This window comes from Klebsiella sp. 18074 (genome assembly GCF_902705905.1).
GTDB lineage: Bacteria > Pseudomonadota > Gammaproteobacteria > Enterobacterales > Enterobacteriaceae > Klebsiella > Klebsiella terrigena.
This window is the reverse complement of sequence record NZ_CACSIS010000012.1, coordinates 1-56,898: the sequence shown is the minus strand read 5'-3', so window position 1 is coordinate 56,898 and position 56,898 is coordinate 1. Positions and strand designations below refer to the sequence as shown.

The window sequence follows — 56,898 nt, the reverse complement described above, 5'->3', positions numbered from 1 at the left end:
CAGCGCGCTGGTGGCGGAACAGGCGCTGAAGACCCCGGACGCCCCCGCGCTGGCGGACGCCCGCTGGCAGTTCAGCTACCGGGAAATGCGCCAGCAGGTGGTGGCGCTAGCCGAGGTGCTGCGCGCGCGCGGGGTTAAGCCCGGCGATAGCGTGGCGGTGGCGCTGCCGCGTTCGGTATTCCTCACCCTGGCGCTGCACGCCATCGTTGAAGCGGGCGCCGCCTGGCTGCCGCTCGATACCGGCTATCCTGACGATCGCCTGCGCATGATGCTTGAAGACGCGCGCCCGACGCTGCTGCTGACCTCCGACGATCAGCTGGCGCGCTTTAGCGATATCCCCGGGCTTACCAGCCTGTGCTATCAGCAGCCGCTGGCGGCGGGGGATGACGCGCTGCTGGCGCTCTCAGCGCCGGAGCATACCGCCTATATCATCTTTACCTCCGGCTCCACCGGCCGCCCGAAAGGGGTGATGGTGGGACAGACCGCGATCGTCAACCGCCTGCTGTGGATGCAAAATCACTATCCGCTCGGCGCCGATGACGTGGTGGCGCAGAAAACGCCGTGCAGCTTTGACGTCTCGGTGTGGGAGTTCTGGTGGCCGTTTATCGCCGGCGCCCGGCTGGTGATGGCGGAGCCCGAAGCGCATCGCGATCCGCTGGCGATGCAGCGCTTCTTCGCCCGCTACGGCGTGACCACCACCCACTTTGTGCCGTCGATGCTGGCGGCGTTCGTCGCTGCGCTCGACGCGGAAAACGTCACCGCCTGCCAAACGCTGCGGCGGGTATTCTGCAGCGGCGAAGCGCTGCCGACCGGGCTGTGCCGCGAATGGGAAGCGCTAACCGGCGTGGCGCTGCACAACCTCTACGGCCCGACCGAAGCGGCGGTTGACGTCAGCTGGTATCCGGCCTGCGGCGCGGAGCTGGCGGCGGTGACCGGCAGCAGCGTGCCGATCGGCTGGCCGGTATGGAACACCGGATTACGTATTCTTGATGCCGCGATGCGCCCGGTACCGCCCGGCGTCGCAGGCGATCTGTACCTTACCGGCATCCAGCTGGCGCAGGGCTATCTCGGCCGACCGGATCTGACCGCCAGCCGCTTTATTGCCGACCCGTTTAGCCCGGGCGAGCGCATGTACCGCACCGGCGACGTGGCGCGCTGGCTCGACAGCGGAGCGGTGGAGTATCTGGGGCGCAGCGACGATCAGCTGAAAATTCGCGGCCAGCGCATTGAGCTCGGCGAAATAGACCGCGTCATGGCGGCGCTGCCGGACGTGGCCCAGGCGGTCACCCACGCCTGCGTCTTTAATCAGGCGGCGGCCACCGGCGGCGATGCGCGCCAGCTGGTCGGCTACCTGGTCTCTGAATCCGGGCTGCCGCTCGATACCGCGGCGCTGAAGGCGCGCCTCGGCGAGCAGCTGCCGCCGCACATGGTGCCGGTGGTGCTGATCCAACTGCCGGCGCTGCCGCTGAGCGCTAACGGCAAGCTGGATCGTAAAGCGCTCCCGCTACCAACGCTGAACCAGGAACGCCGCGGCCGGCCGCCGGAGTCCGAGAGCGAGCGTGCGGTCGCCGAGGCGTTCAGCCAGCTGCTGGGCTGCGAGGTGAACGATATCGAAGCCGATTTCTTTGCGCTTGGCGGCCACTCGCTGCTGGCGATGCGCCTGGCGGCGCAGCTGAGTCGCCGGTTTACGCGTCAGGTGACGCCGGGACAGGTGATGGTCGCCTCGACGGTCGGCCAGCTGAGCGCGCTGCTGGCGTCCGATCTCAGCGACGAGCAGGCGCAGCGCCTGGGCTTTGATGCGCTTTTACCCCTGCGTAAAAGCGACGGCCCGACGCTGTTCTGCTTCCATCCGGCCTCCGGCTTTGCCTGGCAGTTCAGCGTGCTGGTGCGCTATCTCAACCCGCGCTGGTCAATTACCGGCATTCAGTCGCCGCGCCCGCAGGGGCCGATGGCGAGCGCCGCCAGCCTGGATGAAGTCTGCGAGTCCCATCTGCAAACGTTACTGGCGCAGCAGCCGCACGGGCCTTATTACCTGTTCGGTTATTCCCTCGGCGGCACCCTGGCGCAGGGAATTGCCGCGCGCCTGCGTCAGCGCGGTGAAGCGGTGGCGTTCCTCGGGCTGCTGGATACCTGGCCGCCGGAGTCGCAAAACTGGGCGGAAAAAGAGGCCAACGGCCTCGACCCGCAGGTACTGGCGGAAATTGACCGCGAGCGGGAAGCGTTCCTTGCCGCGCAGCAGGGGCAGCCGTCCGGCGAGCTGTTTAGCACCATCGAGGGCAACTACGCCGACGCGGTGCGCCTGCTGACCACCGCGCACAGCGCGAAGTTCGACGGCAAGGCGACCCTGTTCGTGGCGGAAAAAACGCGCCAGCCGGGGATGGACCCGCAGGCGCTGTGGGGGCCGTGGGTTGGCGAACTGGAGGTCTTCAGCCAGGCGTGCGCGCACGTGGAGATTATCTCTCCCCAGGCCTTTGAGTCGATAGGTCCGGTGGTGCGGGAGATTCTGGGATAGGTCGCGCGTCGTCCGGACTGTTCCGGACAACCTCTGCACATCGCTCTGTAGCCCCGGTCAGCGTCGCGCGAACCGGGGTTTTTTATGCTTTAGCCGGGGGAATACCAGAGGCTAGCGGCGGCCCAGCGGCACCACCAGCGGCGTGTGGGCGACCGGGTCGTCGATGATGGTGCAGCGCAGGCCGTAAATCCGCTCGATAAGCTCGGCGGTCACGATCTCTTTCGGCGCCCCTTCGGCGATAATTTTGCCGTCGCGCAGGGCAATCAGATGGGTGGCATAGCGGCAGGCCTGGTTGAGGTCGTGCAGCACCGCCGCCAGGGTATAACCCTTCTCGCGATTCAGTTCGCTCAGCAGCTCGAGGAGATCGATCTGATGGCTGATATCCAGCCAGGTCGTCGGTTCGTCGAGCAGCATGATGGCGGTTTCCTGCGCCAGCACCATCGCAATCCACGCGCGCTGGCGCTGGCCGCCGGAGAGCGTGTCAACGCTCTGCTGCGCGAGGTCGGTGATGCCGGTGGCGCGCATCGCCTGATTGACCGCGTCATCGTCCTCTTTCCGCCAGCGGGTGAACATCGGCTGATGCGGATAGCGGCCGCGGGCGACCAGTTCCTGGACGGTAATATCACCCGGGGTGGTGGCGTTTTGCGCCAGCAGTCCGATGCGTCTGGCCACGTCCTTGCTGGCGTAGCGCTGGATCTGCTCGCCGTCGAGATAAACATGGCCGCTGGCCGGGGTCATCAGGCGGCTGAGGGTGCGCAGCAGCGTCGATTTTCCGCAGCCGTTGGGGCCAATGATAGCGGTGAAGTGGCCGTCGGGAATGGTCACGTTCAGCGATTCGGCGATAATCTTTTTACCGTATGCCAGGGTCAACTGGTCGCCGCGCAAACGGGGGGTTACAGCGGTCATTTTTTGCGGGACTCCTGAATTAACAGTGCGATGAGATAGATACCGCCGAGGCTGACGGTGACGACCCCCACCGGCAGCTGATAGGGCATAAACAGGCGCTGGGCGCTGTAGTCGGCCAGCGCCAGCAGCAGCGCGCCGCACAGCGCCGACTGGGTCAGACCCCAGCGCGCGGTGCCGCTGAGGCGGCGGGCGATATGCGGGGCCACCAGCGCTATAAAGGAGATCGGACCCGCCAGCGCGGTGGCGGCGGCGGTCAGCACCACCCCCACCAGCATCAGCAGCAGGCGAGAGCGCTCGACCCGCACGCCGAGCGCGCAGGCGGTATCGTCCCCCATTTCCAGCAGGCGCATGCGCCGCACCAGCAGCAAGCTGCAGGCCAGCATCAGCACAATAAGCGGCGCCGACGGCCAGGTTTTACCCCACGTCAGCCCGTTGAGCGAACCGGCGTTCCACAGCCCGGCGGAGAGCGCGGTCTCCAGCGACGCGCGCAGCAGCAGCCAGGTATTGAACGCCACCAGCATCGCGCGGATGCCGATACCGATAATAATCAGCCGGAAGGTTTCAATCCCGTTACGCCAGGCCAGCAGCCAGACCAGCAGGGCGGTCAGCACGCCGCCAACCATCGCCGCCAGCGCGATGGCCGTCAGGTTCTGCCCAAAGAGCACCATCGCCACCAGCACGCCGCTCCACGCGCCGGTGTTGAAGCCCATCACGTCCGGGCTGCCCAGCGGGTTGCGCATCAGCGACTGAAAAATCGCCCCGCTAACGCCCAGCGCCGCGCCGATCAGCAGCGCCATCAGCACCCGCGGCAGCCGCCATTCGGTAACGACCATGGTGATATTACGCGGCGCATCGCCCAGCAGCGCGGAGATAACTTGCTCCACCCGTAGCGGTACCAAACCGCTGCCGAGCCCCCAGAGGGAGACGACCACGCTGGCGACAATCAGGATAAAACAGCTGAGCAGCAAACGACGGGAAGGGGCAGTCACATTGCACCTCCGCGCGGCTGACGACGCACCAGCCAGATCAGCACCGGGGCGCCGATAAAGGCGCTGACCACCGAGACCCGCAGCTCTCCGGGGACCAGCAGGCGGCCAAGAACATCGGCAAACAGCAGCAGCGCCGGGGTTGCCAGCAGGGTGACCGGCAGCGACCAGCGGTGGTCGGCGCCCACCAGCCAGCGCGCCATGTGCGGCATCATCAGGCCGATAAAGGCGATGGGGCCGACCACCGCCGTAGCGCTGCCGCAAAGGACGGTTATCGCCAGCAGGCCGATAAACTGCGTGCGCACCACCCGGCTGCCGAGCGCGGTGGCGGTGTCGCTGCCGAGGCTCAGGCTGTTCAGCGCCCGGCTGAGCAGCAGCGTGACGACGCCGGCGATCAGTACCGGGATCAGGACGATTTTAAGCGTTTGCAGGGTGCGAATATCCAGCGAGCCAGCCTGCCAGAAGCGCAGCTGGTCGTAGACGTCTGGGTTAAGCAGCGCAATGCCGTTAGAGAGCCCTTCGAGCACCGCCGCCAGGGCGACGCCGGCCAGCGTCAGGCGCACCGGGCTAAGCTGGCCTCCGCCCTGGCTGCCGGTGAAGGCCACCAGCAGCGAGGCGGCAAAGGCACCGCAAAAGGCCATCAGCAGCTGCTCCTGCGGTGAATGAATACCGAACAGCGCGGCGCCCAGTACGATCGCGAAGCTGGCGCCGGAGTTGACGCCCAGGATACCGGGGTCGGCCAGCGGGTTGCGGGTGAGGGTTTGCATCAGCGCCCCCGCCAGCCCTAGCGCGGCGCCGGCAAGCAGTCCGGCAAGGGTGCGCGGCAGACGGGCATCGAGCACGATGGTGCAGTCAGCGCTCTGACAGGTGCCGGTAAAGGCATCCACAACGACGTTGAGTGGCAGAGGTTTGGCGCCAACGAGCAGGCTGAGCGCAATCGCAACGGCTAAGACCAGCAGCAGACCCGGCACGGCGACGGCGCGCGCCCTGGGCGTAGAAAACGACATAGTTCACATCCCTGACATGATAATGATAGTAATTATCGTTATCGATTCTATTCAGTTATGTTAGCATGGCGGCCCCTAAGAATGGTATACGCAAATCATGCGGGATGCATCGCGACGGCAGGGCGCGAGTGCCCGGGCTCCGACCGCTCGGGCGAGGAGATAGCGCCCACCTGGCGGCCGACGCGCCGCTATCGCGAGGCCGGGATCGGCCGGCTGCCGCCAGCGCATCTGTAGCCCGACGTATAACGAGTATCGATGGAAAATAATAACAAGGTGTTGTAATGAACCGACAATCCCGGCTGCTGAACCTGAGCCTGCTGAAAACGCATCCGGCGTTTCGCGCCGTCTTTATCGCCCGCTTTATCTCAATCCTCTCGCTTGGCCTGCTGGGCGTTGCGATCCCGGTACAAATCCAGATGATGACCCACTCCACCCTGCAGGTGGGGCTCTCGGTCACCCTGACCGGCGGCTCAATGTTTATCGGCCTGATGGTGGGGGGCGTGCTGGCGGATCGCTACGAGCGTAAGCGCCTGATCCTGCTGGCGCGCGGCACCTGCGGGATCGGTTTTGTCGGCCTGTGCCTCAACGCCATGCTGCCCGAGCCTTCGCTGATGGCTATCTATCTGCTGGGCGTCTGGGACGGCTTCTTCGCCTCGCTGGGCGTCACGGCGCTGCTGGCGGCAACCCCCGCGCTGGTTGGCCGGGAAAATCTGATGCAGGCCGGGGCGATTACCATGCTGACGGTGCGCCTGGGCTCGGTGATTTCGCCGATGATCGGTGGCCTGCTGCTGGCCACCGGCGGCGTGGCCTGGAACTACGGCCTGGCGGCGGCCGGAACCTTTATCACCACCTTGACCCTGCTGCGTTTACCGCAGCTCCCGCCGCCGCCTCAGCCGCGCGAGCATCCGCTGAAGTCGCTGCTGGCGGGGCTTAAATTCCTCTTTAATAGCCCGCTGATTGGCGGTATTGCGCTGCTCGGTGGCCTGCTGACGATGGCGAGCGCGGTGCGCGTACTCTATCCGGCGCTGGCCGAAGGCTGGCAGATGTCGGCCTCGCAAATCGGCCTGCTGTACGCCGCGATCCCGCTGGGCGCAGCACTCGGGGCGCTAACCAGCGGTCAGCTGGCGCAAACCGCCAGGCCGGGCGCGGTGATGCTGACCACCACCGTCGGCTCCTTTGTCGCCATCGCCCTGTTTAGCCTGATGCCGCTGTGGCAGCTGGGCGCGCTGTGCCTGGCGCTGTTTGGCTGGCTGAGCGCCATCAGTTCGCTGCTGCAGTACACCCTGATTCAAACCCAGACGCCGGAGGCGATGCTTGGGCGCATCAACGGCCTGTGGACCGCGCAGAATGTCACCGGCGATGCCGTTGGCGCCGCGCTGCTGGGCGGCCTCGGCGTGATGATGACCCCGGTCGCGTCGGCGAGCGCCAGCGGCTGGGTGCTGGTTATCGTTGGCGCAATGTTGATTGGGCTGCTGAGCGAACTACGCCGCTTTCAGCGCCCGGAGACGGTGAGCGAAAGCTGAGGCTGCTTCCCGACCGGGCGTCGCGCCGGCCGGGAACAGGATTTAGCTGAAGAAGGCTGCGAGGCGCTGCAGCACCAGCATGGCGCTGTAGTAGTCAAGACGGAAGGTTTCGATGCCCAACGGATAGACGCGTTTGGCTGCGACCGCAGGCAGGTGGGCGAGCAGCGGATTGGCGTAAATTGCCTGAGCGTCCTTTTCGTCGCCGGCGAACAGGAACAGGCTTTGGCCGTTGAGGCCGGCAGCCAGGTTCTCCCCTCCCAGTTGGATGATATCGTGGCGTTTACCCTGACTCTGGCTGGCGTGCAGCCCGCCGGGAAGGGTAGCCAGCGTAAAGCCCAGCTGTTCGAGCATCTGGCCCTGGGCCGACTCCGGCGTCCACAGATTGGCGCTATGGGCCGCGGCGGTATAAACCAGTGCGCTGACCGGCTGCGGCGGTAGTTTCATCTGCTGCTTCAGCGCCGCCAGCTGCTTATCAAATTCGGCAATGCGCACCGCGGCCTGCTTCTCGTGGCCGGTAATCTCTCCGAGCTGGGTGAGCAGCGCCTGCCAGCTCTTGTCGTCGTAGTTAATGATAAGCGTCGGCGCAATAGTAGAAAGCTGATCGTAGAGCGCCAGCGCGGAATCGCCTCCGGTGGCGCTAATCAGGATCAGGTCCGGCATCTGCGCGGCCACGGCCTCGGCGCTCGGCTCGCCGATATAGAGCCGCGCCAGCTTACGCTCGCGGGCAACGATGCTCCACTGGCGCAGGAATCCCTGGCCATCGGCCACGCGGTTATTCGGCGTGGTGGCCCCGCTGGCTACCACCGGGGCATCAATCGCCAGCAGCGAGCCGGTGAGGGTGACGCTGGTGGAAACAATGCGCAGCGGCCGCTGTTCGAGGGTGTGCGCGCCGCGGCTGTCGGTGATCTGACGCGGCCAGTCGGCGGCCAACGCTGAGGTAATTCCTAAATACGCCAGCCCGCAGGCCAGCAGGGTACGACGGCACAAAGTGGGGAAATTCACGAATTTGCGTCCTGATTGAGTTGAGATAAATGCGTCTCATTTTCAACTTTGTGCCGCAGGGATGCAAGCCTAAGTAGCACAACATGCTGTTTATACGGTTGACATGTAGAGCAATACCTTTTAGGTTAGCCAACCAAAATATAAATGATAATTATTCGTAATATCTTTATCGTTTTTGGAGGATGATATGGAAACGTCACTGGCCGAGGATGTACGGGAACAAAAAATGACCCTGGCACCAGAAAGCTTCTTCTTTATGTCGCCGTACCGCAGTTTTAGTACTTCAGGCTGTTTCAGGCGCTTCTCTCATTCCGCCGCCGACGGCGATGCGCTGTCCGGTGAATTCCAGCAAAAAATGGCCGCCGCGTTCCAGGAGGCGAAAGCCGCCGGGATCGGCAAGCCGGTGATGGTCGGCGCGATCCCCTTCGATACCCGCCAACCGTCCGAACTGTTTATTCCCGAGCGCTGGGAAACCTTCTCCCGCACCGGCAAGCAGCGCTCCGCGCGCTACGCGTCGGGCCAGGCGGCGATGGACGTGGTGGCCCGCCAGGAGATCCCCGAACAGGACGCATTTATGGCGATGGTCGAGCGCGCCGCCGCGCTGACCGCCACGCCGGAAGTCGATAAGGTCGTGCTGTCGCGCCTGATCGATATCACCACCCACGATCGCGTGGACAGCGGTGCGCTGCTGGAGCGCCTGATCGCGCAAAACCCCGCCAGCTTTAACTTCCACGTGCCGCTCTCGGACGGCGGCGTGCTGCTCGGCGCCAGCCCGGAGCTGCTGCTGCGTAAAGAGGGCGATAGCTTTAGCTCTCTGCCGCTGGCGGGCTCGGCCCGCCGTCAGCCGGACGATGTGCTGGATCGCGAAGCGGGCAACAAGCTGCTGGCGTCCGGGAAAGATCGCCACGAGCACGAGCTGGTGACCCAGGCGATGAAGGCGGTGCTTGCGCCGCGCAGCCGCGCGCTGTCGCTGCCGGACTCTCCGCAGCTGATCACCACCCCAACCTTATGGCATCTGGCGACGCCCATCGCCGGGACCGCCGCGGCCGGGGAGAACGCCATGTCTCTGGCCTGCCTGCTGCATCCGACGCCGGCCCTCAGCGGCTTCCCGCACCAGGCCGCCACGCGCCTGATCCGCGAGCTGGAGCCGTTCGATCGCCAACTGTTCGGCGGCATCGTGGGCTGGTGTGATGACGAAGGCAACGGCGAGTGGGTTGTGACCATCCGCTGCGCCCGCCTGCAGCAGAACACGCTGCGCCTGTTTGCCGGTGCGGGGATCGTTCCGGCCTCCTCCCCGCTGGGAGAGTGGCGCGAAACCGGCGTTAAACTGACCACTATGCTGAACGTGTTCGGCTTGTATTAAGAGGCAATGATGATTGCATTTAACCGCTGGCCGGAAAGCTTTGCCGCCCGCTACCGTGAAAAAGGCTACTGGCAGGATCTGCCGTTAACCGAGCTGATTACCCGTCACGCGGCAAGCGATGCCGTGGCGATTATCGACGGCGAGGTTCAGTACAGCTATCGCCAGTTCAACCAGCGGGTGGATAACCTCGCCAGCTCTCTGCAGGGGATGGGGCTCAAGCGCGGCGAAACCGCGCTGGTGCAGCTGGGCAACGTCGCCGAGTTCTACATTACCTTCTTTGCGCTGCTGCGCATCGGCGTGGCGCCGGTCAACGCGCTGTTCAGCCATCAGCGCAGCGAGCTTAACGCCTACGCCACGCAGATTGAACCCGCGCTGCTGGTGGCCGATCGCCAGCACGCGCTGTTTGCCGACGATAGCTTCCTCAACGGCTTTATTGAGCAGCATCCGTCGGTGCGGGTGGCGCTGCTGCGCGGCGATAGCGGCGAGTATGACCTGGCTGCGGCGATCGCCCAGCCCGCCGAGGGCTTTATCGCCAACCCGACGCCTGCCGATGAGGTGGCGTTTTTCCAGCTCTCCGGCGGCAGCACCGGCACACCTAAGCTTATCCCGCGTACCCACAACGATTACGAATACAGCATTCGCCGCAGCAATGAAATTTGCGCGATTAGCGCCGAGACGCGCTATCTCAACGCGCTGCCCGCGGCGCATAACTATGCGATGAGCTCGCCGGGATCGCTGGGAGTATTTCTGGCCGGAGGCCGGGTGATCCTTGCCGCCGACCCGAGCGCCACGCTCTGCTTCCCGCTGATTGAAAAGCATCAGATAAACGTGGCCTCGCTGGTGCCGCCGGCGGTCAGCCTGTGGCTGCAGGCGATCCACGAATGGGGCGGCAATGCGCAGCTGCGGTCGCTGCGGCTGTTGCAGGTTGGCGGAGCGCGCCTGTCCGCGACGCTCGCCGCGCGCATTCCGGCCGAGATTGGCTGCCAGCTGCAGCAGGTCTTCGGCATGGCGGAAGGGCTGGTGAACTACACCCGCCTCAACGATAGCCCGCAGCGCATTATCAATACCCAGGGCTGCCCGATGAGCCCCGACGACGAAGTGTGGGTCGCCGATGCCGAAGGCAACCCGCTGCCGCGCGGCGAAGTCGGCCGCCTGATGACCCGCGGACCCTATACCTTCCGCGGCTACTATAAAAGCCCGCAGCATAATCTGGAGGCGTTTGACGCCGACGGGTTCTACTGCTCGGGGGATCTTATCTCGATCGACGAAGACGGCTATATCACCGTGCAGGGGCGTGAGAAAGATCAGATCAACCGCGGCGGGGAGAAGATCGCCGCGGAAGAGATTGAAAACCTGCTGCTGCGCCACCCGGCGACGATCCATGCCGCGCTGGTGAGCATGGAGGATAGCCTGCTGGGGGAGAAAAGCTGCGCGTACCTGGTGGTCAAAGAGCCGCTGCGCGCGGTCGCGGTACGCCGCTTCCTGCGCGAGCAGGGCGTGGCTGAATTTAAGCTGCCGGATCGGGTGGAGTGCGTGGACGCGCTGCCGCTGACGCCGGTGGGCAAAGTCGATAAAAAACAATTACGTCAGTGGCTGGCTGAACGCAAGCTGGGCTGAAGGAGAAGACACAATGGCCATTCCTCAATTACAGGCTTACGCGCTGCCGGAAGCCAGCGATATCCCGGCGAACAAAGTGAGCTGGGCCTTTGAGCCGTCCCGCGCCGCGCTGCTTATCCACGATATGCAGGAGTATTTCCTCAACTTCTGGGGTGAAGATAGCGCGATGATGGCGAAAGTGGTCGCCAACGTTGCCGCGCTGCGCGATTTCTGCAAGCAGCACGATATTCCGGTGTTCTACACCGCGCAGCCGAAGGAGCAGAGCGATGAAGACCGCGCCCTGCTGAACGATATGTGGGGACCGGGCCTGACCCGCTCGCCGGAGCAGCAGCGGGTGATTGCCGCCCTGGCGCCGGACGAAAACGACACCGTGCTGGTGAAGTGGCGCTACAGCGCGTTCCACCGTTCGCCGCTGGAAGAGATGCTGAAAGAGGCCGGGCGCGACCAGCTGATCGTCACCGGCGTCTATGCCCATATCGGCTGCATGACGACCGCGACCGACGCCTTTATGCGCGACATCAAGCCGTTCTTCGTTGCCGACGCGCTGGCGGACTTTAGCCGCGAAGAGCATCTGATGGCGCTGAAATATGTCGCCGGACGCTGCGGTCGGGTGGTGATGACCGAAGAGCTGCTGCCGATGCCGGCGTCAAAGGCGGCGCTGCGCGCGCTGGTGCTGCCGCTGCTCGACGAGTCCGACGAGCCGATGGATGATGAAAACCTCATCGACTACGGCCTGGATTCGGTGCGCATGATGGCGCTGGCCGCGCGCTGGCGCAAAGTGCACGGCGATATCGACTTCGTCATGCTGGCGAAAAATCCGTCGATTGATGCCTGGTGGGCGCTACTCTCCCGCGAGGTGAAATAGTGGCCGCGCTCGATTTTCAGGGTCAGACCGTATGGGTGACCGGGGCGGGTAAGGGCATCGGCTACGCCACCGCCCTGGCCTTCGTTGAAGCCGGAGCGCAGGTCACCGGTTTTGACCTCGCGTTCGCGGGCGAAAGCTATCCGTTCGCCACCGAGACGCTGGACGTGGCCGACGCGCAGCAGGCGGCCGAGGTGTGCCAGCGTCTGCTGGGCGGCATTGAGCGCCTTGACGTGCTGGTCAACGCGGCCGGTATTTTACGCATGGGCGCCACCGATGCGCTGAGCGTTGAAGAGTGGCAGCAGACCTTCGCCGTTAACGTCGGCGGCGCGTTTAACCTCTTCCAGCAGACGATGGCCCAGTTCCGCCGCCAGCGGGGCGGGGCGATCGTCACCGTGGCCTCCGACGCCGCGCATACGCCGCGCATTGGCATGAGCGCCTACGGCGCGTCGAAAGCGGCGCTGAAGAGCCTGGCGCTGACCGTCGGGCTTGAGCTGGCGGGCAGCGGAGTGCGCTGCAACCTCGTCTCGCCGGGCTCGACCGACACCGATATGCAGCGCACGCTGTGGGTCAGCGATGACGCCGAGCAGCAGCGCATTCGCGGTTTTGGCGAGCAGTTCAAGCTCGGCATTCCGCTGGGTAAGATCGCCCGGCCGCAGGAGATTGCCAGCACCATTTTGTTCCTCGCTTCTCATCACGCCAGCCATATCACGCTGCAGGATATCGTGGTTGACGGCGGCTCGACGCTGGGGGCATAGATGGCCTGGAAACGTCAGCTGACGCTGGAGGCGCTTAACGCCACCAGCGCGAATACGATGGTGGCCCATCTCGGTATTGTTTATACCCGGCTGGAAGAGGGGGTGCTGGAGGCCGAAATGCCGGTCGATGCCCGCACCCATCAGCCCTTTGGCCTGCTGCACGGCGGCGCGTCGGCGGCGCTGGCGGAAACGCTGGGTTCGATGGCCGGCTGGCTGATGACCGAAGAGGGCCAGTGCGTGGTCGGAACCGAGCTGAACGCCACCCATCATCGGGCGGTGTCCAGCGGTAAGGTTCGCGGCGAGTGCCGTCCTCTGCACCTCGGCCGCCAGGGGCAAAGCTGGGAAATTGCCGTCTTCGACGAACGCGGACGGCGCTGCTGCACCTGCCGCCTGGGCACCGCGGTGCTCGGCTAGCGCTCTATCTTCCCCCGGCTCGCGCCGCGTCCCGTCCGGGCTACGGTTTTATTTCTGTAGCCCGTTCGGGCGCGGCGCGAGCGTCTTTCTGACACCGCGGTTTTCATCCATTTTCCTGCCAGAAGTGATCTCGCTAGCAATGTGAGACAAATCCCTGCCTTCTGGCGACATCTCCAGGGTTTCGACGTTGTTAAAATCTGCGTTGTGTTCTAGAAACAAAATGTAACAGATTGATTACCCTACCCGTGGAACCCGATAATGAATAATTCAGGGAAATACCTCATCTGGACACTGCTCTCCGTCATTGGAGCCTTTGCCCTCGGTTACATAGCCTTAAACCGCGGCGAACAGATTAATGCGCTATGGATTGTCGTGGCGGCGGTCTGTATCTATCTGATTGCCTATCGCTTCTATGGCCTCTACATCGCCAAAAACGTGCTGGCGGTTGACCCGACGCGGATGACGCCCGCGGTGCGGCACAACGACGGCCTTGACTACGTTCCGACCGATAAGAAAGTGCTGTTCGGTCACCATTTTGCGGCCATTGCCGGCGCGGGGCCGCTGGTTGGGCCGGTGCTGGCGGCGCAGATGGGCTACCTGCCGGGGATGATCTGGATCCTCGCCGGCGTGGTGCTGGCCGGCGCGGTGCAGGACTTTATGGTGCTGTTCGTTTCGACCCGCCGCGACGGCCGCTCGCTCGGCGAGCTGGTGAAAGAGGAGATGGGGCCCACCGCCGGGGTGCTGGCGCTGGTGGCCTGCTTTATGATCATGGTGATCATCCTCGCGGTGCTGGCGATGATCGTGGTGAAAGCGCTGACCCACAGTCCGTGGGGAACCTACACCGTTGCCTTCACTATTCCGCTGGCGGTCTTTATGGGGATCTATATTCGCTATCTGCGCCCAGGGCGCATTGGCGAAGTGTCGGTGATTGGCCTGGTGATGCTGGTGTTTGCCATCGTCTCCGGCGGATGGGTTGCCGAAAGCGCGACCTGGGCGCCGTGGTTTGACTACACCGGCGTGCAGCTGACCTGGATTCTGGTGGGCTACGGCTTTATTGCCTCGGTGCTGCCGGTTTGGCTGCTGCTGGCCCCGCGCGACTACCTCTCGACCTTCCTGAAAATCGGCACCATCGTCGGGTTGGCGATTGGTATTCTGATCATGCGCCCGACGCTGACCATGCCGGCGCTGACCAAGTTTATTGACGGCACCGGCCCGGTGTGGAGCGGCAGCATGTTCCCGTTCCTGTTTATCACCATCGCCTGCGGCGCCGTGTCGGGCTTCCACGCGCTGATTGCCTCCGGCACTACGCCGAAAATGCTGGCTAACGAAGGTCAGGCCTGCTTTATCGGCTATGGCGGCATGCTGATGGAATCCTTCGTCGCCATTATGGCGCTGGTGGCGGCCTGTATTATCGACCCGGGCGTCTACTTTGCGATGAACAGCCCGCTGGCGGTACTGGCGCCTGCCGGCACCACCGACGTGGTGGCGTCCGCCGCGCAGGTGGTCAGCAGTTGGGGCTTCACCATCACGGCGGATACGCTGCACCAGATAGCCAGCGAGGTCGGCGAACAGTCGATTATCTCCCGCGCCGGCGGCGCACCGACGCTGGCGGTCGGGATGGCCTACATCCTGCACGGCTCGCTGGGCGGCCTGATGGACGTTGCCTTCTGGTACCACTTCGCCATTCTGTTTGAAGCGCTGTTTATTCTGACGGCGGTGGATGCCGGCACCCGCGCGGCGCGCTTTATGCTGCAGGATCTGCTCGGCGTGATAAGCCCGGGGCTGAAGAAAACCAGCTCGCTGCCGGCGAACCTGCTGGCGACGGCGCTGTGCGTACTGGCGTGGGGCTACTTCCTGCACCAGGGCGTGGTGGACCCGCTCGGCGGGATTAACACCCTGTGGCCGCTGTTCGGTATCGCTAACCAGATGCTGGCGGGGATGGCGCTGATGCTCTGTGCGGTGGTACTGTTTAAAATGAAGCGTCAGCGCTATGCATGGGTTGCGCTGCTGCCCACGTCGTGGCTGCTGATTTGCACGCTGACCGCCGGCTGGCAGAAGTCGTTCAGCCCGGATACCAAAGTGGGCTTCCTGGCGATCGCCAATAAGTTCCAGGCGATGATCGACAGCGGTGCTATCCCGCCGCAGTACACCGAATCCCAGCTGGCGCAGCTGGTCTTTAACAACCGCCTGGATGCCGGCCTGACCATCTTCTTTATGGTGGTGGTGGTGGTACTGGCGCTGTTCTCAATCAAAACCGCGCTGGCGGCACTGAAAGAGGACCATCCTACTGCCAGAGAGACGCCGTACGAAGCGATGCCCGCCGATGCTGAGAGCCTGATAACCCAGACGAAACGCGCGCATTAGCCAGCCGGTTTTTGTTAGCCAAATCCTCTCCCGCAAGGGAGAGGATGATGTGAGAGATGAAAATGTTCGATACCCTTTCGAAAGCGGGAAAATACTTAGGCCAGGCGGCAAAGATGATGATTGGCGTACCTGATTACGATAACTACGTCGCGCATATTCGCCAGACCCACCCTGAGCAGACGCCGATGACCTACGAAGAGTTCTTCCGCGAGCGCCAGGACGCGCGCTACGGCGGCAAGGGCGGCGCGAAGTGCTGCTAGGACACACCCTCAGGCGTTAAGCCCCCCGTCTACGTCCAGACCGGTACCGGAAATCTCTCCGGCCGCCGGCCCTTCCTACGCTTTCCCGCGCTCAGTGTATCTGGCGGCGGAAATTTTCCACTTTCTCAAAGGCGGCGTACAGGGTCTGCGGCGTCAGCTCCACCGGCAGGAAGTGGATGGATTCCACCGGGCGCAGGGTATGGGCAATGACCCGATCCAGCTCGTCCCGGTTGTGGATATCGATATCCAGCGCCGCCAGGGTGGTCGGCAGATTAAAACGCCGATAGGCCGCCACCAGTTGCGCCAGCACATCGTCCTGGCCGAGCAGGGCGCTCTGCACCAGAATGCCGTAGGCGACCTTGGTGCCGTGAAGAAACTTCTCCGTCTGCGGCAGCACCGTCAGGCCGTTGTGCACCGCATGGGCCGCCGCCACTCGGGTGTAGCGCTCACCGAGGCCGCCAACCATTCCGCCGCCGGCGATAATCGCATCGATAACGTCCAGCAGCGGCTGGCTCAGCTCGCCGCGCTGCTGGTCGGCGAGCGCCGTTTCGCTGCTCTCCAGCAGAACGTCGCGGATCGCCAGCGCACCGTTAATCCCCAGGCGTACGGTCAGCGGCAGGGTTTCCGGCCGCGGCGCCAGCACCACCGCCTCATACCATTTCGCCAGCGTATCGCCGATCCCTGCCAGCAGATACTCCTGCGGCGCGTTGAGGACGATCCTCGGCTCCACCAGCACCAGGAAGTTGGCGTCGTCGAAAATTTCAAAATGCAGCGCCTGGCCGGCGTCGTTGTACCACACCGACAGCGGAGTCCACGCCGCGCAGGTGGCGGCGATGGTCGGGATCGCCACCGCCGGTAGCGCAAGCCGTCTGGCCACCGCTTTGGCGGTATCCAGCAGCGCGCCGCCGCCGACGCCGATCACCACCGCGCGGTCTTCGCCCGCCTCGTGGACCAGCCTGGATACGTCGCTTTCGCTGCAGTGGCCCTTAAAGAGGATTTTTTTGGCGCCGGGCGCATTGAAGGCCTCGGGTAAAAAGGGTTCTGCGCCGGCTATTGCCCGCTCGCCGTAGATCCACAGCGCCCGGGAAAGCTGCTCTGCGCTGTAAAAATCATGCAGCCGCGCGAGGCTGCCGGGATGGGAGAAGTAGTTGGCGGGGCCGGGGACCACGCGGATATCGCTGTTGCTCATAGAGGCTGACCTTATTGTCGTTTCGCTAACCTGATGTTATGTCTGGACATCCGGATGGCTAATATTATTTCGTTTTATCTTATGCCTTTTACGCAGTTGTCAGTCAAGGACGGCTGTGAAAAATTCGTTAAATCAGAATATTAATCGTAAAGGGTAGCAGGGGATGACAGCCAATCGCCTCGAGATGCACAACATTAACCTGGCCTTTTCCGGCTTTCGGGCGCTGAGCAACGTGGCGTTTTCCCTCAAAGGGGGAACCGTGCACGCGCTGACCGGCGCCAACGGCGCGGGAAAATCGACGCTGATGGCGGTGCTCTGCGGCACGCACGCGCATTACGAGGGCGAGATTGTCATCAATAATCAGCCGGTCAATATTCGTTCTCCGCGCGATGCAAAGCAGCTTGGCATTCACCTCGTGCAGCAGGAGGTCGACGTGGCGCTGGTGCCGGGCCTGAGCATTGCCGAGAACATTATGCTGGACCGGCTGGCGCTGCCGGGCCAGGGCTTTAGCTGGCGGCGGGTCCGCGAGCAGGCCCGGGTCGCGCTGGCCCAGCTGGATATCGTTCTTGACGTGCGGCGCTCTATCGACAGCTGCTCTCTGGCCGAGAAGCAGCAAATCCTGCTGGCGCGGGCCCTGTCGCACCACTGCCGCTTTCTGATCCTTGATGAACCGACCGCGCCGCTGGATCGCCACGAAAGCGAACGCCTGTTTACCGTGGTGCGCCGCCTGCAGCAGCAGGGTATCGGCGTAGTGTTTATCTCGCACCGCATTCACGAGCTGAAGGCCATTTGCGACACCCTAACGGTGCTGCGCGACGGACGGCTGATCGAAAGCGGCCCGATGGCGGAGCTCAGCGGCGAGCAGATCGTGGAAAAGATGCTCGGCCATGAGCTCAGCGATATCTTTCCGCCGAAGCGCCCGCCGCACGGGGAAGAGGTGCTGCTCCAGGTGGAAGGGCTGCACGACGAGGGGCTGTTGCAGGATATCTCTCTGCGCCTGCGCAAAGGCGAAATTCTCGGCATCGCCGGGCTGGCGGGAGCCGGTAAAACCGAACTGTGTAAGGCGCTATTCGGCGCCAGTAAAAGCCGTCTGACGCGCGGCGAGCTGAATAGCCAGCCGTGGCGCCCGCGCGACCCGGCGGACTCCGTCGCCCGCGGGCTGGCGCTGGTGCCAGAGGAGCGGCGCAAGGAGGGGATTTTTATCGAAGAGCCTATCGCCATGAACCTCGCGGTGAGCGCCGATAGCAGCTTTTCGCGCTGGAGCCTGTTTGGCCATCGTCAGGCGTGGCGCTGGGCGGAGGAGGTGGTGGCCCGGATCGGTATTCGCACCACCGGCCCAGGCCAGACGCTGCGTCGTCTCTCCGGCGGTAATCAGCAGAAGGTGGCCATCGGTAAATGGCTGCGCGGTAGCGCCAACGTGCTGATTTTTGATGAGCCGACTAAAGGCGTTGACGTGAAGGCAAAGACCGACCTGTTCAATTTAATCGACGGACTGGCGCGAGAAGGCAAAGGGGTGATCTACGCCTCGGGCGAATTCTCGGAGCTGGTTGGTTTGTGCGACCGTATTTGCGTGCTGTGGGATGGCCGCATTGTGGCAGAAATAGCGGGCGCAGAGGCCCGCGAAGAGACCCTACTTTATTACTCCACCGGAGGAGCAGCAGCGTGAGCAAGGCCCTGACCGCTACCGCGACGGCATCGAGCCGTCAGCGATTTTTCGATTTTCTCTACAAATGGGGCATGTTGCTGACCGTTGTGCTGCTGATCGCCGTTTTTGGCCTCGCATCGGATAACTTCCTCGACCCGTTCAACATCATCAACATCTTGCGCTCGATTGCCATTGTGACGGTGATCGCCATCGGGGTGTCGATTTCGCTCACCATCGGCGGATTCGACCTGTCGGTCGGCTCGACCGCTTCGCTGGCGAACGCGCTGGTGATTTCGCTGTTCGTCTGGCACGGGTTTAGCACCACCGAGGCGATTCTGGTCACCCTGGCGCTGTGCACCCTGGTGGGGCTGTTTAACGCCTTTCTGATCGTGGTGCTGCGCATTCCCGATATGCTCGCGACCCTCGCCAGCCTGTTCGTGATCCAGGGCGTGGCGATGACCTACAGCTACGGCGGCTCGATTACCGAGAACATGGTGCTGCCGAGCGGCGAGATGGCGGAAGGGAGCATTCCGGCGGCGTTCGGCCTGCTGGGGCAGGTTCCGACGATTGTCATCATTATGCTGGCGGTGACCGTGGTTGCCCAGCTGGCGCTCTCTTTCACCACCCACGGCCGGAGGATGTACGCCATCGGCGGCAACCCGGAGGCCGCGCGTCTTTCCGGCCTGCGCATCACTCGCTACAAGGTGGCGGCGTACGTTATCGCCTCGCTGCTGGCGGGCCTCGGCGGCATTCTGCTGGCGTCGCGCATCGGCTCCTCCCAGGTTAACGCCGGCGGCGGTTACCTGATGGACGCGGTGGCAGCGGCGTGGATCGGCTTCTCGCTGGCGGGCTCGGGCAAACCGAACGCGCTGGGCACGCTGGTGGGGGCGGTGATCCTTGGGGTGCTCTCTAACGGCCTGGTGATGCTCTCGGTTCCGTACTACGCAATGGACATTATTAAAGGGCTGGTGCTGGCTGGCGCGTTAGCACTGACCTATTTTCAGCGCCGCACCTAATTATAAACAGGGTAAACATGATGAAAAAAATAACGCTTTCTCTTATCGCGCTGGGGCTGCTCAACTCCGTAGCCGCCTATGCTGAGACGCCAACGCCGGTGCCGGCGGCTATCGCTGAACATAACGGGCCGATCCGTATTGCGGTGATCCGCAACCTGGGTTCCGATGATAACACCACCCAGTTTGTGTCCGGGGCTATCCAGGAAGGCAAGAAGCTCGGCTTTAAAATGAGCACCTTCCTGAGCAACGGCGACGACGCGAAATTCCAGGACTTCGTCAATCAGGCCATCAGCCAGAAATATGACGGCATTATTCTCTCCCAGGGGCGCGATCCCTACTCGACCGCGCTGGTGAAAAAGGCGGTGGACGCCGGGATTAAGGTCGCGGTATTTGATACCGCCGTCAGCGGCGAGATCCCGGGCGTGACCGTGACCCAGCAGGATGACGCCTCCCTGACCGATCTCTCCTTTGGTCAACTGGTGAAAGATTTCAACGGCAAAGCCAACATTATCAAGCTGTGGGTCGCCGGCTTCCCGCCTATGGAGCGCCGTCAGGTAGCTTACCAGGCGCTGCTCAAGCAGAACCCTGGCATCAAAGAGCTGGAGTCGATCGGCGCCGTCTCCTCCGACGTACAGGGCGATACCGCCAACAAGGTCGGGGCGATCCTCGCGAAATACCCGAAAGGCAAAATTGACGCGATCTGGGGCACATGGGACGCCTTCAGCCAGGGCGCCTATAAGGCGCTCAAAGAGAACGGGCGCACCGAAATTAAGCTCTACAGCATTGATATCTCTAACCAGGATCTTCAGCTGATGCGCGAATCCGGCAGCCCGTGGAAGGTGAGCGTGGCCGTCGATCCGAAGCTTATCGGGGCGACCAACGTGCGCCTGGTGGCCAACAAGATTGCCGGGGAGCCGACGCCTGCGACCTACGATTTTAAAGCTGCGGCAATTCCTCAGGCGCTGCTGGCCGCGCAGCCGGGGGCGGTGAACGTGGCGTCGCTTGGCAAAATCATTCCGGGCTGGGGCCAGACCGAAGACTTTATCGCCCCGTGGTTCGCCACCCTGGAAGCCAAAAACAAGTAAGGAGCAGGTATGGCGACGGAACTCCCGCGCCCCGACTACAGCCGCAATATGCGGCTGATTGGGCATAGCGATCAGGGCGGACGCCCGGACGGCGTTCAGCTGATGGTGCATCGTGGTTTTGCCTATATCGGCCACATGGTGTCCCAGGGTTTTTCGGTGGTGGACGTTCGCGATCCGAAAAACCCCAAAGCCGTGAACTACGTTGCCGCGCCGCCCGGTACCTGGAACGTGCACCTGCAGGCGCACGACGACCTGCTGCTGGTGATCAACGCCCGGGATCTCTTTGCCGATGCCCGCTTCGCCGACGAGAAGGTCTACTACACCCGCTCGGTGGGGGAGACGGTCAGCGACGTGCAGGAGAAAGGCTGGAGCGCCGGGCTGCGTATTTTTGATATCTCCGTTGCCGATAAGCCGCGGGAAATCAGCTTTCTGTCGCTCGACGGGATCGGCATTCATCGAATCTGGTACGTTGGTGGCCGTTGGGCCTACGTTTCCGCGCTGATCGACGGTTTTAGCGACTATATCTTCCTGACTATCGATCTCGCCGATCCGCGCAACCCGCAGGTCGCCGGGCGCTGGTGGCTGCCGGGTATGAACCAGACGGCAGGGGAGACGGCGAGCTGGCCGCAGGGGAAACGTTACGCCCTGCATCACGCGATTATCGCTGGAAATACCGCCTACGGCAGCTGGCGCGACGGCGGACTGACCCTACTTGACGTCAAGGATCGCACCCAGCCGAAGCTGATTAGCCACCGCAACTGGAGCCCGCCGTTTGGCGGCGGCACCCATACCGCGCTGCCGCTGCCGGATCGCGATTTGCTGGTGGTGCTTGACGAAGCGGTGCTCGACAACCAGCAGGATGGCGAGAAGCTGATCTGGCTGTTCGATATCCGCGAACCGGCGAATCCGGTCAGCATTTCGACCTTCCCGCAGCCGCGGGAGGAGGACTATGTGGCGAAAGGGGCGCATTTTGGCCCGCATAATCTACATGAGAACCGCCCCGGAAGCTTTGTCAGCTCGACGCTGATTTTCGCCACTTACCAAAATGCGGGGGTGCGGGCCTACGACATCTCCGACCCCTACCGGCCGGTAGAAACCGGGGCGCTGGTGCCCGCGGCGCCGGCGAAGATGATGGATACCCGCCCGGGCCGCCCGCAGGTGATCCAGTCCTGCGACGTGTTCGTTGACGCGCAGGGGATTATCTACAGCACCGACTATAACGGCGGGCTGTCGGTGATCGAGTATTTGGGGTAGGGAAGGGCGGTGAATGGAGAGCCCGGGCAGCGCACTGCCCGGGAACTAACGGGGAACGGCTTAGCCGTACTGGCGAATGCGGGCGATCAGCTCGTCGACGCCGTCGACGCGTTCGGCAATCACGATCAGCGCTTTGCCGAGCGAAATCGCGTGGCGCAGGCACTCGTGGCGCATGGCCTCATCCTCAATGCTGTCGATATCGGCAACGTGCGACAGGCCGACGCTGCGGCGAATCAGCTCGGTTCCGCAGAAGCCAATCGCGTCCGCCCACACTTTTTTCAGGAATGCCGAGGCATAGCCGGGATAAGCCAGCGCCGCATCGCGGCTCTTCTCCGCCGCCAGCGCCTGGAAGCGCTCGGCAAAGGTTGTCCACAGCGCCTGAATATCGTTCAGCCGCTGTTCGCGCGCGGCGGCGGCGTCGCGAATGCCCAGATGGCCCGGCAGGCCGCAGTAGTTGAGCAGCAGGTTGCCGATGGCGGTGCCGATATCAAAGCCGATCGGGCCGAAATAGCCGAACTCGGCGTCGATGGCTTTAAAGCTGCCTTCGGCAACGAAAATGGAGCCGCTGTGGATATCGCCGTGCAGCAGCGCTTCCGCCTGCGAGAAGAAGCGGTGCTTGAGCGAGGCCACCGCCAGCCTGAGCTGGCTATCGTGGCGCAGGGCGGCAATATCGTCCTCCAGCGCTGGCGGATAGCTGTTGCGCTCATGCACCTGGTAGGGGTCGTTGAAGAACAGGTCTTCGGTTATTTCACACATCTCCGGGTTAATAAACCGCGCGACCTGGGCTTTTTTATCATGGGGATGGAGGTAAAAATCGCTGGTATGGAACAGCGCCTGGGCGAGATATTCCCCCAGCTGGCTCGCCGCCTGCGGATAGTAAACGTTGGCGATAAGCTCGCCGCGCCAGATGCGATGATCGGAAAGATCTTCCATCACCATCACCGCCAGCTCGGGATCGAAATGGTGAATTTTCACCGTATGCTGCGGGCAATGCTGATAGTGGCTGACCAGCGTCTGCGCCTCGAGCCGGGCGCGGTCGAGCGTCAGCGGCCAGGACTCCCCGACGCAGCGGACGTAGGGCAGCGCCTGCTTAACCACAATGCGGCTCACGCCTTGGATATCAAAAATTTTAAATACCAGGTTGAGGTTACCGTCACCCACTTCCTGCGCGGACACCAGTTCCGACGGGTTATCGATACCGCCAAATTGTTGTGCATAAGCCACCGCATCGCTGGCCGTGAAGGTATGGTATTGCGACATTGCCTCGATCCTCAAAAGTTCTGATTAAGCCGTTCAGACGTCTATACTTCTGGATTCCATCCTGACACAATGTGATACAACAACGCAACAGGGATTTAACGACATGCAGACACTACAGACCACCAGCCTGCGGGTAAGCGAAAATCAGCTTTTTATTCTTGACCAGCAGGCATTGCCGCAGGAAAAACGCTGGCTGGCGGCAGATAACGTCCCGTTACTGGTTGACCATATTCACGCTCTGCGGGTGCGCGGGGCGCCGTTAATCGGTCTTTCTGCCAGTCTGCTGTTAGCGCTTTTGGCGCAGCGCGGCCTGACCCGCGATGAGCTATCGCAGGCGCTGGATACGCTGCGCGCCGCGCGTCCGACGGCGGTTAACCTGATGAATAACCTCGATCGCATGAAGCTGGTGCTGGCTGAGGAAAACTATATTCCGGCCCTCGAAGAGGAGGCGCTGCGCCTGATTGAGGAAGATAAGCAGCTGTGCGCCAGCATCGCGGAAACCGGCGTGAGCCTGGTCAAAGCGGGCAGCCGCCTGTTGACCCACTGCAACACCGGCGGCCTGGCGACGGCCGGAGTGGGCACGGCGTTAGGGGTGATTGCGCTGGCCCATCAGCGCGGCCTGGTGGACAACGTGTGGGTCGACGAGACGCGCCCGCTGCTGCAGGGCGGCCGCCTGACCGCCTGGGAACTGGGCGAGCTGGGGGTGCCCTATCAGCTGATTACCGATTCGATGGCCGCCAGCCTGATGGCTAAAGGGCAGGTCGACGCGGTGTGGGTTGGCGCCGATCGCATTGCCGCCAACGGCGACGTGGCGAACAAAATCGGTACCTATTCGCTGGCGGTGCTGGCGAAATATCACGGTATTCCGTTCTACGTCGCCGCGCCGCAAACCACCCTCGACCGCCGCTGTCCAAACGGCGAGGCTATTCCTATTGAGCAGCGCGCGGCGGCGGAGGTGACCGGGGTGGCCGGCAGCTTCGGCGCGGTGCAGTGGGCGCCGGCGGATGCGTCGGTTTATAACCCGGCGTTTGACGTCACGCCGGCGGCATTAATCAGCGGCTGGGTGCTGGACAGCGGCGTCGTTACCCAAGAACAGGTAGCGGCCGGCGCATTTGCGCCCAGCGCTGGCTAGGGAAAAAGGCGAAGCGATGCCCCATCGCTTCGCGGTTGGCTTAGGGTAACTCGAGGCTTACCGCGCTGGCCGACTGCCGGTCAACGTTTTTGCCTAAGGCAGCAAGCGCCTGCCGGTAGGGACATAGCGTACCCACTTGCGTGAGCCGGCATCCCGGCTGGCTCCACTCCTGGCGCAGCAGCGGATGCTGCCGATCCGGCGCCTGCAGGTGGCGCAGGTCGTCGAGACTTTGCGCCTGGAAATAGACCCGGAGATAGCGTTCGCCGTTACTCGCATCGCGCCAGCGTTCAAGCACCAGGCTGCTGCCCGGCGGGATATTCCCCCGGCTGTAGCCCGGCAGCTGCCAGCTAAACGCCATCAGCGTGCGCACCATCGCAATATTGGTATCGTGAGCTACCAGCAGCAGCCAGCGAACGTCCGGCTTAGCGCCCTCCTCGACGCCTTGCAGCATCGCATTCAGCAGGATTGAACCGCGCTTTTGCGCCGTATAGAAAACGTCGTTGCTCAGATCGTAGTTTGCCGTCAGCAGCGGCAGCAGGGCGCTAATCTGCGCGGATCGGGTAATGTTTCCCCACGCCAGCTGGCTGAGCGGCAGGTTTTCGCTCCAGCCGAGGCGCAGCGTTTCGACCATATTAGCCATCACGCTAAGTCCTACAATTGAGACTTTACCGCTTTTCCCCTGCTTAACCTGCCAGGGCTGGTCAAAGACCGGGCAGGGCCTGTCGGCGATGCAGACGGCGTTTTTCAACAGCTGGATGGTGGGCTCCAGGGCCCGGCGGCGCAGCGCCAGGTCGCCGGCTTTTTTTTGCACCTCCGCCAGCTGCCGGGAGGGATCGGTCCGGGTTGCCGCGAACCGGTCGGTCTGGAACAGCGGGTCAGCGTCGCCGGCGACGTGGTGAACGCGCGTCCCGCATCCCGGAAACGCGCCGTCAACCAGGGCCTCAGCGGTGGCTCGCGTGCGCTGCAGCGGGCTGGCGCGGACGTAGATGTCGCCCGGAGTCGGGCAGCCGGCGCTCAGCAGCCCGAGCGCGCGGTAGTGCGCGCCCTCGGCCCGGCCTTTTTTCACGACCGCCGCGTAGCCGTGGCCGGTTAATTCCCCGTCGCGGGTTGTCCACTGCGTCCACGGGCGTTGGGTGGCGGCCTCGATGGCTTCGCGGTTGCCCGCCGTTGGCGGGCGGATCCCGTGGCGACTGAGCTCAACCACTTTTTCCAGCTGGTAGCGATCGGCGGCACAGGTTTGCCCCGCGCCGAACGCGACGGCGCAGGTGATAAACAGGCGCAACAATACCTGATGGCGTGTCGTCATCATAGAATATTCCTTATAAATTATTGGGTTATGATGGCAGCGATATCTGCTGTTCCGCGGCGTGGCGACGGGCCACGATGGCGGCGGTCACAAAGCAGAACAGGGCGGAAACCAGGCCGGTCGCCACCCAGAATTGCGATAGCGTGCTGAAATTATACAGCGTAGTGCCGTTTTCGATGACCGCCGTTTTATCAATAATGATCCCGGTCAGAAACTCGCCCAGACCGGCGCCGGCGTAGCTGGCGATGCCAATGGTTCCGAGGGCGGCGCCGGCCGCTTTGCGCGACGAGATATCGACGGCAATCAGCCCGCCGAGGAAGCAGGTTAAGGCTCCGATGGTCGCCCCAAAAATAATCATCGCCAGAATATCCGTGACGTAGCTGTGGGCTGACCACAGCATCAGGGCGAATCCGGCGGTGTTCAGCAGGCTGATAAAGCCGGCCATCACGCTGCGGTTTCGGGGGAAGAAACGGTCGGAGAGCATCCCGGCGATAATGGTCCCGGCAATGCCGGCGATAGCGTTGACGCCAATGATCCCGGAGGCCTCAATGGTCGAATAGGCCTTATCCTGCTGCAGGAAGAAGATCCCCCACGAGTTCACCGCGTAGCGATCGATATACATAAACGCCGAGGCCAGCGCCAGCGTCCATAGCGCCGGGTTGCGCATGGCGAACAGCTGGTTTTTAAACACCGAACCGCCCACTTCCTCCTGCTGCGGCTCATCGCGAATGATGTTGATTGGCGGAAAACCGCAGCTTTGCGGCGAGTCGCGCATAAACAGCAGCATCAGCACGACGCCTGCGGCGCCGAGGGCCGCCGTTGACAGGTAGCCCATCTGCCAGCCAAAGCCGGCAATGACCGCTGCGATCACCATATAGGTCATGGCTTCGCCAATATTATGCGCCGTTGACCAGATGGCGTAGAACGTCCCGCGCTCTTTACAACCGTACCAGCGCGCCAGAGAGACGGCGCAGGGGCCGACGCCCATGGATTGCGCCCAGCCGTTGATCCCCCAGAAGATCGCCAGCAGCAGGGCGTTGGTGGTCATCCCCATCAGCAGATTCATCCCGGCGCTGAGCAGCAGGCCGAGGCTCATATAGCGCACTACGTTGGCATGATCGGCAATAAACCCGTTAACCAGCTTGCCGATGGCGTAGCTGAAAAAGAGCGCCGAGCCGATCATCCCGAGCTCGGTGGGTGTAATACCGAGCTCAACGAGCGCGCTTTTAGCAACGGTAAACGACAGGCGGCAGACGTAAAACGTCACGTAGGCGACCGTCATCGCCAGAAACGTTTGCCAGCGCACAAAGCGAAAGCGCTGCTCGCTGAACGGAGCGACGGCTTTGGGCGGCGTCGCGCGAAAAAAAGCAAAAAATCCAGACATGGTGTGATCTCCGAAGGTGGGAGGCCCGACTGATTAATGTGCTTCGTCCTTGAACTGAATTATCGTTGCTATGTAGGGTACATAATCAGATAAAGCCTGACCCTTAGCGGGTTAGTGTAACGGTTGCCGAAGCATGTTTTTTAACTGCGGGTAGAGCGTTTTGCCGGCCAGCAGCAGCGGGCTGCCGTTGATGATGCCGTCATTGGCGAGGTAATCATTCGTCTGCCCCCCCGCCTCGCGCATCAGCACCAGCCCGGGCAGGGCATCCCACGGGTTCATGTGCGGTTCGTAATAGCCGATTAAGCGTCCGGCCGCCGCCCAGGCGCTCATCAGGGCGCCGGACCCGTTGCGCACAAACATGCCGCCATCGCTGAGCAGCGCGTCGAGGAACGGCAGGAAGTCCGCCGGCGTGACGCGGTGGGATGTTCCCACGCCCATCACGCCCTCTTTGACCGTTTCGGCCGAATGGGGGGCAATCGGCGTCTCGTTGAGCCACGCGCCGTGCCCCTTCAGGGCATGAAATATTTCCTGATGGTTGGGGTCATAAACCACCCCGATTACCGGTTCGCCGTCGGCCACGATAGCCAGCGACAGGCACCAGGTGTGCAGGCCGTTAAGAAAGCAACTGGTGCCGTCAATCGGGTCTACTACCCACAGAATGGGCGCTTCCGGCAGCTGCGCGCCGCTCTCTTCGCCGAGAAAGCCGTCCTGCGGGAAAGCGTTCACAATTTGCTGCTTAACAAACTCTTCGACCTGCTTATCGGCGATGCTCACCACGTCCTGCAGGTCGTGGCCCTTGTGATCGACCGCGAGGCTGCCGCGCTGCTGATAGAAGCGAAAGGCCAGCTCGGCGCCAGCTTTTGCCAGTTCACAGGCGAAGAGATAGCGGGCGTGCAGCGGGTCTGATTCCAGTGATGTCATGTTTCCTCCGTTTTGCACACGTGTGCAATCAGTGATAAAAAAAGAGCCCCGAAAGGCAAAGTGAGTGTGGCGGGGAACGGCAGATTATTCTGTGATCGCTTTGGCATAAAATGAATTTTTCATTTTGTGCTTTCGCGAATAATTAATTTCACCGGCACTTCCCGGTGGCGGGACGGGAGATCGAACCTGGCTATGCGGGTTACCAGCATCTCGACGGCGTGATGCGCCAGCAGCTCCGTATTCTGCTGAATTGTCGAGAGTTGATAGGGTTGCCAGGCGGCCTGGGGAATATCATCGAAGCCGATAACGGCCGGGAGCGGGGCGCCCGATTTGGCGGCGCGCAGGCCGTCCAGCGCCCCAAGGGCCAGCATATCGGTGGCGCAGAACAGCGCCTGCAGGCCGGGATTATCCAGCAGCAGCCGCCCGGCGGCATCAAAGCCGGCCTGATAGCCGGCGCTGGCGCAGAAGTGCGCGCTGACCTGCATTCCCCCTGCGTGGGCGATAAACGCCTCGTAGCGCTGGCGGGTGCTGAAGTTTTCGCCGTCTTCGCCAAGAAAGCCGACCTGCTGCCAGCGGCGGTGGCTAAACAGATCCGCGACCAGCTTCGCCCCCTGCGCGTTATCGCTGGAAACCCGGTCACAGCCGGCGAGTTCGGCATGACGGTTAATCAAGGTGACGGGGATTTTGCGTTCCAGGTACTCCTCCGCCAGCGACAGCGGCGGCGCGCCGGAGGTGATGATCACTCCGGCCACGTGATAGCTCAGGAGCTGTTTTAGCGAAGGGGCCAGCTGCTGCGGATCGTCGGCGTTCATCAGCAGGGGCATAAAGCCGTTGAGCGCCAGCTGATGCACCAGCGGAGCGAGCAGCTTGCTGCGAAAAGGGTTATCAAAACCGGCGGTGACGATGCCGATAAAGTTGCTGCTGCCGGTGATCATCGTGCGGGCGATAATATTGACCTGGTAGCCCAGCTCCTCCGCCGCGGCGAGAACTTTCTGCCGCGTTTTGTCCGCCACCGACGCTCCGGGAGTAAAGGTCCGGGAGACGGCGGAGCGGGAGACGCCGGCAAGCCTGGCCACGTCCTCAGCCTTAATCCATTTTTTTTCGCTCATAGTGTCCGGGTACGGGTTGTTCTCAGGGAGCCAGCGCCGACTCCGGAACCCATCGTCGGCGCGCAAAAGTAGTAAGAAGGTACCACAGAAATCCCTGAGCGAGCAGGGGGGGTGACGCGCTATGCACGCCGCGTCACCTGCGGCTTATGCCGGATAGTTGATCTGCTCCGGCTGGCGCTGCAGGATAATTTTGCCGTGGCGGATGGAGGTCAGCACTTTGGCCTGACGCCGCACGGCGTCATAGTCATTTTCCGCATCGAGGATCAGCAGGTTCGCCGGGCGGCCTTCGGCGATGCCGTAGTTATCGCCGAGGCACAGCGCCCGGGCGCTGTTATCGGTAATCAAATCGAGGCAGCGCTGCAAATCTTCATACCCCAGCATGTGGCAGATGTGCAGCCCGGCGTCGAGGATGCGCATGATGTTGCCGTTGCCCAGCGGGTACCACGGGTCCTGAATGGAGTCCTGGGCAAAGCAGACGTTAATCCCGGCGCGGTCCAGCTCCGCCACCCGCGTCACGCCGCGGCGTTTTGGCCAGCCGTCGAAGCGCCCCTGCAGGTGGATGCTTTCGGTGGGGCAGGAGATAAAGTTGATGCCCGAGGCCTTGAGCAGGCGGAACAGCTTCGAGCAGTAGGCATTATCGTAGGAGCCCATCGCGCAGGTGTGGCTGGCGGTGACCTGCGCGCCCATGTCGCGTACCCGAGCCTCTTCCGCCAGCACTTCCAGAAAGCGCGACTGCGGGTCATCGATCTCATCGCAGTGCACGTCCACCAGGCAGCCGTGGCGCTGGGCCAGATCCATCAGGAAGACCAGCGAGCTGACGCCCTTGTCGCGGGTGTTCTCGTAGTGCGGAATGCCGCCCACCACGTCGGCGCCCATTTCGATGGCGCGGGTCATCAGCTCTCGTCCGCCGGGGAACGACTCGATCCCCTCCTGCGGAAAGGCGACGATTTGCAGGTCGATAAGATGGGCGGCCTCTTTTTTCACCGCCAGCATCGCCTCCAGCGCCGTCAGGGAAGGATCGGTGACGTCGATGTGGGTACGCACGTGCTGCACGCCGTTGTCGCGCAGCATGCCGATGGTTTTCAGCGCACGCTGGCGTGTATCTTCCACGGTGACGCTCGCTTTACGCTGGCTCCAGCGGGTGATGCCCTCAAACAGGGTACCGCTCATATTCCACTCCGGCTCGCCCGCCGTTAGGGTGGCGTCAAGATGGATATGCGGCTCGACGAAGGGCGGAATAACCAGCTTTTGCTGCGCGTTGATATCGCCGGCGTCAGCCACCAGAGTGGCGGTTTGGGGGGCGATGCTCTTAATCACGCCGTCCCGGAGCTCAAGGGAATAGAGCGCTTCTTTGTGGCGCAGGCGCGCGTTGATAATTTTCATGGTTGTTCCCGTAAATGGTTTTGCGACATACGCCAGATAGCCAGGGCGACCGAGGCGTTGAGATGAAACTGCGGATGGCTGACCGGATAGCGGGTCAGCTTTTCAATACGCTGAATGCGCTGATGCAGGGTGTTGCGGTGAATGCCCAGCCGCTCGGCGGCCCTCATCACGTTGCCGTTCTCCTGGAGCAGCGTTTCCAGGGTCTCCATGAGCAGCCACGGGCTTTTGCGATCGGGTTCAATCAGGCAGCCGAGGGTGTCGTGCATAAAATCGCTCAGCAGCGTGGGGTCACCGACGGCGGAGAGCAGCTTGATAAAGCCCAGTTGCTGATAGTCGCTGATGCGCTGAGCCGGGCGCAGGGTATCGCTGAGATCCAGCGCCTGGCGCGCCTGCGACAGCGCCCGCGGGTAGCCCTGCAGCTCCTGCACCGGCGCGGAGAGGCCGCACAGCAGCGACAGCCCGTCGTCGCCTTCCGCAAGCTGAAGCAGCCACTGCTGCAGCCACTTTTTCTGCTGATAAAATTCGCCTTCCTCATCCGGGAGCAGGAAGAGAAACATATTGCTGCGCTCCACCAGCGGAAAGGGGTTGCCCTGCTGGTTAAGCTGCTGTTGCAGCCGCTGGTGCACGGTGCGGCGGGCCTGCTGTAGCCAGGCTTCGGCCTGCTCCGGCGGAAACTGGCGAAACAGGCGCTGAATGCCCTCAAGGCGCAGCGCCGCCACCCGCAGCGGGCGGGTAAAATCCAGCTGCTGGTGGAGCGCGCGCTGATGCAGGATCTGCAGGTCGGGATAATCGCCGGTTAACAGCTGCAGCAGAATATCGCGCTGCGACTGCAGCGCGTTTTCGCTGCGCACCAGCGCGGTGCCGATGCGCTCGGTGACGATCACCATTTTCAGCAGATAGGGCTGTTCGATCAGCGGAATGCCCAGCTCGTCGGCGAGGGCAATCAGTCGCGGCGGGATCGCCTGGATATAGGCGTCGCCGGTGAGGATCACCATGCCGGCGATCCCGCGCTGCTTGCCCTCCATCAGCAGGTGGATCAGGTTCTCCTCGCTGCGGGGATGATTGATCCCGGTGATAAACACCAGCTCTCCGCCCATGATCCACTCGGCGATATTTTCATTTTCCGCGACGTAGTACCAGCGCACCGCCAGCTGGATCCCTTGGTGCCCGGCGCGCAGCCGCATCGCCGAGAGTCCATCAAGCGCGAGAATTTCGCTGACCGTCAGGCTCATGGCTACTGCTCCGCCGCCGTGTCAGCCGCCGGCTGGCGTTTGCTCAGGCGGGTCAGGACGATATAGACCAGCGCGGAGACGGAGATGCCTACCAGCGGCGCAATCCACGGCGACAGGTAAGCCACCAGCGCGCCGACGGCATAAGCGCCGAGCCCCAGCCAGTTAAAGCGCGGCAGGCGGGCGGTGTGCAGCAGAGGATAGCGTCCGCCGCGATAAAACCAATAGTCGGCGAGGATCACGCCACCGATGGGCGGGATGATGCTGCCCAGCAGAACCAGGAACGGGATCAGCATTTCGTACATCCCGCCAATGGCCAGCAGAATGCCGACGCCGGCGGCGACCACGGTCAGAGTCCGGCGGCGTTCGCTGCGCAGCAGATGGCAGGCGGCGGCAGAAACGTTATAGATGGTCGGCCCCTGAATCGTCAGCAGATTGAGGCACAGCATCACCACCGCGGCGACGGAGAGCCCCTGCAAAATCAGCACTTCGACGATATCGGCCTGCTGATAAACGATGGCGCACCAGGCCCCGGCGACAATCATCAGCCCGTTGCCGACGAGGAAGCTGCCCATGCTGGCGAGGATGGCGGTGCGGCTGGAGTTAGCCAGCCGCGTCCAGTTCGTCGCCTGGGTCGCGCCGCTGGCGAAGGTGCCAAACACCATGGTGATGGCCGCCGACCAGGTCATGGTTTCGCCCGGTTCGATTTTGGTCATCGCCTGCCAGCCGCCGGCGTGATGGGCGGCAAGGTACATCGACACCACCAGCAGAATAAACATCAGCGGCACCGAAATACGCGACAGCGCGTCCAGCCCCTTATAGCCCACCAGCGCGGTCACGCAGAACAGGATCCCGAACAGGATCATCAGCGGAATGGTCGCGACCTCGGGCAGGGCGAGGATTTTGACCAGCGAGATAGCGACCGTTGCCGTCCCCCAGGCGTACCAGCCCAGCTCGGCGAAGCCGAGAATAAAATCAGCGAGCTTGCTGCCGATTTCTCCGAAGCAAAAACGCCCCATCAGCACGGTATTCAGCCCGCTCCGAGCGGCAATCCAGCCGAGTGATGCGGCGTACAGGGCCAGCAGAAAGTTACCGATAACCGCAATCCACAGCAGGTTTACGATGGAAAAAGAGACGCCAAGCTTGCCGCCTGCGAACATCGTGCCGGTAAAAAAGGTGAAGCTGAACAGAACCATGGAGATCGAAAACAGGCCCTTGCGCCCGGTCGCTGGCGCTTCGACGAGCGGAAAATCATTGCTGTTTGACATAGTGGAACCTCTGAGTGGCTATCCGAATGGCGATGCAGAGGGGTAGCAAGAGGTATGCCAATAAAATCGGGGCAGGGTTAACACAATGCGCTGTGCACTATGCACATAAAAAACCATTAACCCGCAGGTGTTTGCCAGAATAGTGTGCACAGTGCAAAGTTTTGCACCGCCATGGAGCAGTGCCGAAGGGTATTTTCAGGACGACGCGTTTTTTTCCGCTGCCGCCCGGTAATGCGCTTCCATCTCATCCAGCGCGGCCTGATTTTCCAGTCCCCACTGATACATCTGTTCAATCGGCTGGGCGAAGGTTTTGCCCAACTCGGTCAGCGCATATTCCACCTTTGGCGGCACCACCGGATACACATGGCGACTAATCAAGCCGCGCATCTCCAGCTCGCGCAGGGTCTGGATCAGCATCTTTTTTGAGATTCCCTGCAGGCTGCGCTGCAGTTCAGCAGTGCGGCAGCGATGGTTCGGCCAGTGCCACAGCGCGTGCAGCACCATGGAGGACCACTTTAGCGAAAAAAGATCCATCAACCTGCGCGGGGCGGAATCGGCATAGAAATAGAGTTTCCCCTCGACGATAACCGGCATTTTTGCTCCTCTCGTTTTATGGTAACCAAATGGTAACTACTACCAATATGGAAACCTCATGTCTATAGTGTGCGGCCTTTTTACAGCCAGACCTGAGGTAAAGATGAAGATTCGTGGAATGATGGCCACCGCTGCCGACCAGCCGCTGCGGGTGGGGGAAATGTCCCTGCGCGACGTTCAGGATAACGATGTGCTGATCGATATTCTCTACTGCGGCGTGTGCCACTCCGATCTGCATATGGCGCGCAACGAATGGGGCGTCAGCCAGTACCCGCTGGTCCCGGGCCACGAGATTGTGGGTCGGGTTCGCCAGAGCGGTAAGGCGGCAACGCGCTTTACGCCGGGCCAGCTGGTGGGGGTGGGCGTCATGGTCGACTCCTGTGGTCAGTGCGCCTTTTGCCAGCAGCATGAAGAGCAATATTGCGACAGCGGCTTTACGCCGACCTATAACGGCACAGACCGCTATACCGGCGAGCTGACTCGTGGCGGATATGCGCAGAATATCGTCGTTGACCAGCGCTTTGTGGTGAGCGTGCCGGAGAATCTTGACCCGGCCGGTGTTGCGCCGCTGCTGTGTGCCGGCGTTACCCTGTGGTCGCCGCTGCGCTACTTTGACGTCAAGCCGGGAGACCAGGTCGGGGTGATCGGTCTTGGCGGTCTGGGGCATATGGCGGTCAAGCTGGCCGGCGCGCTGGGGGCGGAGGTCACGCTGTTTACCACTTCGCCGGAAAAAGGCGAAGATGCGCGGCGTCTGGGGGCAAGTCGGGTGGTGATTTCCCGCGATAGCGCACAGATGGCGGCCTGTGTCGCCAGCCTCGATATCATTCTTGATTGCGTCGCCGCCCCGCACGACCTGGATCCCTATCTGGCGGCCCTGAAAACCAACGGTCGACTGGTGCTGGTGGGGATCCCCGACAGTCCTCACCCAGCGCCGGATGTCACGCCGCTGGTGTTCCGTCGCCTGAGCATCAGCGGCACCTCCATCGGCAGCATCCAGGAGACCCAGCAGATGCTGGATTTCTGCGGCCAGCACAACATTACCGCTGACATCGAGATGATTCGCGGCGAGGAGGTTGAAGCGGCGTTCAGCCGGATGCTGAAAGGAGAGGTGAAATACCGCTTTGTGATTGATATGGCCGCCACGGCGCTCTAATTGCCACTGCGCCCGATTTCTGCGGGCGCATCCTGTTTCTTTCTTGCAGAATGATCCTCCGCGCTACCGGCAGCCCATAGCGTGTAATGTTGGTATCATGAAAACAACTGGTTGTATCGTTGTTGAAATTGCTAATTTCATATGCATTTCTGATATAACCATTATCAATGTCGGTCTTTCCTGAAATATTGTTCGCGCCAGCGAGCGGTGTTAGTATCGGGTAAATAGCCATTTAGACGGCTAAAGAACCTTATCTCGGGTTACCCTGCTGGCCGTTTTGCCTCAGCGCAGCGACGCCGCTGCCTGCAGCAGCATCCCCCGAGCGTAAAGGTTCTCCAAATACCATCGCTAAACTAAGGAACTGCTATGTGGCAAGAAAGACTCGCGCAACTGGTCACCACCTGTCATTGGATCGGCGCGAAAGGCTGGGCGCCGGCCACCGGCGGCAATATGTCCGTGCGCCAGGATGAGACCTGGTGCTGGCTCAGCGAGTCGGGACGCGATAAGGGCAGCCTGACCAGCGAAGATTTTCTGCAGGTGGATATTGCCAGCAATACCGCGCCTTCCGGGCGCAAGCCCTCGGCGGAAACCGGTCTGCATACCCTGGTGTATCGCCTGTTCCCGGAGGCTAACGTCGTGCTGCACGTCCATACCGTCAACGCCACCGTACTGTCGCGTATTGAAAAAAGCGGCACCCTGGCGCTGCAGGGCTATGAAATGCAAAAAACCCTCACCGGCCAGCACAGCCATCTCGACACCGTCCCGGTGGCGATTTTCGATAACGATCAGGATATCGACGCCCTGGCGGCGCGCATTGAAGATTACGCCCAGACCAACCCGCTGCGTTACGGTTTCCTGCTGCGCGGCCACGGCCTGACCTGCTGGGGTAAAGATATCAACGAGGCGCGTCGTCAGCTGGAAGGTCTGGAATTCCTGTTCGAGTGCGAGCTGATGCGTCGCCGCTACGAGCGCGACTAATATTCAACGGGCGATCGGGTCAGGCATGGATTTTTATCTGGGTATCGATATCGGCACCTCGCGGGTCAAGGCGGTGCTGTTTGACGAACATTTTCAGGCGCGGGCCAGCGCGGCGGAGAGTACCGGGCCGCGTCTGTCGGCTAACGGCTACGCCGAGCAGGATATGGCACAGCTGTGGCAGTCGGTGATCGCTATTTTGCGCCAGATTGCGCAACGACCGGAGCTGCAGGGCGGGCGCTTAAGGGCCATTGGCCTTGCCGGGCAGGGCGAAGGGGTGTGGCTAAGCGATGCCGAAGGCGAGCCGGTCGGGCCGGGGATCCTGTGGAGCGATACCCGCAGCCGGGAGCTGATGAGCGTTCTGCTGCGCCGTCCGGACTTCGATCGCCGCTTCTTTGCCGAGACTGGCACCCACCTGCAGCCTTGCAATACCAGCATGCAGCTATGCTGGCTGCGGCACTATCAGCCGGAGCGGCTGGCTGCGGCGCGCTATCTGTTTTTTGCCAAAGACTGGATCCGCTTTCGCCTGACCGGCGTCGCGGCGCTGGATATCACCGATGCCAGCACCTCGCTGCTTAATCAGCAGAGTGGGGAGCTCTCGGCGGTGGTGCTGAATGAAATGGGGCTTGCCGATCTGCAGCACCTGTTCCCGCCGCTGCTGGCGCCGGATGCGCAGGCCGGCACCCTGCGCGACGAGGTGGCGGTGCTGACCGGACTAGCGGCCGGCACGCCGGTGGCCGCCGGCGCGCTCGACGTGTGCAGCGCGGCGCTTGGCTGCGGCGCGGTGAACGACGGCGATATCTATACGATCCTCGGCACCACCTGCTGTACCGGCATCGTGTGCCACGGTCGCCAGACGGTGAACGTGGCGACGCGCTACGTCACCCATACCGAAGCGGGGAGCTTTATCAACCTCTTCCCGATGCAGGCCGGGACGCCAAATATTGACTGGCTGCAGCAGCATATCTCCCTGAACCCGGATCTCCAGCAGCTTGAGCAGGCGATTGCCGACGTCGAGCCGGGCAGCGGGGGCGTGTTCTGGCAGCCCTATCTGAACGGCGAGCGCGCGCCGTTTTATAGCCCGGACGCGCGGGCCGGCTACTTTGGCATCAGCCAGCACACCACCCGCGCCGAGCTGCAGCGGGCGGTCTTTGAGGGGCTGGCCTACGCCATCGTCGATTCGCTGCAGGGCTATCCGCAGGGCGGAGAACTGTACCTGACCGGCGGCGGCGCGGCCTCCGCGACCTGGCTACAGATTATTGCCGACTGCAGCGGAAGAACGGTGGTCTCCAGCACCTTTAACGAACTCAGCGCCCGCGGGGCGGCGATTCTGGCAGCCCGCAGCGTTGACGGACTTGCGCACTACCCGCAGCTGGAGCAGACGCGCTATCAGCCACATCCACGGGCGCACGCCCGCTACGCCGCGCTCTATCCGGTCTATCGCCTGCTGCGCGAACAGATGCTGCCCGTCTGGCAGGCCAGGCAGGAGGCGCTTCAACGTATTTCTCAGGAATCAGACCAATGAAAATTGTTTTTACCGCCGAACACTCCGGCGATCTTACGGCGTTCCAGCAGCTGGGCGAGCTGCGGGTTGAGGGATGGGCGCTGGGCAAGCCGAAGCTTAGCGCCGGCCAGCTGATCGACCTGGCCCACGATGCCGACGTGCTGGTGACCAGCTACGACGACGTCACGGAAGAGGTGATCGCCGCCTGTCCGCGCCTGAAGGTGATTGCCTGTACCCGCGCCAATCCGGTTAATATCGACGTTAAAGCCGCTGCGGCGCGCGACATCCGCGTGCTCTATACGCCGGGCCGCAACGCCGACGCCGCGGCGGAGCTGACGCTTGGGCTGATGCTGAGCCTGGCGCGGCATATCCCGCAGGCGCACGCGGCGCTGAAGCGCGGCGAATTTACCCACGCCGACAACGCGGCGGCGGTGACTCAGGCCGGGCTGCGCCGCGACGTGGTGTGGGACGTCAGCCCGCAGAGCCCCTACGAGGTGTTTAAAGGCAGCGAGCTGCGCAATAAGACGCTGGGGCTGATTGGCTACGGCAATATTGGTCGCCGGGTGGCGCGTATCGCCCGCGCTTTCGGCATGGCGGTGCTGGTGGTGGACCCGTTCGTGGCGGCCGAAGATATTAACGAACCGGGTCTGCAGAAAACCACCCTCGAAGCGCTGTTCCGCGAGGCTGATATCGTCAGCCTGCACCTGAGCAGTGGCGCCGGCAGCGACGGGCTGGTGAACGCACCGCTGCTGAACAGCATGAAGCCCGGCGCGCTGCTGATTAATACTTCCCGCGCGGCGGTGGTTGACGAGGAGGCGCTCATTTACGCCCTGCGCCACGGCCCGCTGGGCGGAGCGGGGCTGGACGTCTATCATCGCGAACCGCTGTGGTGCGATCACCCGTTTGTCACCGAGTTTGCTAACGTGATTATCACGCCGCATATTGCCGGCGCGACCCGCGAAAGCATCAGCAAGCACACGGCGATGATTGCCGCCGATCTCCAGCGCTATGCGGCCGGTGAGCCGCTGCTGTATCAGTGGCGCTAAGCGCGGGGCTGCAGGCTATTCGGCCCGATTAGCGGCCATAAATGCCAGGGTGTGGTCCCAGTCGACCACGCCCGCATCCGATCCCAGGCCGGTGGCCACCAGCGCCGCCACCGCTGACGCCACTTCGCAGGCCTCTTTTTCATTCAGCCCTCGGGCCAGCGCGGCAATAAAGCCGCCGCAGTAGCTGTCGCCGCAGCCGGTGGTGTCCACCGCCTCAACGCGCCACGGGGCGATATGCTCGACGCGGCCCTCGCGGGTCAGCAGCCAGGAGCCGTTGGCGCCGTCTTTCAAAATGCAGGTCCCGACGCCAAGGTCGAAGAAGAAGCGGGCGATCCCGGCGGGCTCGCTGCGTCCCGAGAGATAGGCGGCCTCCTCCAGCGAGGGCATAAAGTAGTCTACCGACGGCAGCAGCGGGCGCAGCAGATCCAGGGTTCGCTCATTGGGGGCGATCAGGTCGAAGCTGGTGGTGACGCCGCGAGCTTTGGCGGCCGCCAGCAGCCGCGCGCTCTGGCCCTGGTCCATTGCCGCCAGCAGCCCGGTGCCGCCGTGATGCAGAAAGCGGCAGTCGAGAATCGAGGCAAACGCCTCTTCGTCGATGAACAGGGCGTCGGAGGCGCCGCGACAGTGCAGCGCGGGCCGCTCGCCGTTCGGGCGGATGGGCAGGATGGTTGCCGAGGTTTCCTTTTGCGTCGTGCGCTGAATCATCGAGCAGTCGATCCCCAGGCGCGCGTAGCTGGCGAGAATAAAATCGGCCTTTTCATCGTGGCCAAGGCAGGCGACGGCGGCGGTGCGAACGCCGAGCTTCGCGGCGTTGATATTCGCCCCCGCGGCGGTGCCCGCCGGGTTAAGGCGAATTTGTTCGATAAAGGCCACTCCGCCGCGGGGCGGGATGTCGAGAACCGGACGGCCGGCGATATCAAGGATCGTCAGGCCGACAAAAACGGCGTCAAAGGCTGCCATAGATACTCCGTTAACGATGCTGCTGACGCAGACGCGCCTGCCAGAAAGAGAGGGCCAGCGCGACCACCAGAATGACGCCCACCAGCGCGTCTTTGACCAGGTAGTTAAGACCCATCAGGTTCAGGCCGTTATCAATAATCGCGAGGAACAGCACCCCGCCGAGGGTACCGGCGATGCTGGCCCGGCCCTGGCGGTTAAAGGCGGTGCCGATAAAGACGGCGGCAATCGCATCCATCAGATAGGACTGGCCGGCCAGCGGCGTAAACTGGCGCAGGTTAGCGGAGAGGATCACGCCGCCGATGGCGCACATGGCGGAGGCCGCCACCAGCACCCATAGCATGGTCAGCCGATCGCGGATCCCGGCGATCCGCGCCGCTTCCCCGTTCTGGCCAATGGCGCGAACGTATTTGCCAAAAAGCGTGCGTTCGGTAATCAGCCATGCCACCAGCCACAGAGCCAGCACGATAACCACCGGCGTCGGAATGCCGGCGATATTGCCTACCGCGAGATCGTGGTACTCCGGCGCCATCCGGCGATAGGAGATCGAGCCGCCGCCGTCGGTGTAGATCCGCTCGGCGCTGCTGGCAATAAACCAGGTCCCGAGCGTGGCAAGGAAGGGGCGGATCTGGCAAATCAGGATCAGAAAGGCGTTCAGCAGACCGATGATCGTCCCGCCGAGCAGGGCGTAGCCCACCGCGGCCTGCCACGGTAGGTGCCAGGTTTTCAGGGCCACCAGCGCAAAGGCGGCGCCAAAGTCGAGCGCGACGCCCACCGAGAGATCGATGGCCCCGGCGCTGACGATAAGGGTCATCGCCATCGCCACAATCAGCAGAATCGCGCTGCCCTGCAGCAGGTTGGCCCAGTTATCAACGGTCAGAAATACCGGGTTGGCCCAGCCGAACAGGGCAATGGCCAGCAGGGTGATAACGCCGAAGCCCGCCCGCGACAGATAGGCCAGCGGGCCGCCGGCGGTCTGGCCCGGCGATGAGGATTTGAGCGTCAGCTGGCTCATTGATTGCCTCCTTGATGCCTGACCGCAGATGCCGCCAGCACGATAAGGATCAGGGTGCCTTTGATGGCGCCCATCCAGAAAATATTGACCCCCAGCAGCCCGAGGCCGTTGGAGAGAGCGTTGACCAGCACCGCGCCAAGCAGCGCGCCCCAGATGGTGACGACGCGCCGGCGCGAGAAGGCGGCGCCGATAAAGGTTGCCAGCACGGTCTCCAGCAGCAGCGGCGTGGCGGTGCCGCTGGAGCTGCCCGAGCCCTGGCTTAAGAGCGGCAGGATTGCCAGAGCGGCGGCGATGCCGGCCAGCAGCCAGACGTAAACCGTCAGCCGGCGCACGTTAAGCCCGCTCATTTGCGCCATATCGCGGTTCCCGCCGACCGCCTGCAGATGCTGGCCGAAGCGCGAATGGTGCACCAGCAGTTGGAACAGGGCGAATACCGTCAGCAGGTAGATCAGCGGCCAGGGAATGCCGAGCAGCGTCTGGTCGCGAAAAGCCACCATCAGTGGATCGCTGACCGCAATGCGCCGCTGGCCGGTGAGCAAATCGGTCAGGCCGGTAAAGGCGACGGAGGTTGAGAGCGTTGCCAGCAGCGGCGGCAGCCCGGCGACCAGCACCAGCCCGGCGTTGATCGTCCCGCAGGCGAGGCACACCACCAGCGGCAGGAGGAGGAGCCACAGATAGGAGATCTGCCACTCCACCATGCCGAGGCTCAGAAGCGCGACCCCGAGCACCGCGATGGCGGGCAGCGAGAGGTCGATCCCGCCGGTGACCACGTCATCGCCGCCGACGGCAATCACGCAAACCAGTCCGAAGCAGAGAATGGCCAGCGGCACGCTCTGCACCAGCATCATGCTGATATTCTGCCAGCTTAAAAAGAAGGGCGACTGGAGGCTGAGCCAGACCAGCAGGGCAAAGAAGAGGATCAGCGGAAATTTTTCAATAAGCGTCGTCATGCCCGGCAGGCCGCGGCGCTGGATACCCGTACTCATAGCTGTTGTTCCTGTCCACCGTTAATCGTTGCCAGCAGGGCGTCGAGCGTCAGCCCCTGGGTGGTGAGATTCGCCACCAGCTCGCCGCGCCACATCACGAGGATCCGATCGCATAATCCCAGCAGCTCCGGCGCATCGCTGGAGGAGACCAGCACCGCGCGTCCGCGATCCGCCAGCTGGCGGGTACGCTGATAGATATCGCTGCGGGCGCCGATATCGACTCCGAGGGTCGGTTCATCGAGAATAAAGAGCCGCGCATCGGTGCCCAGCCAGCGGGCCAGAATCGCCTTTTGCTGGTTGCCGCCGCTCATCAAGCGCACCGGCAGCTCCGGGCGGCCGGGGCGGATAGAGAGCTGCTCAATCCAGCTGCGGGCTTTCTCCAGCGCCCGGCCCCGGTGCTCCCAGCCGAGGGTGGCGGTGTCCGACAGGGAGGCCAGGTTAATGTTATCGGCGGTGGAGAAGGGGAGGATCAGCCCCTGATGGCGGCGGTCGCGGGGCACCAGCGCCATGCCGGCGCGAATTGCCTGCTTCGGCGTGCGGATGCGCTTCGGTTGGCCGTCGATGCTAATGACGCCGCTGTCCACGCGCTTGAGTCCATAGAGAAGGTCAACCAGCACGTCGCGCCCGGCGCCCAGCAGGCCGGCGATACCGACGATTTCGCCGGGCTGAATATCAAAGGTAATGTCGCGCAGCTGATGGCCGTCGCCGAGCGCGCGTACCGACAGCAGCGGGGCGCTGGCGTCGGCTTCAGGCGGTGCGGACTGGCGCGGGGTATAGAGCTGCTCGATTTCCCGGCCGACCATCATTTTGATCAGCGCATCGGTATCCTGCAGCAGCGAGCGGTCAGGGTAGCCCACCACCTCGCCGTTGCGCAGCACGGTTCCGCGATCGCAGAGGGCGGCGATTTCGTTCAGATAGTGGGAAATATAGAGAATGGCGATCCCCTGCTCGCGCAGGCGCAGGATCGCCGAGGAGACCAGGCTGGCCTCCTGCGCTTCCAGCGGCGCGGTAGGCTCGTCAAACACCACCAGCTTCGCGGCGCCGTCGATCAGCGCCCGGGCGATTTGCACCAGCTTGCGTTCGGCAAGGCTGAGATCGCGAATCAGCCGTCGCGGGTTAATGCTCAGCTGCCAGCTGTCGCGGAAAAAGGCCTCGGTGGCGGCGTTCATGCGCTTTCTGTCCAGCGCGCCCCAGCGGTGGTGATACTCCTGGCCGAGAAAAACGGACTCGGCCACCGTGAAGTGGGCGATCAGGTTGAGTTCCTGATGGATAACCCGGATGCCCATCGCTTCGATGGCGGCAGGGTTGCCGAACGGGATCGGCGCGCCGTCGAGGGTGGCGCTGCCGCTATCGGCCTGGTACACGCCGGCAAGGATCTTGATCAGGGTGGATTTTCCAGCCCCGTTTTCGCCGATCAGGCCGTGAATTTCACCGGGATTCACAAGCAGCGTGACCGCATTTAATGCAGTCACGTTGGCAAAGCTTTTGCCGATCTGGCGCATGACCAGACCAGCGGCGGGGCGCTCCCCGCCGAAGGGTTGATTAATCACTGCAGTTCGCCATATCCCAGCTGTTTGTAGACCGCTTTCGCTTCCTGCGGACCCTTAACCGGGACCACCGGAATAAAGGTTTGCAGCGGCAGAGCCTGCTTAGCGAAGTAGTGCGCGACGTTGTCGGCAGACGTCTGGCCAATCAGGTGCGGCTGCTGGGCGACGTTAGCGACGAACGGGCTGCCGGGCTCGGCCATAATCTCCAGGGTTTCCGGGCCGGCATCGATGGCGGTGACCTTCACGTCCTTATCGCGGCCGGTCTCTTCCAGCGCCTGCACGATCCCGATGGCCGGCTGATCCCAGCAGGCGACGTGGATAGCGTCCAGTTTGCCTTTCGGATACTGGCTGAGCAGCTCGAGGGTTTTCTTACGCGCATCTTCCGGAGAGTTGGCAAACTGTTCGGCCAGCTCCGGCTGAATAATATGAATATCCGGATAATCCTTAAGGACATATTTCCACTGGTCGTAGCGGATGCCGCAAATTCGCAGAGAGCTGGAGAACGCATTAAATACCGCAACGTTGCCTTTGCCGCCTAATTCATCGGCCATATAGCGGCCAATGGTTGAACCCAGGGTGTAGTTGTCGGAGGTCGTGTTATTGACGGAGTATTTGGATACGTGGTCTACGGTAAATACCGGGATGCCGGCATCGCGCAGCGCTTTAAATTTAGGTTCAACGGCGCTGTCGCCGAGAATACTAATTACGGCATCGACCTTACGTGATAATAAAATATCGTGGTTATTGGCGTGTACCTGATTATCACGACCGCCGTCTACGCCGATGACTTTACCACCCAGTTTTTCAACCTCTGCGGTGGCGCCTTTATAGGCTTCACGATCCCAGAAGTGCTGGGTACCGACAACGGCGACGCCGATGGTTTTCCCCTGCAGCGACAGGGGCTCTGCGGCGGAGGCGCTGACGGAGACGAGCGTCATCAGACCCAGGGCAGCGGGCAGTAATTTTATTCTCTGCGACATTCTTATTATAGTCCTGTGATAAAGGTGTTTGCGGATTCGTAGCATGACAATAACGACCACGCAACCTCAAATACAAAATATGTCTAAGTTATACCAATAATGGTATATCGACGGAATAGGGCAGGGAAACTTAATTTTACCCGCTGTAACCTGAAAATATTTCATGATGGTGAAATTAAGCCATTTTTATATTGTGGGTATAAGGTAAAAGCGCTGACTTTTATTGTAAACGGTAATTGCTGCTTAATGATGGCTATATTTATGGTGGGATATGGTGAATATAACTCAAGGCTCGCGTAATGCGGATGGTTATCGGCTAAAGTGACAGGATATTATAGTGTCATCGGCATTTTATCTTCAGCCCGCTCCCGACTTATTATAGCGGCCTTTATCGGGTGACAACAAAACGGGCAACATGAATAAACAACATAATCTGGCGGTGATGCACTGGGGAACCTGGCAGGTGCAAACCCGCGATGGCGTCATTGACGCCGTCGTGCCGGTCGCCTGGGATAAAAATCCCTCGCGCATTGGCCAGTCCCTCACCGATGCGGTCACCAGCAATACGCGCATTCGTCGTCCGGCGGTGCGGGCCGGCTATCTCAAAAATGGCCCCGCGTCGCGAGAAGGTCGTGGCAAAGAGCCCTTTGTCGAGGTGAGCTGGGAGGTCGCGCTCGATCTGCTGGCCCGTGAGCTGACCTCGGTGAAGGCGCGCTGCGGGAATGAAGCCATATACGGCGGTTCCTACGGCTGGGCCAGCGCCGGGCGCTTCCACCATGCCCAGAGCCAGCTGCACCGCTTCCTCAAGTCTTTCGGCGGCTACACCGCCAGCACCAATACCTACAGCAGCGCCGCGGGGGAGCGTATTTTGCCGCACGTGCTGGGGCCGCTTAGCCCGCTGCATCGCCAGCATACGCACTTCTCCGAGCTGGCGCGGGAGTGTCAGCTGTTCGTGGCGATTGGCGGCCTGCCGCTGCGTAACGCTCAGGTGAGCGGCGGCGGCGCCAACGATCATATGCTGAAGCACTGGCTGGAGAAGATGCAGGCCAACGGCACGCGCTTCGTTAATATCAGCCCGGTCAGCAACGATCTGAGCGCCGTGAGCTCGGCGCAGTGGCTGGCGGTGCGTCCGGGAACCGATACCGCGCTGCTGCTGGCGCTGTGCTACGTCCTGATTACCGAATCCCTCTACGACAGCGGCTTTGTGGCCAGCCACACGGTGGGCTTTGCCCCCTACCGCGCCTATCTGCTGGGAGAGTGCGACGGAGTGGCAAAAACGCCGCGCTGGGCGGCGGAAATCGTGGGGATTTCCGAGCAGCAGATTATCTCCCTGGCGCGCGAGATGGCCAGCCAGCGCACGATGGTTAATATCTCCTGGTCCATCCAGCGCGCCCGCCAGGGGGAGCAGGCCTACTGGGCAACGGTCGCCCTGACCGCGCTGCTGGGGCAGATTGGCACTCCGGGTGGCGGACTGGGCTTCGGCTATGCCTGTACCAACCTGGCGGGCGCGGCGCGCAAAGCCTTTTCCGGCCCTCGTCTACCGGCGGGGAAAAATAGGGTTAACGGCGTGATCCCGGTGGCCCGGCTGGCGGATATGCTGCTGCATCCCGGCGGCGAGTATGAGTTTGACGGCCAGCATCTGCGCTACCCCGATATCCGCCTGGTCTACTGGGCGGGAGGCAACGCCTTTCACCATCACCAGGACCTTAACCGGCTCAGCGAAGCGTGGCGACGGCCGGAAACGGTGGTGGTGCACGAGCAGTACTGGACCGCGCAGGCCAAGTTTTCCGACATTGTGCTGCCGGTGACTACCTCCCTGGAGCGGGAGGATATCGGCAGCGGCGGGCACGACGGATTTATGATTGCCATGAGCGCGCAGATCCCGCCGGTGGCCGAAGCCCGCGACGACTACGCGATTTTCTGCGATCTTGCCGCCCGCTTAGGCTGCGGCGAGCGCTTCAGCGAAGGGCGAAGCGTCGAGGAGTGGCTGCGGCATATTTATGATGAGTCGCGCCCCCGGGCCCGGGAAGAGGGCATTGAGCTGCCGTCGTTTGATGATTTCTGGCAGCAGGGGGTGCTGGAGTACAGCGCGCCGGAGCAGCCGCAGGTCTTTCTGGCCGACTTTCGTGCCGACCCGCTGGGTGCTCCGCTCTCCACGCCGTCCGGCAAGATTGAGCTCTTCTCGCAAACCGTCGCCGACTTCGGCTACCGCGAGTGTCCGGGCCATCCGTGGTGGGACGAAGAAGAGGCGAGCTGGCAGAGGGAAGAGGCCAGTCGCTGGCCGCTGCATCTGCTGTCCAGCCAGCCGCGCACCCGTCTGCACAGCCAGTACGATCACGGCAGCGTCAGCCGGGCGACCAAGATTCAGGGGCGCGAGCCGCTGTGGATGCATCCCCAGGATGCGCAGGCGCGGGGGGTAACCGAAGGCAGCGTGGTGAAAGTGCATAACGCCCGCGGAGCGATTCTGGCCGGGGTGCATCTCAGTGAGGGGATCCGCCAGGGGGTAGTGCAGATGGCCACCGGCGCCTGGTACGATCCGCTGGATCCGAGCGAAAAAGGCTCGCTGGACAAGCACGGTAATCCGAACGTGCTGACCGAAGATCGCGGCAGCTCGCGGCTGGGTCAGGGCTGCAGCGCGCAGAGCTGCTGGGTTGAGATTGTCCCGTGGCGCGAGGCGCTGCCGGCGATTACCGCTTTCGATCCGCCGGCGTTTATCAGCGCGGACGCGCTGTCCTGAACGCCAGCCCGGTGGCGCAGAGCCGCCGGGCTGGACGAAGACGACTACGCCAGCCGCGGGTAGGCGTCGGCAATATCATCCCCGGTAAACTTCGCCACCCAGCCTTCCGGGTTATCGAAAATGCGGATGGCGGTGAAGTTCGGTTCCGAGCCCATATCAAACCAGTGCGGCGTGTCGGCGGGGACGGAGATCAAATCGTTCTTCTCGCACAGCACCTGGAACACCTCATTGCCGATATGCAGGCAAAACAGCCCGGCGCCCTCGACGAAGAAACGCACTTCGTCTTCACCGTGGGTATGTTCGTTGAGAAACTTCGCGCGCAGCGCCTCTTTCTGCGGGTTGTCCGCGCGCAGGCTGATGACGTCCCAGCTCTGGTAGCCCTTTTCGGCAACCAGCCTGTCAATGGCGTGCTGGTAGGCTTCAATCACCGTTTCCGGCGCTGGCGCGACGCCCAGGTCGCGGTCTGCCTGCCAGCGTTCGAAGCGGACGCCTTTGGCGTTTAGCTGCTGCTGAATCTCTTCGCCGTCGGTGCTGTGCCAGATGGCGGTTGCGGCGTCGTGGTCAGAAAAAATCGTTAATGCGCTCATGCAGGTATCTGCTCCGGATGAATGTCGTCAAAACGCTGAATCTGCGGATGATGGCTGGCGGGGTCGCGATCGCCGCGTACCAGCTGCAGGGTGCGAAAACCTGCCTCCTCGGCGGCATCCAGCTCCTGATGGATATCGGAAAGGAACAGGATAGCGGCGGGGTGATGGCCCAGCTGTTCAGCAATGTTGCGGTAGGACTGCGCGTCGCGCTTCGCCCCGACCAGGGTATCGAAATAGCCGCTGAACAGATGAGTAATATCACCTTCATCGCTGTAGCCAAATAACAATTTCTGCGCGGCGACCGAGCCTGAGGAATATACATATAAATCAATTCCCTGCGACTTCCACTTTTCCAGCGCCGGCAGAACATCGGGGTACAGATGGCCGGTAAAGTCACCGTTAAGGTAGCCATCGCGCCAGATAATTCCCTGCAGCGCCTTCAGCGCGGTGGATTTGCGATCCTCCTGCATAAAGGTAAACAGCGTCTCGATAAGCTCGGCGGTGCCGGCTGCGGGGTCGGCGATTTCGTGGCGCAGGTTATCCAGGATCGTCTTGACCGGCTCAGCGTACTGCTGGGCGGTCACGAAGCCTGCTAACCGTTCACGGGCGTACGGAAACAGAATGTTGTGTACGAAGCGAATGTCGCTGGTGGTACCTTCAATATCGGTCACGATGGCGCGGATCATGGTTTCTCCAGAGTGGGCGTTACGCCGCATTGACGGTGGCGGCAGACGGTAGCCGGCCAGACCTCATTATTTATACACGGCATTGGGCAAACCGCAGTGTGGCTTTTTGCATAATGGCGCATATAGACGTCTAAGCGTCTCGATTGCCAAATATTAACATCGTGTTATAGTGGCTTCAACAACAGCATTACAATCGGTAATAACAAAATGAGCAATAAGCCACTGATTCCAGAGAGTAAACTCCCTTCACTGGGCACCACTATTTTTAGCCAGATGAGCGCGCTTGCGCAGCAGCATCAGGCGATAAATCTTTCACAGGGCTTCCCGGATTTTGACGGGCCGCGCTACCTGCAGGAGCGGCTGGCTTTTCATGTCGCCCAGGGCGCCAACCAGTACGCCCCGATGACCGGCGTGCCGGCGCTGCGTGAAGCCATCGCCGATAAAACCGCCGAGCTTTACGGCTACCGACCGGATGCCGACAGCGATGTGACCGTGACGGCGGGCGCCACCGAGGCCCTGTATGCGGCCATTACTGCCCTGGTGCGCGCCGGGGATGAGGTTATCTGCTTTGACCCAAGCTACGACAGCTATGCCCCGGCGGTTGAGCTTTCCGGCGGCGTGCTGAAGCGCATTGCCCTGCAGCCGCCGCATTTTCGCGTTGACTGGCAGCAGTTTGCCGCTGCGCTGAGCGAGCGTACCCGACTGGTTATCCTCAATACCCCGCATAACCCGTCGGCGACGGTCTGGCAGCGCGAGGATTTCGCCGCGCTGTGGCAGGCGATTGCCGAGCGTGAGATTTACGTGGTCAGCGATGAGGTTTACGAGCATATCTGCTTTGCGGCGCAGGGACATGCCAGCGTGCTGGCCCATCCGCAGCTGCGCGAGCGAGCGGTGGCGGTCTCTTCGTTTGGTAAAACTTTCCATATGACCGGCTGGAAGGTCGGCTACTGCGTCGCCCCGGCGGCAATCAGCGCCGAGCTGCGCAAAGTGCATCAGTATCTGACGTTCTCGGTGAATACGCCGGCGCAGCTGGCTATCGCCGATATGCTGCGCCACGAGCCGGAGCACTATCGCCAGCTGCCCGAGTTTTACCAGCAGCGTCGCGACCTGTTTATCGAGGCCCTGCGCGCCAGTCGCCTCGAGATATTACCCTGCGAGGGCACCTACTTCCTGCTGGCAGACTACAGTGCGGTTTCCGATCTCGATGACGTCAGCTTTTGCCGCTGGCTGACGACGGAAATCGGCGTGGCGGCGATCCCGCTGTCGGTATTCTGCGCCGATCCGTTCCCGCATCGGCTGATTCGGCTGTGCTTTGCCAAGCAGCCGGCAACCCTGCTGGCCGCCGCGGAGCGTCTGCGCCAGCTGTAGCGCGCGGAAGTCATGTCGCTGAGAGAATTAACGATCGCCGGGCGTGATAGGCCGATCGTTAATTCTCGCTTATTACCGCTTTCGTTATTTTAATTTCTGGTGATTGGTTGGCAGATATTCATGTGGCCGATAATTAACGGCGGCCGCTATTATCGCAATGCCGCCTTTTCAATCAGCGAAGCTAAAACCGGGTGATCCATCTGCACCCGATTATAAATCATATGAATCATCGCCCGGGGAATATCCGCCGGAGCAGGGAGTACTTTCAGTCGGCGGTCAAATAGCTGCGGGCCTGACGCGACTTTTGGAATAAAACCGATGAAATCAGTCTGACTAATAATATTGAGGATGGCAATGTGTGAGTCGCTGCTGAAGGCGATATTTCGCTCGGGGAACAGTTTTTCAAGCCGGTAGTCAACCGCCTGCATTCCGGCTTCTTTGGTCAGATAGTCGGTAAAGCGCTCGCGGGAAATGGCTTTCACAGAGGTGAGGTCGGCTATGCGCGGATGATTCTGCCGGCAGACCAGCACCATCTCTATTTCCGCAAACGGCAGGCACAGGGTAGTGGGAGTGGCAAGCGGCGAGAGGCTAAAAATCAGGTCGGCTTTGCGGTAGGCGAGCAGGCTCTCCGCCGACTCCGAGGCGAGCTGAAGGTCGTGGTGCTCCACCTGCAGGTTGGGGGCGTCGTAGAGCGCGCTGATAAGCGTTGCCGAGCAGGGCGAGAGGAAAAACTGCGGGCTGTAAATAACAAAGCGTTTACTCAGCTCGGCGCCGTGGACGATATTAATCGTCTGCTCCAGCTGGTTGAGGTTTTTCTCGAGATGGCGATGAAGATTAACCGCCAGGGTGGTAGGGCTCATCCCTTTGCCGGAGCGGATAAACAGCGGATCGTTGAGCTGATTGCGCAGGCGCTGCAGCGACTGGCTGACGGCGGAAGGGGTAATAAATAAGGTTCCCGCGGCCTGGCTGATACTTAAATGCTGATAGATACATTCAAAAATAACCAGTAGGTTAAGATCGAACTTTTTAAGTTCGTAAAGTTTAGCCATGGCTAGCATCCTTTCCGTTTCTGTGTCCGGTGTGAATTATTATTTTTATTCCATTTGTTTGTTGTATTTAATTTGCGTGGCGATTGATGGACTGAATTATTTAAGGCCGGGTTTATTGGTGACTCTGAATGTATATGACCCAAAGTGATTTAGCCAGACCCTTTTGTGGCGAATAGTCTGGCTATGCGAAATATGGCGGGACGCTTTATTTTTCGCCCATCATCACCTGCAGCTTATCCGCTTCCGGTAGGCCGACAACCTGCTGCAGCATATTTTCTTTATTCATATAGTAAATAGCCGGCGTGGCGTTCGCCCCCAGCTGGTCCATCAGTTGCTGGTTCTGGTTGAGGGTGCGCATTTTCTCCTCGGGAATTTTCGCCGGGATCTCAATTTTCATTTTTCCAGCCGATTTTTCGTAATCGTGCCAGGTTTTTGCCGGATCGCGGCTGGCGAGAATGGCGGCGGCCACCGGCGTACTCTCCGGTTTGATAACCCCGACCAGCAGCGTGCGAATCTGCACTTTCCCCGACTCTACCCAGGGCCGAGCCTGCTGCCAGAACTGCTTGCAGTACGGGCAGAAGGGGTCGGCGAAGACGTAGAGAATAATCGGCGCCTCTTTTTTCCCGTCAAGCAGCCAGCTGGCGGCCTCCATCTGCTTCCACATCTTCTGGCCTGCCGGCGTATAGAGTTCCTTCTGGAACAGCTGTTCGCTAAGGTTGGTGCCGTTTTCGTCATACATGTAGCCGGAGATGGCGTGCTTGCCGTCGGGGGTGAGGTAAATAGCGACGCCCATGTCCTGATATTTACCCAGCCAGCCTTTCACTCCGCCCGGCGCTTCGAAGGGTTTAATGATGGTAATACCCTGTTTTTCTATCGCTTTTACGGGGGCAGGGAGGTCTTCTGCATAGCTGCATAAGGGTAAAAGACTCAGGAAAAGCAGACGTTTTAACATGATTATTCCTTGTAAAATCAATGGAGAAGGTACAGCAGATGATGGAACCTATCGCAGCTATAGGCAAGGCCTGCGCCCGGACAGATTGCCCTTTGCTGAGGCGGATGGTGTAATCGCCCATGCTGTTACATTAAGGTAATGTAGAGCGCAACGCATAGCCAGCCTGCCTGGCCCTGAATCTACCCTCGGGTATTTCAGGTAATAGGGCCGCCTGAAAGGGCGGCCTTTTTACTTTATCGGCCTGGCGAGTACCGCCGATTGCGCGACTTGTCCTGACGGGTTCACAAAGTTGTCTTGTTGCGGTTGTTAGATATTGCTTATTGATTTGATAATGCAAACGCATTGGTCGGGTCAGGAAAAATTCGTTACCTTAGACCTCAACGAAAACACGGAGGAAGTATAGATGTCCTTAATTAACACTAAAATCAAACCTTTCAAAAACCAGGCGTTCAAAAACGGTGAGTTCATCGAAGTCACCGAGAAAGACACCGAAGGCCGCTGGAGCGTTTTCTTCTTCTATCCGGCTGACTTCACTTTCGTATGCCCGACTGAACTGGGCGACGTTGCTGACCACTACGAAGAGCTGCAGAAGCTGGACGTAGACGTCTACTCTGTCTCCACAGACACCCACTTTACTCACAAAGCATGGCACAGCAGCTCTGACACCATCGCTAAAATCAAGTATGCGATGATTGGTGACCCGACTGGCGCCCTGACCCGTAACTTCGAAAACATGCGTGAAGACGAAGGCCTGGCCGACCGCGGCACCTTTATCGTTGACCCGCAGGGCATCATTCAGGCTATCGAAGTTACCGCTGAAGGTATCGGCCGCGATGCGTCTGACCTGCTGCGCAAAGTGAAAGCGGCTCAGTACGTTGCTTCCCACCCTGGCGAAGTTTGCCCGGCGAAATGGAAAGAAGGCGATGCGACTCTGGCTCCGTCCTTAGATCTGGTCGGTAAAATCTAAAAATTCCGGCGTCTTTCATGCCACAGGTGTGTTGGCTACGCTTAATCACCCCGGTCACTTACTTATGTAAGCTTCCGGGGATTTATAAGCTTGCCGCCTTCCTGTGACAAGAAATTCTGGGAATTTGCTTCATACACGGGTGCTTTTGGGTGCCCGTTGTATTTCAACACCATGATGCAAGCCGCATTCAGGCAGCCGCGAGGCCGCTTGCATGATGACGTTTTAAGAGAGGGATAACGAGATGCTCGAAGCAAACATGAAAACCCAGCTCAGGGCCTACCTTGAGAAACTGACCAAACCTGTTGAGCTGGTTGCGACGCTGGACGACAGCGCTAAATCGGCAGAAATCAAAGAACTGCTGGCGGAAATCGCTGAGCTGTCTGAGAAAGTGACGTTTAAAGAAGACAACACGCTCGCCGTGCGCAAACCGTCTTTCCTGATTACGAATCCAGGTTCTACCCAGGGGCCGCGCTTTGCCGGCTCTCCGCTGGGGCACGAGTTTACCTCTCTGGTTCTGGCGCTGCTGTGGACCGGCGGTCATCCGTCAAAAGAGGCTCAGACCCTGCTGGAACAGATCCGCGATCTCGACGGTGATTTTGAGTTTGAAACCTACTACTCGCTTACCTGCCATAACTGCCCGGACGTGGTGCAGGCGCTGAACCTGATGGCGGTGCTGAACCCGCGTATTAAGCATACGGCGATTGACGGCGGGACGTTCCAGAATGAGATTACCGATCGTAACGTGATGGGCGTTCCGGCGGTCTTTGTCAACGGCAAGGAGTTTGGCCAGGGGCGCATGACGCTGGCGGAAATCGTCGCGAAGGTTGACACCGGCGCGGAGAAACGTGCCGCAGAAGAGCTGAACAAGCGCGACGCTTACGACGTGCTGATCGTTGGCTCCGGCCCGTCCGGCGCGGCGGCGGCGGTTTACTCGGCGCGTAAAGGCATTCGTACCGGCCTGATGGGCGAACGCTTCGGCGGCCAGGTGCTGGATACCGTGGATATCGAAAACTACATTTCGGTACCGAAAACCGAAGGTCAGAAGCTGGCCGGGGCGCTGAAGGCTCACGTTAATGAATATGATGTGGACGTCATTGACTCCCAGAGCGCGTCGAAGCTGGTTCCGGCGGCGGTAGAAGGCGGCCTGCATCAGATTGAAACCGCCTCCGGCGCGGTGCTGAAGGCGCGCAGTATCATCATCGCCACCGGCGCTAAGTGGCGCAACATGAACGTGCCGGGTGAAGATCAGTACCGGACGAAAGGGGTAACCTATTGCCCGCACTGCGACGGCCCGCTGTTTAAAGGCAAGCGCGTGGCGGTGATCGGCGGCGGCAACTCCGGCGTCGAGGCGGCAATCGATCTGGCTGGCGTGGTTGAACACGTGACGCTGCTGGAATTCGCCCCTGAGATGAAGGCGGACCAGGTGCTGCAGGACAAAGTTCGCAGCCTGAAAAACGTCGATATTATTCTTAACGCGCAGACTACGGAAGTGGTCGGCGATGGCAGTAAGGTGACCGGACTGCAGTACCGCGATCGGCTGAGCGGTGATGAGCATCACATCGAGCTGGCGGGGATCTTCGTACAGATTGGCCTGCTGCCTAATACCACCTGGCTGGAAGGCGCGATTGAGCGTAACCGGATGGGTGAAATTATCATCGATGCGAAGTGCGAAACTAACGTCAAGGGCGTGTTTGCCGCGGGCGACTGCACCACCGTACCGTACAAGCAGATTATTATCGCCGCCGGCGAAGGGGCAAAAGCGTCTCTGAGCTCGTTCGATTATCTGATTCGTACCAAAACCGCATAATAAAAGAAAGTAAGACCGACCTGCACAGCAAAGAGGCTACCCTTGGGTAGCCTCTTTTTTTTATCGCCTTTCCACTGGTCGTCGCAGACGAAGCGGCGTATCCCGCTTATCGGACAACCATTACCGGAATATGCGCGTGGCGAATAACGCTCGAAGCGTTAGAACCGAGCAGATGGGTGCTAATAGACGGATTGCGTGAGCCAATGACCACCACGTCGGCTTTAATTTCGTTGGCCAGCTCGTTAACCATATCCCGCACGTTGCCGAAGCGTACGTGCTTTTTAATGCGTGAGGGATCGATGCTGAAGTGCCCGGCCATGGTGGTTAGCCGCGTTTCCGCTTCATGCTGCAGATGCTCTTCAAAGCGGCGCAGGTCGGCGGTGAATCGGCTCATGGTGAAGCTGGATGAGCCTGGCAATACGTGGAGCAGGTGAATAATTCCGTCCTGCTGGGCCAAAAACTCCGCATGGCGGACGGCTTTGTCGCTTAACTCCATCTCAAAAACGTCAACCGGCATAATGATTGTTTTATACATATGCATTCCTCCTTGTTCGACTGTTTCTATATCAACATATTATACAAAGATATTGTGCCATTCAGGTCGCAAAACTGTCAGGTCGGGTTCAGGGAGGCGTAAAGTTTGTCAGGGCGGGGAGGGCAGAAAGAGGATGCGAAGACACCCTCTGGATAAAGCGCAGAACGCCTCAGGCGGCGGGAGAGTTAGCGGTGAAATTCACCCGCGGCTTCCGGCTGGTACAGCAGCTCGAGGACTTCGAGGTGCGCAGAGGCGCCGCCCGGTAATTCCCAGTGAATGGCGCTGCCGACCTTCAGGCCGAGCAGTGCGGCACCGACGGGGGCGAGTACCGAAAGCTGGGTGGCGCTATCGGTGACCTGGGAGGGGAAAACCAGGGTGCGCACGCGCTCTTCGCCGTTGGACAAATCACGGAATCTGACGGTGCTGTTCATGCTGACAACATCATGCGGCATCGCTTCTGGCGCCAGCATTTGTGCGCGATCCAGCTCGTCGTTCAGCGCATCGGCGACCGGAGAACTGGCGAACGCCGGCTGCTCGAGCAGCCTGTCGATGCGTTCGGCATCGAGCTCATTAATGATGATGGTGGGTCTGGTCATTGCATACTCCATGTTATCCAGGAACCTGTCCGTAAAAGAAAACCCTCACCGAAAATGGCAAGGGTTAATGTCTTCCCATCATACTGAGACTTGTCGGCGGTTTGAAGTGATTAAACGCACATTCAGCAACGATCGCGAAAGGAGGCAGATGAAATTTATGCTACTGCCGTCACAGCCAGAAAAATTGTCTTATCCTTTTATGCGGTATCAGGCTCGCCCCTTCCACTACATGCAGGAGACTCTATGAGCGGTTTTGACAAACTTACTCTCGATGACGGCAGCTATCTGTATTTCAAAGATTGGGGGAGCGGGCAGCCGGTTGTTTTTAGCCACGGCTGGCCGCTAACGGCCGACGCCTTCGAAGACCAAATGCTGTTTCTGGCTGATAACGGGTTTCGGGCGATCGCCCACGATCGCCGCGGCCATGGCCGATCGGCCCAGCCCTGGGACGGCCACAATATGGATACCTATGCTGACGATCTGGCTCAGCTGACGGCGCATCTCGACCTGCGCGACGCGGTGCACGTGGGCCATTCCACCGGCGGTGGCGAGGTGGCGCGCTATATCGGGCGCCACGGGACCGAAAGGGTGGCCAAAGCGGTGCTTATCAGCGCCGTGACGCCGATAATGATCCGCACGGATTTCAACCCGGGCGGCGTGCCGAAGGCGGTATTTGACAGCATCAGGGAGGGCGTTATCGAGGACCGCGGCGCGTTCTTCTATGAGCTGACCGCCGCGTTCTACGGCTACAACCGCGACGGGGCCAAAGAGTCAAAAGCGGTGCGCGAAGGGTTCGTCGAACAGGGGCTGCAGGGGTCGATTAAGGCGCTTTATGACTGTATCAAAGCCTTCTCGGAAACCGATCTGCGCGAGGATCTGCGCAAGATGACCATTCCAACCCTGGTTATCCACGGCGATGACGACCAGATCGTGCCTTTCGAAACCTGCGGTAAAGCGGCGGCGAAAATATTGCCTGACGCCAGATTAACCGTCTACAAAGGCGGGTCGCACGGGATTTGCACGACCCACAAGCATCAGATTAATCAGGATTTACTGGCGTTTATTCGCGAATGAAGTCCCCGCGGCAGCTGGCGCCGCCGCATGATTAAGTGCCGACCTTATCCACAACAAACTGCTTGGCGCAGTTGCCCGGATGGGGCTGGGGCAGGAAGGAGTCGGCGGAGAGCGGCGTATTGATGGCCGCGGCCTTGATGGCTATTTGTATTTCGGTTAAATAGGCCGGATTGCCGCTGCAGGTCAGCTTGAAGGCCTTAACGCTCTGTTTCCCCCAGGCCTCGGCGATGGCCGCATCGAAGTCGTCGCGGCTGACGCTCTGTCCGTAGTGCTTCGCGAGGAATGCCCCGATGGCGCTGTGCTTCACTTCGCCGCCGAGGCGGACCATGGTGCCGAAGTAGCTGTCAGGATCGAAGCCAAAACAGACGCCGTGTTTTGCGTATTCGTAGCGCTCAAGGCACGAGTTGCCGCCGGAGCCGGGCATCACGCCGTTGAGCTTATTGGCCATCTCCAGCGACAGGCCGGTTTCCGCTGCCTGGCATTTCCGTCCGGCTTTGACCTCCGGCATATTGGGTATTGGGCGCGTGGCGCAGCCAAAACGCATCCAGCGGCGATCGTCCACGCCGCGAGCGGCGATGGATTTCGGCAGACCCGGCCACAGGCCGTGTACGGTGAGATAATCGGTTTTGTTGGCCGTTTCCTGCTGCAGGCGGCACTCTTCCGGTTCGCCGCGGTTTCGGTCATGCATGCTCTGGCAGAAACCGGTTTGCCAGGATAAGGCCAGTACGTAGCGGTCGAAATCGCCGTATTGTGTTGCGGTGAGCGGTTCAGCGCCGACCTGAGTTGCCGTTAGCAAGAGGGCAATGGCGACGAAATCCTTCCTGAACATTTTTATTCCTGATAGTGGATGGTAATGAGTTCCTCGAATTATTAAAGCATAAAAAAGGCGCCTGCTGGCGCCTCAGACTGCTGACTAACCCCACTTTTTTAGGTGGGGTTCTTCTTTTCTAGCGACCGCAGGTCGCGATCGCTATATTTTTCCATGACCTCGCCATTTGAACATTCAGCTCGCTCAAGGCGGTTTTCGG

The 56,898-nt window shown here is 61.4% G+C and carries 49 protein-coding genes (1 of these 49 only partly in view); 23 read left to right on the top strand and 26 right to left on the bottom strand.

Annotated features, from left to right (window positions below):
* On the top strand, positions 1-2,512 hold the 3' portion of the coding sequence (entF, locus tag GVK32_RS13480; protein ID WP_159868505.1) for an enterobactin non-ribosomal peptide synthetase EntF. Its footprint begins 1,370 nt before the window's first position; 2,512 of the gene's 3,882 nt are visible here — the last part of the coding sequence; its start codon lies off the left edge, out of view; the stop codon is at positions 2,510-2,512.
* A 111-nt stretch (positions 2,513-2,623) separates the two neighbouring features.
* On the opposite strand, the gene fepC is transcribed toward entF, so the two are convergent.
* Genes fepC through fepD form a run of 3 tightly spaced genes read right to left on the bottom strand, consistent with a single transcriptional unit; the run spans position 2,624 to position 5,411 of the window.
* Positions 2,624-3,418, bottom strand: coding sequence for an iron-enterobactin ABC transporter ATP-binding protein (fepC, locus tag GVK32_RS13475; RefSeq protein ID WP_159868502.1), 795 nt, complete (start codon positions 3,416-3,418; stop codon positions 2,624-2,626).
* Positions 3,415-4,407, bottom strand: a complete 993-nt coding sequence (gene fepG / locus GVK32_RS13470) for an iron-enterobactin ABC transporter permease (RefSeq protein ID WP_159868499.1) — start codon at positions 4,405-4,407, stop codon at positions 3,415-3,417. Before fepG ends, fepC begins: the two co-directional genes overlap by 4 nt.
* Positions 4,404-5,411 (bottom strand): Fe(3+)-siderophore ABC transporter permease, encoded by a 1,008-nt coding sequence (gene fepD / locus GVK32_RS13465; protein WP_159868496.1) that lies wholly within the window; start codon positions 5,409-5,411, stop codon positions 4,404-4,406. Before fepD ends, fepG begins: the two co-directional genes overlap by 4 nt.
* Positions 5,412-5,692: 281 nt before the next feature.
* Here fepD and entS point away from each other — a divergent pair, with 281 nt between their 5' ends.
* Entirely contained in the window at positions 5,693-6,934 is a 1,242-nt protein-coding gene (entS, locus tag GVK32_RS13460; RefSeq protein ID WP_159868493.1) for an enterobactin transporter EntS, read from the top strand.
* Positions 6,935-6,976: 42 nt separating this feature from the next.
* Here the strand turns inward: entS and fepB are convergent, their stop codons facing one another.
* Positions 6,977-7,936, bottom strand: coding sequence for a Fe2+-enterobactin ABC transporter substrate-binding protein (gene fepB / locus GVK32_RS13455; RefSeq protein WP_159868490.1), 960 nt, complete (start codon positions 7,934-7,936; stop codon positions 6,977-6,979).
* Between the two features lie 187 nt (positions 7,937-8,123).
* On the opposite strand from fepB, the gene entC reads away from it, so the two are divergent.
* From entC to GVK32_RS13420, 7 genes are all read left to right on the top strand, one after another.
* Positions 8,124-9,299 (top strand): isochorismate synthase EntC, encoded by a 1,176-nt coding sequence (gene entC, locus GVK32_RS13450; RefSeq protein ID WP_159868487.1) that lies wholly within the window; start codon positions 8,124-8,126, stop codon positions 9,297-9,299.
* 9 nt (positions 9,300-9,308) lie between these two features.
* Positions 9,309-10,916, top strand: coding sequence for a (2,3-dihydroxybenzoyl)adenylate synthase EntE (entE, locus tag GVK32_RS13445; RefSeq protein ID WP_159868484.1), 1,608 nt, complete (start codon positions 9,309-9,311; stop codon positions 10,914-10,916).
* Between the two features lie 13 nt (positions 10,917-10,929).
* Positions 10,930-11,781 (top strand): isochorismatase, encoded by an 852-nt coding sequence (locus GVK32_RS13440; RefSeq protein WP_159868481.1) that lies wholly within the window; start codon positions 10,930-10,932, stop codon positions 11,779-11,781.
* On the top strand, positions 11,781-12,536 hold the full coding sequence (entA, locus tag GVK32_RS13435; RefSeq protein WP_159868478.1) for a 2,3-dihydro-2,3-dihydroxybenzoate dehydrogenase EntA: 756 nt from the start codon (positions 11,781-11,783) through the stop codon (positions 12,534-12,536). Before GVK32_RS13440 ends, entA begins: the two co-directional genes overlap by 1 nt.
* Complete coding sequence (entH, locus tag GVK32_RS13430; RefSeq protein WP_159868475.1) at positions 12,537-12,950, top strand: proofreading thioesterase EntH; 414 nt, start codon at positions 12,537-12,539, stop codon at positions 12,948-12,950. It begins immediately after the preceding gene.
* A 258-nt stretch (positions 12,951-13,208) separates the two neighbouring features.
* Complete coding sequence (gene cstA, locus GVK32_RS13425) at positions 13,209-15,314, top strand: pyruvate/proton symporter CstA (protein ID WP_159868472.1); 2,106 nt, start codon at positions 13,209-13,211, stop codon at positions 15,312-15,314.
* Between the two features lie 62 nt (positions 15,315-15,376).
* Positions 15,377-15,574 carry a YbdD/YjiX family protein gene (locus GVK32_RS13420; protein WP_041144534.1) on the top strand — a complete coding sequence of 66 codons (198 nt, stop codon included), beginning with the start codon at positions 15,377-15,379 and terminating at the stop codon, positions 15,572-15,574.
* Positions 15,575-15,665: 91 nt separating this feature from the next.
* Here GVK32_RS13420 and GVK32_RS13415 read toward each other — a convergent pair whose 3' ends face one another.
* Complete coding sequence (locus tag GVK32_RS13415; RefSeq protein ID WP_159868469.1) at positions 15,666-16,763, bottom strand: oxidoreductase; 1,098 nt, start codon at positions 16,761-16,763, stop codon at positions 15,666-15,668.
* A 163-nt stretch (positions 16,764-16,926) separates the two neighbouring features.
* Here GVK32_RS13415 and GVK32_RS13410 point away from each other — a divergent pair, with 163 nt between their 5' ends.
* From GVK32_RS13410 to GVK32_RS13395, 4 genes are read left to right on the top strand one after another with little or no spacing between them, the layout of a single operon-like run.
* The gene (locus tag GVK32_RS13410) at positions 16,927-18,429 is read left to right on the top strand and encodes a sugar ABC transporter ATP-binding protein (protein WP_159868466.1); all 1,503 of its coding nucleotides are present in this window, start codon (positions 16,927-16,929) and stop codon (positions 18,427-18,429) included.
* Positions 18,426-19,424, top strand: a complete 999-nt coding sequence (locus GVK32_RS13405) for an ABC transporter permease (protein WP_159868463.1) — start codon at positions 18,426-18,428, stop codon at positions 19,422-19,424. The genes GVK32_RS13410 and GVK32_RS13405 overlap by 4 nt, the downstream gene beginning before the upstream one ends.
* 20 nt (positions 19,425-19,444) lie before the next feature.
* A complete protein-coding gene (locus GVK32_RS13400; RefSeq protein ID WP_045854426.1) occupies positions 19,445-20,509 on the top strand; it encodes a sugar ABC transporter substrate-binding protein in 1,065 nt (354 codons plus the stop codon).
* A gap of 9 nt (positions 20,510-20,518) precedes the next feature.
* Positions 20,519-21,763, top strand: a complete 1,245-nt coding sequence (locus GVK32_RS13395) for an LVIVD repeat-containing protein (protein WP_159868460.1) — start codon at positions 20,519-20,521, stop codon at positions 21,761-21,763.
* A gap of 60 nt (positions 21,764-21,823) precedes the next feature.
* Here the strand turns inward: GVK32_RS13395 and mtnK are convergent, their stop codons facing one another.
* Positions 21,824-23,023: an S-methyl-5-thioribose kinase gene (gene mtnK / locus GVK32_RS13390; RefSeq protein ID WP_159868457.1), complete on the bottom strand. Its 1,200-nt coding sequence runs from the start codon at positions 23,021-23,023 to the stop codon at positions 21,824-21,826.
* Between the two features lie 103 nt (positions 23,024-23,126).
* Between mtnK and mtnA the strand changes: the two genes are divergently transcribed.
* On the top strand, positions 23,127-24,155 hold the full coding sequence (gene mtnA, locus GVK32_RS13385; protein ID WP_159868454.1) for an S-methyl-5-thioribose-1-phosphate isomerase: 1,029 nt from the start codon (positions 23,127-23,129) through the stop codon (positions 24,153-24,155).
* Positions 24,156-24,195: 40 nt separating this feature from the next.
* On the opposite strand, the gene GVK32_RS13380 is transcribed toward mtnA, so the two are convergent.
* The 8 genes from GVK32_RS13380 to GVK32_RS13345 form a co-directional block, all read right to left on the bottom strand.
* On the bottom strand, positions 24,196-25,464 hold the full coding sequence (locus tag GVK32_RS13380) for a histidine-type phosphatase (RefSeq protein WP_159868451.1): 1,269 nt from the start codon (positions 25,462-25,464) through the stop codon (positions 24,196-24,198).
* Between the two features lie 25 nt (positions 25,465-25,489).
* Entirely contained in the window at positions 25,490-26,845 is a 1,356-nt protein-coding gene (locus GVK32_RS13375) for an MFS transporter (protein ID WP_159868448.1), read from the bottom strand.
* A gap of 111 nt (positions 26,846-26,956) precedes the next feature.
* Complete coding sequence (locus tag GVK32_RS13370) at positions 26,957-27,766, bottom strand: inositol monophosphatase (RefSeq protein WP_159868445.1); 810 nt, start codon at positions 27,764-27,766, stop codon at positions 26,957-26,959.
* A 119-nt stretch (positions 27,767-27,885) separates the two neighbouring features.
* Positions 27,886-28,875 carry a LacI family DNA-binding transcriptional regulator gene (locus GVK32_RS13365; RefSeq protein ID WP_159868442.1) on the bottom strand — a complete coding sequence of 330 codons (990 nt, stop codon included), beginning with the start codon at positions 28,873-28,875 and terminating at the stop codon, positions 27,886-27,888.
* Between the two features lie 144 nt (positions 28,876-29,019).
* Positions 29,020-30,258, bottom strand: coding sequence for a cytosine deaminase (gene codA, locus GVK32_RS13360; protein ID WP_159868439.1), 1,239 nt, complete (start codon positions 30,256-30,258; stop codon positions 29,020-29,022).
* Positions 30,255-31,490, bottom strand: a complete 1,236-nt coding sequence (locus tag GVK32_RS13355; RefSeq protein ID WP_159868436.1) for a PucR family transcriptional regulator ligand-binding domain-containing protein — start codon at positions 31,488-31,490, stop codon at positions 30,255-30,257. Before GVK32_RS13355 ends, codA begins: the two co-directional genes overlap by 4 nt.
* Positions 31,491-31,492: 2 nt before the next feature.
* Entirely contained in the window at positions 31,493-32,755 is a 1,263-nt protein-coding gene (gene codB, locus GVK32_RS13350) for a cytosine permease (RefSeq protein WP_159868433.1), read from the bottom strand.
* 195 nt (positions 32,756-32,950) lie between these two features.
* Positions 32,951-33,349 carry a helix-turn-helix domain-containing protein gene (locus GVK32_RS13345; protein ID WP_159868430.1) on the bottom strand — a complete coding sequence of 133 codons (399 nt, stop codon included), beginning with the start codon at positions 33,347-33,349 and terminating at the stop codon, positions 32,951-32,953.
* A gap of 103 nt (positions 33,350-33,452) precedes the next feature.
* On the opposite strand from GVK32_RS13345, the gene GVK32_RS13340 reads away from it, so the two are divergent.
* The 4 genes from GVK32_RS13340 to GVK32_RS13325 all read left to right on the top strand — a co-directional run bounded on the left by GVK32_RS13340 (position 33,453) and on the right by GVK32_RS13325 (position 38,027).
* Positions 33,453-34,502 carry an NAD(P)-dependent alcohol dehydrogenase gene (locus tag GVK32_RS13340; RefSeq protein WP_159868427.1) on the top strand — a complete coding sequence of 350 codons (1,050 nt, stop codon included), beginning with the start codon at positions 33,453-33,455 and terminating at the stop codon, positions 34,500-34,502.
* A 366-nt stretch (positions 34,503-34,868) separates the two neighbouring features.
* A complete protein-coding gene (locus tag GVK32_RS13335; protein WP_159868424.1) occupies positions 34,869-35,480 on the top strand; it encodes a methylthioribulose 1-phosphate dehydratase in 612 nt (203 codons plus the stop codon).
* A 25-nt stretch (positions 35,481-35,505) separates the two neighbouring features.
* Positions 35,506-37,002, top strand: coding sequence for an FGGY-family carbohydrate kinase (locus GVK32_RS13330; protein WP_159868422.1), 1,497 nt, complete (start codon positions 35,506-35,508; stop codon positions 37,000-37,002).
* The gene (locus GVK32_RS13325) at positions 36,999-38,027 is read left to right on the top strand and encodes a 2-hydroxyacid dehydrogenase (RefSeq protein ID WP_159868419.1); all 1,029 of its coding nucleotides are present in this window, start codon (positions 36,999-37,001) and stop codon (positions 38,025-38,027) included. Before GVK32_RS13330 ends, GVK32_RS13325 begins: the two co-directional genes overlap by 4 nt.
* 15 nt (positions 38,028-38,042) lie before the next feature.
* Here the strand turns inward: GVK32_RS13325 and GVK32_RS13320 are convergent, their stop codons facing one another.
* The 5 genes from GVK32_RS13320 to GVK32_RS13300 are packed head-to-tail and all read right to left on the bottom strand — an operon-like array spanning position 38,043 to position 43,512.
* Entirely contained in the window at positions 38,043-38,987 is a 945-nt protein-coding gene (locus GVK32_RS13320; RefSeq protein ID WP_159868416.1) for a carbohydrate kinase family protein, read from the bottom strand.
* A gap of 10 nt (positions 38,988-38,997) precedes the next feature.
* A complete protein-coding gene (locus GVK32_RS13315) occupies positions 38,998-39,999 on the bottom strand; it encodes an ABC transporter permease (protein WP_159868413.1) in 1,002 nt (333 codons plus the stop codon).
* The gene (locus GVK32_RS13310; RefSeq protein WP_159868410.1) at positions 39,996-40,985 is read right to left on the bottom strand and encodes an ABC transporter permease; all 990 of its coding nucleotides are present in this window, start codon (positions 40,983-40,985) and stop codon (positions 39,996-39,998) included. The genes GVK32_RS13315 and GVK32_RS13310 overlap by 4 nt, the downstream gene beginning before the upstream one ends.
* Positions 40,982-42,487, bottom strand: a complete 1,506-nt coding sequence (locus tag GVK32_RS13305) for a sugar ABC transporter ATP-binding protein (RefSeq protein WP_200842875.1) — start codon at positions 42,485-42,487, stop codon at positions 40,982-40,984. The genes GVK32_RS13310 and GVK32_RS13305 overlap by 4 nt, the downstream gene beginning before the upstream one ends.
* Before the next feature lie 44 nt (positions 42,488-42,531).
* Positions 42,532-43,512, bottom strand: a complete 981-nt coding sequence (locus GVK32_RS13300) for a sugar ABC transporter substrate-binding protein (protein WP_123706985.1) — start codon at positions 43,510-43,512, stop codon at positions 42,532-42,534.
* A gap of 415 nt (positions 43,513-43,927) precedes the next feature.
* Here GVK32_RS13300 and GVK32_RS13295 point away from each other — a divergent pair, with 415 nt between their 5' ends.
* A complete protein-coding gene (locus GVK32_RS13295) occupies positions 43,928-46,249 on the top strand; it encodes a molybdopterin-dependent oxidoreductase (RefSeq protein WP_159868404.1) in 2,322 nt (773 codons plus the stop codon).
* A gap of 44 nt (positions 46,250-46,293) precedes the next feature.
* On the opposite strand, the gene GVK32_RS13290 is transcribed toward GVK32_RS13295, so the two are convergent.
* Together GVK32_RS13290 and mtnC are read right to left on the bottom strand one after the other, a co-directional pair.
* Entirely contained in the window at positions 46,294-46,836 is a 543-nt protein-coding gene (locus tag GVK32_RS13290; RefSeq protein WP_045854441.1) for an acireductone dioxygenase, read from the bottom strand.
* On the bottom strand, positions 46,833-47,522 hold the full coding sequence (gene mtnC, locus GVK32_RS13285; RefSeq protein WP_159868401.1) for an acireductone synthase: 690 nt from the start codon (positions 47,520-47,522) through the stop codon (positions 46,833-46,835). Before mtnC ends, GVK32_RS13290 begins: the two co-directional genes overlap by 4 nt.
* Before the next feature lie 222 nt (positions 47,523-47,744).
* On the opposite strand from mtnC, the gene GVK32_RS13280 reads away from it, so the two are divergent.
* The gene (locus GVK32_RS13280) at positions 47,745-48,890 is read left to right on the top strand and encodes a pyridoxal phosphate-dependent aminotransferase (protein WP_166793770.1); all 1,146 of its coding nucleotides are present in this window, start codon (positions 47,745-47,747) and stop codon (positions 48,888-48,890) included.
* Positions 48,891-49,039: 149 nt separating this feature from the next.
* Here the strand turns inward: GVK32_RS13280 and GVK32_RS13275 are convergent, their stop codons facing one another.
* Together GVK32_RS13275 and dsbG are read right to left on the bottom strand one after the other, a co-directional pair.
* Positions 49,040-49,939, bottom strand: a complete 900-nt coding sequence (locus GVK32_RS13275; RefSeq protein ID WP_159868398.1) for a LysR family transcriptional regulator — start codon at positions 49,937-49,939, stop codon at positions 49,040-49,042.
* 205 nt (positions 49,940-50,144) lie between these two features.
* The gene (gene dsbG / locus GVK32_RS13270) at positions 50,145-50,891 is read right to left on the bottom strand and encodes a thiol:disulfide interchange protein DsbG (protein WP_159868395.1); all 747 of its coding nucleotides are present in this window, start codon (positions 50,889-50,891) and stop codon (positions 50,145-50,147) included.
* Positions 50,892-51,294: 403 nt separating this feature from the next.
* Between dsbG and ahpC the strand changes: the two genes are divergently transcribed.
* Together ahpC and ahpF are read left to right on the top strand one after the other, a co-directional pair.
* Positions 51,295-51,858 (top strand): alkyl hydroperoxide reductase subunit C, encoded by a 564-nt coding sequence (ahpC, locus tag GVK32_RS13265; protein WP_159868392.1) that lies wholly within the window; start codon positions 51,295-51,297, stop codon positions 51,856-51,858.
* 241 nt (positions 51,859-52,099) lie between these two features.
* Entirely contained in the window at positions 52,100-53,665 is a 1,566-nt protein-coding gene (gene ahpF, locus GVK32_RS13260; RefSeq protein WP_159868389.1) for an alkyl hydroperoxide reductase subunit F, read from the top strand.
* A 106-nt stretch (positions 53,666-53,771) separates the two neighbouring features.
* Here the strand turns inward: ahpF and uspG are convergent, their stop codons facing one another.
* Both uspG and rnk read right to left on the bottom strand, forming a co-directional pair.
* Positions 53,772-54,200 carry a universal stress protein UspG gene (gene uspG, locus GVK32_RS13255; RefSeq protein WP_041144564.1) on the bottom strand — a complete coding sequence of 143 codons (429 nt, stop codon included), beginning with the start codon at positions 54,198-54,200 and terminating at the stop codon, positions 53,772-53,774.
* A gap of 185 nt (positions 54,201-54,385) precedes the next feature.
* On the bottom strand, positions 54,386-54,796 hold the full coding sequence (rnk, locus tag GVK32_RS13250) for a nucleoside diphosphate kinase regulator (protein ID WP_041144565.1): 411 nt from the start codon (positions 54,794-54,796) through the stop codon (positions 54,386-54,388).
* 243 nt (positions 54,797-55,039) lie between these two features.
* On the opposite strand from rnk, the gene GVK32_RS13245 reads away from it, so the two are divergent.
* Complete coding sequence (locus GVK32_RS13245; RefSeq protein WP_159868386.1) at positions 55,040-55,870, top strand: alpha/beta fold hydrolase; 831 nt, start codon at positions 55,040-55,042, stop codon at positions 55,868-55,870.
* A gap of 31 nt (positions 55,871-55,901) precedes the next feature.
* Here GVK32_RS13245 and rna read toward each other — a convergent pair whose 3' ends face one another.
* On the bottom strand, positions 55,902-56,699 hold the full coding sequence (rna, locus tag GVK32_RS13240; protein ID WP_159868383.1) for a ribonuclease I: 798 nt from the start codon (positions 56,697-56,699) through the stop codon (positions 55,902-55,904).
* Positions 56,700-56,898: the final 199 nt, after the last annotated feature.

Excerpts from the sequence above, each read along its gene's own strand:
- fepC (WP_159868502.1), bottom strand. The coding sequence starts at position 3,418 with ATGACCGCTGTAACCCCCCGTTTGCGCGGCGACCAGTTGACCCTGGCA.
- fepD (WP_159868496.1), bottom strand. The coding sequence starts at position 5,411 with ATGTCGTTTTCTACGCCCAGGGCGCGCGCCGTCGCCGTGCCGGGTCTG.
- entS (WP_159868493.1), top strand. The coding sequence starts at position 5,693 with ATGAACCGACAATCCCGGCTGCTGAACCTGAGCCTGCTGAAAACGCAT.
- entC (WP_159868487.1), top strand. The coding sequence starts at position 8,124 with ATGGAAACGTCACTGGCCGAGGATGTACGGGAACAAAAAATGACCCTG.
- entE (WP_159868484.1), top strand. The coding sequence starts at position 9,309 with ATGATTGCATTTAACCGCTGGCCGGAAAGCTTTGCCGCCCGCTACCGT.
- GVK32_RS13440 (WP_159868481.1), top strand. The coding sequence starts at position 10,930 with ATGGCCATTCCTCAATTACAGGCTTACGCGCTGCCGGAAGCCAGCGAT.
- entH (WP_159868475.1), top strand. The coding sequence starts at position 12,537 with ATGGCCTGGAAACGTCAGCTGACGCTGGAGGCGCTTAACGCCACCAGC.
- cstA (WP_159868472.1), top strand. The coding sequence starts at position 13,209 with ATGAATAATTCAGGGAAATACCTCATCTGGACACTGCTCTCCGTCATT.
- GVK32_RS13420 (WP_041144534.1), top strand. The coding sequence starts at position 15,377 with ATGTTCGATACCCTTTCGAAAGCGGGAAAATACTTAGGCCAGGCGGCA.
- GVK32_RS13415 (WP_159868469.1), bottom strand. The coding sequence starts at position 16,763 with ATGAGCAACAGCGATATCCGCGTGGTCCCCGGCCCCGCCAACTACTTC.
- GVK32_RS13410 (WP_159868466.1), top strand. The coding sequence starts at position 16,927 with ATGACAGCCAATCGCCTCGAGATGCACAACATTAACCTGGCCTTTTCC.
- GVK32_RS13400 (WP_045854426.1), top strand. The coding sequence starts at position 19,445 with ATGAAAAAAATAACGCTTTCTCTTATCGCGCTGGGGCTGCTCAACTCC.
- GVK32_RS13395 (WP_159868460.1), top strand. The coding sequence starts at position 20,519 with ATGGCGACGGAACTCCCGCGCCCCGACTACAGCCGCAATATGCGGCTG.
- mtnK (WP_159868457.1), bottom strand. The coding sequence starts at position 23,023 with ATGTCGCAATACCATACCTTCACGGCCAGCGATGCGGTGGCTTATGCA.
- mtnA (WP_159868454.1), top strand. The coding sequence starts at position 23,127 with ATGCAGACACTACAGACCACCAGCCTGCGGGTAAGCGAAAATCAGCTT.
- GVK32_RS13380 (WP_159868451.1), bottom strand. The coding sequence starts at position 25,464 with ATGATGACGACACGCCATCAGGTATTGTTGCGCCTGTTTATCACCTGC.
- GVK32_RS13375 (WP_159868448.1), bottom strand. The coding sequence starts at position 26,845 with ATGTCTGGATTTTTTGCTTTTTTTCGCGCGACGCCGCCCAAAGCCGTC.
- GVK32_RS13370 (WP_159868445.1), bottom strand. The coding sequence starts at position 27,766 with ATGACATCACTGGAATCAGACCCGCTGCACGCCCGCTATCTCTTCGCC.
- GVK32_RS13365 (WP_159868442.1), bottom strand. The coding sequence starts at position 28,875 with ATGAGCGAAAAAAAATGGATTAAGGCTGAGGACGTGGCCAGGCTTGCC.
- codA (WP_159868439.1), bottom strand. The coding sequence starts at position 30,258 with ATGAAAATTATCAACGCGCGCCTGCGCCACAAAGAAGCGCTCTATTCC.
- GVK32_RS13355 (WP_159868436.1), bottom strand. The coding sequence starts at position 31,490 with ATGAGCCTGACGGTCAGCGAAATTCTCGCGCTTGATGGACTCTCGGCG.
- codB (WP_159868433.1), bottom strand. The coding sequence starts at position 32,755 with ATGTCAAACAGCAATGATTTTCCGCTCGTCGAAGCGCCAGCGACCGGG.
- GVK32_RS13345 (WP_159868430.1), bottom strand. The coding sequence starts at position 33,349 with ATGCCGGTTATCGTCGAGGGGAAACTCTATTTCTATGCCGATTCCGCC.
- GVK32_RS13340 (WP_159868427.1), top strand. The coding sequence starts at position 33,453 with ATGAAGATTCGTGGAATGATGGCCACCGCTGCCGACCAGCCGCTGCGG.
- GVK32_RS13335 (WP_159868424.1), top strand. The coding sequence starts at position 34,869 with ATGTGGCAAGAAAGACTCGCGCAACTGGTCACCACCTGTCATTGGATC.
- GVK32_RS13330 (WP_159868422.1), top strand. The coding sequence starts at position 35,506 with ATGGATTTTTATCTGGGTATCGATATCGGCACCTCGCGGGTCAAGGCG.
- GVK32_RS13325 (WP_159868419.1), top strand. The coding sequence starts at position 36,999 with ATGAAAATTGTTTTTACCGCCGAACACTCCGGCGATCTTACGGCGTTC.
- GVK32_RS13320 (WP_159868416.1), bottom strand. The coding sequence starts at position 38,987 with ATGGCAGCCTTTGACGCCGTTTTTGTCGGCCTGACGATCCTTGATATC.
- GVK32_RS13315 (WP_159868413.1), bottom strand. The coding sequence starts at position 39,999 with ATGAGCCAGCTGACGCTCAAATCCTCATCGCCGGGCCAGACCGCCGGC.
- GVK32_RS13310 (WP_159868410.1), bottom strand. The coding sequence starts at position 40,985 with ATGAGTACGGGTATCCAGCGCCGCGGCCTGCCGGGCATGACGACGCTT.
- GVK32_RS13305 (WP_200842875.1), bottom strand. The coding sequence starts at position 42,487 with ATGCGCCAGATCGGCAAAAGCTTTGCCAACGTGACTGCATTAAATGCG.
- GVK32_RS13300 (WP_123706985.1), bottom strand. The coding sequence starts at position 43,512 with ATGTCGCAGAGAATAAAATTACTGCCCGCTGCCCTGGGTCTGATGACG.
- GVK32_RS13295 (WP_159868404.1), top strand. The coding sequence starts at position 43,928 with ATGAATAAACAACATAATCTGGCGGTGATGCACTGGGGAACCTGGCAG.
- GVK32_RS13290 (WP_045854441.1), bottom strand. The coding sequence starts at position 46,836 with ATGAGCGCATTAACGATTTTTTCTGACCACGACGCCGCAACCGCCATC.
- mtnC (WP_159868401.1), bottom strand. The coding sequence starts at position 47,522 with ATGATCCGCGCCATCGTGACCGATATTGAAGGTACCACCAGCGACATT.
- GVK32_RS13275 (WP_159868398.1), bottom strand. The coding sequence starts at position 49,939 with ATGGCTAAACTTTACGAACTTAAAAAGTTCGATCTTAACCTACTGGTT.
- dsbG (WP_159868395.1), bottom strand. The coding sequence starts at position 50,891 with ATGTTAAAACGTCTGCTTTTCCTGAGTCTTTTACCCTTATGCAGCTAT.
- ahpC (WP_159868392.1), top strand. The coding sequence starts at position 51,295 with ATGTCCTTAATTAACACTAAAATCAAACCTTTCAAAAACCAGGCGTTC.
- ahpF (WP_159868389.1), top strand. The coding sequence starts at position 52,100 with ATGCTCGAAGCAAACATGAAAACCCAGCTCAGGGCCTACCTTGAGAAA.
- uspG (WP_041144564.1), bottom strand. The coding sequence starts at position 54,200 with ATGTATAAAACAATCATTATGCCGGTTGACGTTTTTGAGATGGAGTTA.
- rnk (WP_041144565.1), bottom strand. The coding sequence starts at position 54,796 with ATGACCAGACCCACCATCATCATTAATGAGCTCGATGCCGAACGCATC.
- GVK32_RS13245 (WP_159868386.1), top strand. The coding sequence starts at position 55,040 with ATGAGCGGTTTTGACAAACTTACTCTCGATGACGGCAGCTATCTGTAT.
- rna (WP_159868383.1), bottom strand. The coding sequence starts at position 56,699 with ATGTTCAGGAAGGATTTCGTCGCCATTGCCCTCTTGCTAACGGCAACT.